The following is a 41833-nucleotide window of genomic DNA, read 5'->3' on the forward strand; positions in this document are numbered from 1 at the left end:
GTCCGGGGACGCTGGCGCCGGGCGAGTCCCAGCGCTTCTCGACCGACGACTACCCCGGCGGCCGCCCCCGCGGCGCGCAGAGCGGCACGGCCCGGGTCACCCCGCGCCCGCCGGTGCGCGCGGCCGGCTCGGCGCGGCCGGTGTCACCGGTCGACTGGGCGGAGAACCGGGGCGGCGGCGAGGAACTGCTGGTGCCGCGGCGCACCCCGGACTGGCAGGAGCCCCCGACGACGACGTGGCCGCCGCGCGGCGCGGGCGGCGGCGGTTCGACGGGCGCGTACGAGCGGCGGCCGGTCGGCACGCTCACCCGGCCGGCGCCCCGGCCCGTCGACGAGCCGGACGAGGACCTCGACGACGAACCGGGTGGCGTCAAGGCGGCCCTGGGTTACACGGTCGTCTGGTACAGCGTGCCGGTGGTGCTGTTCGTGCTGTACATGCTGGTGCTGGACCCGACGCAGCGCGGCCACGCGTTCGACACGCTGATCGACGCGGCGCCGCGGTTCGGGCTGTCGCTGCTGCTGAGCCTGCCGGTGGCGATCGGGCTGCGGTGGGTGAGCGGCACGTGGAAGGCGGCGAGCGTGGGGCTGGCGGCGGCGGTCATGGGCGGCGGACTCGCCACCGTGCTGCTGTCGGCGATCACGGGCCAGTCCCTCAGCTGACAGGGGCGCGGCTCGCAGGACGCAGGCGGAAAGCCGGCAGCACGCAGACCCGCGGGCCATCACCCTCCGAACACGACAATGGGCGCGTCCAGAAAGGACGCGCCCATTGCGGGAAAACTGCCGGAACTACTTGGCGGCGTTCACGTTCAGCGCGAACGAGGCCGTGACCTCCGGGTGGAGCTTGACCGACACCTGGTAGCCACCGGTCGACTTGATGTGACCGGGCATCTCCAGGCGGCGGCGGTCCAGCTTGGGGCCGCCGGCGGCCGCGACCGCGTCGACGACCTCGGCCGGGGTGACGGAGCCGAAGAGGCGGCCGCCGTCGCCCGCGCGCACGCTGAGGCTGACCTTGAGGCCCTCGAGTTGGGCCTTGACCTCGTTGGCCTGGCCCAGGTCACGGATCTCGCGGGCGTCGCGCGCCCGCTTGATGACCGAGACCTGCTTCTCGGCGCCCTTGGACCAGCGGATCGCGAAGCCCTGCGGGAGGAGGTAGTTACGGCCGTAGCCGTCCTTGACCTCGAGGACGTCGCCCGGCGTGCCGAGGTTCGTCACTTCCTGGGTGAGGATGATCTTCATGTCAGCGCCTCCCGTCAGCGGGCCGTGGCCGTGTACGGCAGCAGCGCCATCTCGCGGGCGTTCTTGACCGCGCGAGCGATCTGCCGCTGCTGCTGGGAGGTGACACCGGTGACCCGACGCGCGCGGATCTTGCCGCGGTCGGAGATGAACTTGCGCAGCAGCGCGGTGTCCTTGTAGTCGATGTAGGTGATCCCGTCCTTGTCGAGCGGGTTCACCTTCTTCTTCGGCTTGCGCAGAGCCGCAGCCTTCGCCATGGGGTTACTCCTGAACGTTTCTTAGAAAGGTGGCTCGTCGTCGAAGTTGGTGCTGGCGCCGCCGCCGCCCGAGCGGTTGCCACCGCCGGACGAGGTCGGAGCGGCCGTGGCCCAGGGGTCGTCGAAGTTGCCTCCGCCGCCGCCCTGGTTACCGCCACCACCGCCGCCGAAGCCGCCCCCGCCGCCGGAACCGGAGCCGCCGCCGAAGCCGCCACCCCCGCCGCCGGAACGGGACATCTTCTGGACCTTCGCGGTGGCGTACTTCAGCGACGGGCCGATCTCGTCGACCTCGAGCTCGATGACGGTGCGCTTCTCTCCCTCACGCGTCTCGTACGACCGCTGGCGCAGCCGGCCGGACACGATGACCCGCGCGCCGCGCTGGAGGGACTCGGCGACGTGTTCCGCCGCCTGCCGCCAGACGGTGCAGGCGAGGAACAGTGGCTCGCCGTCTTTCCACTCGTTGGTGGTCCGGTCCATGGTCCGCGGCGTCGAAGCGATGCGGAACTTGGCGACCGCCGCACCCGACGGGGTGAAGCGCAGCTCCGGGTCATCGGTCAGGTTCCCGATGACGGTGATGATGGTCTCTCCTGCCATGACCTTCTCCTCGCGCACTCAGTCGTTCTGCACGGAAGGCTCTCAGAGCCCACCGACAACAAAACGAGCGAGCGCGATCAGCGCGTCTCGGGCCGGATGACCTTGGTGCGCAGGATGGACTCGTTGAGCCGGAGCTGGCGGTCCAGCTCGGCAACGGCCTCAGGCGTGGCCTGGAGGTCGACGACGGCGTAGATGCCCTCGGCCTTCTTGTTGATCTCGAACGACAGGCGCCGGCGGCCCCAGACGTCGAGCTTCTCGACCGAACCACCCGAGCTGCGGATCACGTTGTTCAGGTACGTGTCCAGCGAAGGGGCGACGGTGCGCTCCTCGAGACTGGGGTCGAGGATCACCATGAGTTCGTAATGACGCAAGACATTCACCTCCTGTGGGCTAAGCGGCCACGGTCTCTCCGTGGCAGGAGGTCTGGCGTCGTTCGCAGAAACGCCGCGGGAACCGAGCCCCACGGCGCGCAGTCGGCGAACCGAGCAAGTGTAGCGGACATGAAAAACGCCCCACCGAGGTGGGGCGTAGAGCCGCGGGGCGCCCACATCCGCATTCAGCTGGGTGGGACCTGGGGAGGAACGACCACACCGATGAGGTTGGACGCCGGCGCCCCGCGGAGCCTGTGCGGACAGTCTAGACCATTGTCGCCCGATTTGCACGTTGCGAGACGATCGCCCTAATTGCACCAGCTGTCACTCCAGCCGCACACACCGTCGCGATGATCGCGAGCAGGCCGACCGGGCCGGTCTCGGTGAGCGGGTCCAGGGCGGCCACCGGTTCCGCGGCCATCGAGCCGTCGGCCGCCGTGGGCAGGCCGCCGTCCGGCGCCCCGGCCGGCGACAGGTCCAGCGTGGGCGGACCGGGCACCAGCAGCGGGTTCTCGCCCGGCGGCATGCCCGGCACGACCACCGGGCGGCCGGCCTGCGCCGTCGCCCCCGGCCGCGCCGCCGTCCCGCCGGACCCGCCCGAGAGGCCGCTGTCCGGCAGGCCGGCCCCGCTCGACCGCTGGGGACCCGGCACCGCGTTCGGCATCCCGCCCCGAACCCCCGTACCACCGGACGTGCCCCCACCGTCGGGGAGCGTGCCGGGCGCGGGCGCCGAGACCGACGGCGCCGGCTCCGGATCGCCGGCGGCGGCCGGCGCCTCGGGCGACGGCGTCGGCTCCGCCCGGGCCGGCTCGACCGACACGCGGACCGTGCGCGACTCCTCGCTGAGCACGCACGACGGCTTCAGCTTCAGCGTCACCGGCCCGCGCCGGAACAGCACCTCCGCGGACGACTCGTTCTGGATCTCGCCCTGCGTGGCGCCGTCGAGCAGCAGCCGCGCGCGGTACCCCGTCCGGTTGACGACCCGCACGGTGGAATCCGCCGGAACCGTGATCGACCGGACGTCCGGCCGGGCCACGCAGCTCAGCCCGAGCAGACCACCCCCGTTGAAGACGATCTGCTCACCGGACTCGGTCGCCGCGTCGGCGGCACCCCCCGCGAACACGGACAGGGCGACCACCGGCGCCGCGGCGAGCACCGCCAGCACGGCGGCACGGTGTCGGAACTGCGGCGCCATGCGACAAACTCCCTAGCTCGGCGGAAATGCCGGAAAGCGATGGGCGTGCGTGGATCTGCCTGGCCCAACGACCCGCCGAGCGGCACGGTGACGCGCCGGGGGATTGTCGTACGGGGGGCATAGGGTTTGTGGCATGCGTCTGGGAGCCCACGTCGATCCGTCCGACCCCCTGGCCGCGGCCGCCGAGCGCGGCGCCGAGGCCGTCCAGTTCTTCCTGGCCGACCCCCAGGGCTGGAAGGACCCGCTCCCCCGCCCCGACGCCGACGCGCTCAAGGCGTCCGACGTGGAGATCTTCATCCACGCCCCCTACGTCATCAACGTGGCGACGCTCAACAACCGCATCCGCATCCCCAGCCGCAAGATCCTGAGCGCGCACGCCACCGCCGCCGCGATGGTCGGCGCCAGCGCCCTGATCGTCCACGGCGGCCACGTCAACAAGGGCGACGACCTCGCCGCCGGCGTCGATAACTGGCGCAAGACCTTCGAGCGCGCCGCCGAGACCGGCGGCTTCCCCGTCCAGGTCCTGGTCGAGAACACCGCCGGCGGCGACAACGCCGTCGCCCGCCACTTCGACGCCATCGCCCGCCTGTGGGACGCCATCGGCGAGTACGGCGTCGGCTTCTGCCTCGACACCTGCCACGCCCACGCCGGCGGCGAAGACCTGCTCACCGCCGTCGACCGCATCAAGGCCATCACCGGCCGCATCGACCTGGTCCACGCCAACGGCTCCAAGGACCCCTTCGACTCCGGCCGCGACCGCCACGAGAACTTCGCGGCGGGCGAGATCGACCCCGATCTCATCGTCGCCGTCGTCTCCGCCGCCGGTGCGCCGGTCATCGTGGAGACGCCCGGGGGTGCCGAAGGCCAGTCCGCGGATATAGCCTTCCTGCGCGACCGCGTCGGTCGCTGACGCGACCGCACGCGCCAGGGGGCCAAGAGCAATGACCGACCCATCGGGTACGCCTTCGCCCGCCCCTGCCGATTCCGGGGCGCCGCCGCTCGAGGCGGGCGCTGGGTCCGGGGGCCGAGAACCGGCCGGGCCGCCGCCGGCTCATGCCGCCGGTCCCGGTCCGGGCGCTTCGTCCGGGGGTGGTTGGCGTCGGCTGTTCCGGCGCGGGTTCGCGGGTGGTGGGTCACCGGCAGCGGGTCCGGGTGGCGGGGTGGGGGGTTCTCCGGGCGCCGCGGGGTCGGGCGCGGGCGCTACCGCCGCCCGGCCTGGGGCAGCGCCCGCGGCTCCGGCAGCCGCCGAGGGGCGTGACGCGGCGTCGGCCGTCGCCGCCGACCGTGGCGCGGCCATCGCCGCCGAGTCCGGTGCTGCCTCGGGGACCGCTGGGTCGCCGGGCAACAAGGTTGGCGCCGGGTCCGCAGCCAGCCCTTCCCCTGCTTCCGCGGGCTCGGTCAAGGGCACCGACGGCGGCTCCTGGAGCGGGTCCGACGTCGGCGAGACCAAGGTGGACAGCGACCCCACCGCATACATCAAGGCCGCCGCGGCCGTCGGCGCCGGCTCGGCCGGGGCCACGGCCACCACGGCCACCACGGCCACCACGGCCACCACGGCCGCCGCGCCGGCCGCCGCCTCCGCGGCTGCTGGTGGCACCGACATCCAGGTAAAGCCCGCCGACCAGAAGCCGCGCACCCCCGAGGAGCGCTGGTCGGAGTTCGCCACCGCGCAGGAGGCGCCGCCGAGCCGGCCCGTGCGGATCCTGCGGGCGGTCGGGCGCGGGCTGGTGCACGAGTACACCCTTGTCATCGTGGCGGCGCTGCTGGTGGCCGTCGCCATGACGTGGCCGACGCTGCGCTACCCGGCGTACACGATCCCGCAGGACATCTGGGACCCGACGCTGCAAGCGTGGCAGATGGCCTGGTCGGGGCACATCCTGCTGACCGACCCGGCGAACCTGTGGAACGCCAACACCTTCTTCCCGGAGAAGTACAGCTTCGCGTTCTCCGACAGCCTCCTCGGCTACGCCCCGGCCGGCATGATCGGCACCGGCCCCGAGGCGGCGCTGATCCGCTACAACATCATGTTCGTGCTGGCGCACGCGCTGACGCTGATCGGCGCGTACGCGCTGGTCCGGCAGCTCGGCGCGGGGCGCATCGGCGGGGCGGTCGCGGGGCTGGCGTTCACGTTCGCGCCGTGGCGGCTGGCGCAGGAGGGCCACCTGCACATCATCTCGGCCGGCGGCATCCCGCTGGCCCTGGCGATGCTGGCGCGCGGCCACGGCTTCTCGCTGCGCCACGGGTACCGGCCCGAGCGGCGGCACGTCGGCTGGGCCGTCGGCGGGTGGCTGGTCGCGGCGTGGCAGGTGAGCCTCGGCTTCGGCATCGGGCTGCCGTTCGCGTACGTGCTGGCCCTGGTCGTGCTGGTCTCGGCGATCGTCTACGGCATCCGGACCGTGCTGCGCCGCCGCAAGCCGTTCGGCAAGAAGCTGCTCATCGCCGACCTGATCGGCGGGGCGATCTTCGCGGCGGTCGGTGCGCTCATCGCGTTGCCGTACTTCCGGGTCACCGAGCTGCACCCGTACGCGCAGCGCAACATCGCCGAGATCGACTTCTTCTCGCCGCCGTGGCGCAGCCTGCTGCTGGCGCCCAAGGAGTCCCTGCCGTGGGGCGACCTGCACGAACCGGCCCGCGAGGGCCTGCCCTGGCCGCCGGAGATGACGCTGCTGCCCGGGTTCGCGCTGTACGCCCTAGCGTTGATCGGCCTGCTGTTCTCCGTGTGGAAGCTGCACGTCCGGCTGCTGCTGCTCGCGGGCGCCGTCGTGGCGGCGGTGCTGGCGCTGGGCATGGAGGTCTTCGACGGCCGGTACACGTACGTGCCGCTGTTCGACTTCCTGCCCGGCTGGAACGGCATCCGCACCCCCGGCCGCCTGATCATGTGGACCACCCTGTTCCTCGGCATCCTGGCGGCCGGCGCGGTCAGCGAGTTCGGCCGCCGCGCACACCGGGTGGCGCGCACGCGCATCCCGTCGTGGCCCGGCCCGTGGCTGCGCGCGGCCATGGTGATCCCGGTGCTCCTGGTCCTCGCCGAGGGCCTCAACCGCACCGCCCACCCCGTCGTCCCGGTCCAGCCCGCCGCCATGCGCACCGTCGACGGCCCGATGCTCGTCCTGCCGACCGCCGAGCTGTCCGACATGCACGTGATGCTGTGGTCGACGACGACGTTCCAGCAGGTCGCGAACGGCGGCAGCGGCTTCACCCCGCGCCGCACGGCCGAGTTGCGCAAGGCGGCGGAGACGTTCCCGGACCCGGTGAGCATCGGCTACCTGCGGTCCCTGGGCATCCGCACGGTGGTCCTGCTCCGCGACAGCGCACCGGGCACCCCGTGGGAACGCGCGGGCGACGTCCCGGTGGAGTCCCTGGGCATCACCCGCGAAGACTTGGAGGATTCGGTTGTCTTCCGCCTCTGATCCTCTGCGGGGTGGGCGGCGGGCGGTCCGGGGAGTGGCCGGGAAGGCCGGGCCCGAACCGCACCGCCAAGGACAGGGGAGGGCCGACCACTATTCGGCCTACCCGAACAGGGCCGGCGCGATCGGACGGGGCTAGGACGGTCTTAGCTGGCTGGCGGCAGTCGGGCGAAAACAAGCGTGGCTATGGCCGACGCACCGCTGCAGGCCGCGGGCGGGCCGCGCGCCGCAGGCGGGTCCGCGCCGCAGGCGGGTCCGCGCCGCAGGCGGGTCCGCGCCGCAGGCGGGTCCGCGCGGCAGGCGGGCGCGCACCGCAGGTAAGCCACCCACCGCAGGTGGCCACCCACCGCAAGAGGGTCGCGCGCCGCAAGGGGAGCCACCCACCCCAGGTCGGTCGCGCTCCCCAGGTCGGTCCTGCCGCATGTCGGTCGCGCGCCGCAGGTCGGTCGCGCGCCGAGGATCGGCGCGCCACAGATCGGCCGCACGCCACACGCGGGCCGCGCACCGCAGGTGGACGCGGGCTTTGGCCGAAGGCGGGCGGCGGCGGGCCGCAGGCCCCGGAGAAGCCGGCACGGCGGCGGTATCCCCCACGCCGCAGACCCGCAGCCGCGGCACTACCCCTGTTGTGTCAGCCCGCCGCAGCCGGCACCGGTGGTGGCGGTTCCGCCGGCGCCGGTGGGTCAACCCGGCGCCGGCCGAACGGGAAGCCCCGCACGTCCGGTGCCCCGTCGAGGACGCCGCCGTCCGGGTCGTCGTCGTAGGTCTGGCGGACCGGGTCGTTCTCGGGCTTCAGAATGTCGCGGATGACCAGGCCGACCAGGACGGCGACGGTGACCAGCCGCAGGGTCGAGGCGAGGACGAAGGTGCCTTCGGGGATCACCTGGCGGCCGCCGGCGCCCAGCAGCTCCGCGTAGAAGGCGGTGAAGTAGGCGAACTCGGCGACCTGCCAGGCGAGGAAGGCGCCCCACTTCGGCCGGGCCAGCACGATGAGGGCGAGCAGCCACAGGTTGAACTGCTGCGACCACACCTTGTTGGAGATGAGGAACAGGGCGACGACGAGGAACGCCACCTGCGCGAACCGGGGCCGGCGCGGCGCCAGGACGATGAGCAGGGCGACGCCGAGGCAGCACAGGATGAACAGGCCCAGGGTGACGTTGTTGAGGTGTGGTTCGACGTGGTCGCTGAGCCACTGGAAGGGGCCCTGGTCGCCGGGCTGGCCGGAGTTCCACTTGCCGTCGAACCAGCGCCCGATGTACCAGAGCGTGCCCCAGTCGATGGGGCGGGTGGTGTTGAGTTCGGCGAAGCGGCCCCAGTTGTCGGGGTACAGGATGTAGATCGGGGCGTTGACGGCGATCCAGGCGACGGCGGCGGTGGCGGCCGTGGTGATGCCGGCGCGCAGGCGGCCGGCGCGTACGCACAACAGCAGTAGTGGGCCGAGCAGGAAGACGGGCCACAGTTTCGCGGCGGCGCCGAGGCCGATGAGCACGCCGGCGAGGACGGGGCGGCGGCGGGCCCAGGCGAGCATGCCGAAGGTGGCCAGGCCGATGGCGAGGAAGTCCCAGTTGATCGTGGTGGTGATGAACAGCATGGGCGCGACGGCGAACATGGCGGCGTCCCACGGCCGGCGGCGGCGCAGCGACAGCAGGCAGGCGCAGGTGGCGACGGCGAGGGCGCACAGCACGAGGGCGTTGACGTCGTAGAACGCCTGGCCCTGGTTCATCTCGGGGTAGCGCTGGCCGAGGGCGTGGATGGGCAGGCCGAGCAGGCCCATGAAGATGCCGGTGAGCACCGGGTACTCGACGGGGAACTCCTGGTAGGGCACCTTGCCCTCGCTGAGACCGTCGGCGTAGTACAGCGCCAGCACGTCGGAGTAGCAGAACCGGGTGTACTGGATGTTGGAGCCCCAGTCGCCGTCGCGGCAGGGCGACTTCTGGATGTAGTGCAGCACCAGCACCAGGCAGCAGAGGGCGAGGACGATGCGCGCCGCCGTCCAGAAGCCGCGCCGCACGCCGGACGGGCGGTCGTTCGCGGCGGCGTGGGTGCCGAGCGGGCCGCCGATGGCCTCGGAGAGGCCGCGGATGAAGCCGTCGGACCGGGCGGGGGAGTCCTGCCGGTCCGGGCGGTCGGTGTCGGGCGACGACGGCACGCTCATGAGAACGCATCATGCCGCATCGGGCCGGACCGCACGATCACTGTGTGGTCACTACGCTTCCGGGCCATGGACCTCGACGCCCTGACCGGTCAGGTGGCAGCCGTGTCGGACCGGTACGCGGCCCGGCACGGCTTCGTGCGCGACGACGCCTGGTACCTGCTGAAGTTGCAGGAGGAGGTGGGTGAGCTGACCCAGGCGCACCTGCGCCGCACGGGCCAGGCGCGCACCAAGGGCCTGTCGGCGGAGCAGGTGGAGGCAGGGTTCCGGGCGGAGCTGGCGGATGTGCTGTGCCACGTGCTGCTGCTGGCCCGGCACCACGGGGTGGACCTGGCGGCGGAGGTGGACCGCAAGTGGCTGGTGCGGCTGTCGACGGCCGACGGCCGGCTCCCCACGGATGGGGAACCGGCCGCCGAGGGCTCCTGACGCCGGGCTAACCCGGCCCGGGCAAGGTTGTCGTGGGTTCGCCCTCGCCGTCCTCGCCGTCGTTGCCGCCGCCGTTGTTGCCGTCGTTGCCGCCGCCGTTGTTGCCGTCGTTCCCGCCGCCGTTGTTGCCGTCGTTGCCGTTGCCGGGGAAGCCGGGCAGGCCGGGGACGGTGGGGTTGCCCCCGTTGTTGCCGTTGTTGCCGTTGTTCCCGCCGTTCTGCTGGCAGTTGAAGTCGAAGATGCCGCAGGTGGGCTGCTCGACGACGGGCGCCGGCTGGCCGTTGCCGATCTCGTTGTCGGCGCTGCCGGTGAAGACCCGGGGGAGGAAGTTCTCCTCGGGGGCGTCGATGGCGTCGCTGGCGGCGTCGAGGAACTTCTTCCAGACGAGGGCGGGGTAGGAGCCACCGGTCATGCCCCGGTCGCCGCCGGGGATCTTGATGGGCAGCTGCTCGGTGCGGATGATGCCGTCCTTGCCCTTGACCAGCTTCTCGTTGCCGATCCAGACGGCGGCGGCGATCTGCTTGGTGGCCCCGACCATCCAGGCGTCACCGTTGGCCTTCGGGTACTTCTCCTGGTCGGAGGCCTCCCAGGTGCCCGTCTTGCCGATGGCGGGGCGGCCGCCGGAGAGCGCCTTGCCGTTGTGGCCCGGGATCTGCTTCAGCACGCCCTGCAGGTCGGCGATGATGTCCTTCTCGAACGCCTGCTTGCGGTCGCGCTTCTCGACCTTGTACGGCTTGAACTCGCCGCTCTTGGGGTCGCGCTTCTCGACCTTCTGGATGAAGTGCGCCTTGTTGTAGACGCCGTCGTTGGCGATGGTCGCGATGCCGTTGGCGTGCTCGATGACCGGGACCTCGTACTGGCCGAAGCCGATCTCGTTGTCGAAGTTGCCCTTCTCGCCCTTGTCGACGTTGAGGATCTTGCCGCCGCCGGCCGCGCGGATGTGCTGGATGCCGGCGTCGTGGGCGGCGTCGAGGACCTTGTCCGGGCCGAGGCCGTCGGCGATCCAGTAGAACGGGAAGTTGTACGACTCGATGGTCGACATCTCCAGCGGGCAGCGCACCTTGTCGCACTTGAGGTTCTGCCGCTCGGAGTTGCTGATCGTCTTGCCGAGCTTGTTCTTCACCGTGGAGTCGAACGTCGTCTTGAACGACACACCGGCCTTGAGGGCCGCGAGCAGCGTGTAGATCTTGAACGTCGAGCCGGGGGGCCGGCCGCCCTCGGTCCAGTTGTTGTTCAGGCCCGCGTAGTCCCAGCCGGTGCCGTCGGGGCCGCCGTAGTAGGCGAGCACCCGGCCGTTGTTCGGGTCGACGGCCACGATCGCGGTCTTGTAGGTCTTCGCGAGCTCGCTCATCGGCGAGTCCTTGTTGTCGCGGTCCGCGACCTCCTCGGCGGCCTTCTGCACCTTGGGGTCGATCGTGGTGTGGACGCGCAGGCCGCCCTCGTTGAGTTCCTTCTCGGTGATGTTCATGGCCTTGAGCTCGGCGGCGATGTACTTCTTGATCTTGCCGAGCGGCTGGCTGTCGATGTCCGAGCTGCCGTTGGTCTTCTTCTGCACCTTGGGCAGCTCGGTCGGGCGGTCGGCGGGGTTGAGCCAGCCCTTCTCGACCATGTTGCCCAGGGTGTAGTTCCAGCGCTGGAGGGCCTGCTGGGTGGCCTCCTCGCCGTTCGCCGGGTCGTAGCCGGGGTGGCCGCCCTCGACGGGCTCGGGCTGCTTGATCATGGAGGCGAGCAGCGCGGCCTCGCCGGCGGTGATCGCGCCCTTCTGGCCGACCGGGGTCAGCACCGACTTGCGGAAGAAGGTCTGGGCCGCGGCCTCGACGCCGTAGGCGCCGCGGCCGAAGTACACCGCGTTGAGGTAGAGGCCGAGGATCTGCGGCTTCTTGTAGTCCGACTCGAGCTTGCGGGCCAGCACCGCCTCGCGCAGCTTGCGGTTGTAGCTGATCTCCTTCATCTCGGCGGCGTGCCGGGCGTACTGCTGGGTGATCGTCGAGGCGCCCTGCGTGGTGCCGCCGGAGAAGTTGTTCCAGGCGGCGCGGGCGATGCCCTTCATGTCGATGCCGCCGTGGTCGTAGAAGTTCTTGTCCTCGGCGGCGACGACGGCGTCCTTGACGAACTTGTTGATCTTGCCCTCGGGCACCACGGAGCGGTTCTGGGTGCCGAAGGTCATCAGCTTCTTGCCGGTGGCGTCGAACACGACCGTGGTCTGCGCCTCCACCTTCGGGGCGACCAGGTCGACGTCGTCGTAGAACCAGGTGAAGCCGACGACGCCGGTGCCGAGCAGGATGACCAGGACGGCGGCCGCGGCGGTGAGGATGTTCGCGCGGCGGCGGCGCTTGGCCCGCTTGAGCGCGGCCTCGCTCTTCGGCGGGCCGCCGGCGCCGGGGGCGCCCAGCTCGTCCATCGCGCCGGCGGGGCGGACGGCGGCGCGCGCCACCGTGGCCCGGCCGGGCGTGGCGGCGCCGACGGACGCCGCACCCACGGCCGCGCGGCCCGACGTGGTGCTGCCGACGGGCGCCGAGCCCACCGAGGCGCGGCCCGCGCCCACCGACGCGCGGCCCGCGCCGACGGAGGCACGGGCGGCGGCCACGGACGCCGAACCGGCCGGGCGGCCGGTCGCGGGGTGCAGGTAGCTGGCTCGGCCGGAAGGCACGTCCTCGTCGTCGGAAGCACCGGACGGCCCGGGCACCTGGGCCCGGGCTCGTGCGGAGGAGTTGTCGCCGTACGAATTCATCAAGGACACCTGCCGGTCGCGGTGGCGCGCGATGACGACCCTGCCGGGCCGTCGTGAGCTTCGCCACGAACGGACATTCTCGGCTGCGCCGGCGCAACCGTCGTGTGGACTGTCGTCCCGCCGCGGGCGGGACCTGAGCCCCGCCACTCTAGTAAACGGGTCAACATGCGGGGATCGTTCACCGTCGGCCGTCCCGTCCTCGCGCGGCTTCCGCGGCGGGGGGCTGGCCGGGCGTGTCGAGCAGGTCCCGTCCGAGCAGGAACTGCTCGACGAGATGGTTCCAGGAGCAGGTCGGGCAGTACTCCACCACGAAGACCTGGAACTCACCCAGCGTCATTGCCAGGACGCTCAACTCGGCCAGCTTACGAGCCTGGCCGGCGGAGTTCTTCAGTTCGTCGCCGTAGATGTAATGGACGAGCGTCACATTGTCCTTGCGGCAGACCGGGCAGCGCTCGTCCGTCGGCTCGCCGTGGAACCGCGCCGCGGACTTGAGGTAGGGCGAGGCGTCGCACACCTCGTGCTGCATGATCTTGCCCGTGTGCAGCTCACGCAGCAGCGCCCGCTTCTGAAGCGAGTAGTCCACCACCTGCCGCTGGGTACGCACGCCCGAAAGAGTACGCGGTCGGCGGATGGGTCGCGACCATCGTCACGGAGCGTGCCCGCACCACTGCGTAACTCAGGATTTACCCCGCCTCTCGTTGCGGTCCACCGCCGCGCGGCATACGGTGACGATGTATCGGGCCGATACATCGCACCGCGCGATGGGACGGTCTCTGACCGTGAGGAGGGGCAGTGCTCGACCTCGCGATCCTCGGGCTCCTCCAGGAGGCCCCGATGCACGGCTACGAGATCCGCAAGGAGCTCGCCACCAAGCTCGGCGCCATCCGGGCCGCCATCAGCTACGGCACCCTCTATCCCACGCTCAAGCGCCTGCACGGCGCCGGGCTGATCAGCGAGGCCGGCGAGACGGCCCCCGACGCCGAGCAGGTGCCGCCGCTGACCAGCCGCCGCGGCCGGGTCGTCTACGAGATCACCGCCGAGGGCAAGGAGCGGTTCGCCGACCTCATCGCCCAGACGGGCCCCGACGCGTACGACGACGCCAGCTTCGGCGTGCACTTCGCCTTCTTCGCCCGCACCGACCGCGCCACCCGGCTGCGCATCCTCGAGGGGCGCCGACGGCGCATGGAGGAGCGGCGCGAGGGACTGCGCGACGTGCTGGCCCGCGCCACCGAGCGGCTCGACGCGTACACCCTCGAGCTGCAGCGCCACGGACTCGACGCCTGCGAGCGCGAGGTCCGCTGGCTGGAGGAGCTCATCGCCAGTGAGCGCTCCGGCCGTCCGCCGGCCACCTCGGCCGGCCCCGGGAGCACCACCACCCCCAGCAGTGAACCGCGTCCGCAAGAGCAGGACCGGCCGTGATGAACAAGGAGGAAAACGCGATGGGCTCCGTCCGCGTCGCCATCGTCGGTGTGGGTAACTGCGCCTCGTCCCTCGTGCAGGGCGTGGAGTACTACCGCAACGCCGACCCCGCCGACCGCGTCCCGGGTCTCATGCACGTGACCTTCGGCGACTACCACGTCTCGGACGTGGAGTTCGTCGCGGCGTTCGATGTGGACGCCAAGAAGGTCGGCATGGACCTCAGCGAGGCGATCAACGCCAGCGAGAACAACACGATCAAGCTCACGGACGTCCCCCCGTCCGGCGTGCAGGTCCAGCGTGGACCGACCTTCGACGGCCTCGGCCAGTACTACCGCGAGATCGTCGAGGAGTCCGACGCCCAGCCGGTCGACGTGGCCGCCGCCCTGCGCGAGGCGAACGTCGACGTCGTCGTCTCCTACCTGCCCGTGGGCTCGGAGGAGGCCGACCGCTTCTACGCCCAGGCCGCGATCGACGCCGGCTGCGCGTTCGTCAACGCGCTGCCCGTCTTCATCGCCTCCGACCCGGTGTGGGCGCAGAAGTTCACCGACGCCGGCCTGCCGATCGTCGGCGACGACATCAAGAGCCAGGTCGGCGCCACGATCGTGCACCGCGCCCTGGCGAAGCTGTTCGAGGACCGCGGCGTCGAGCTGCTGCGCACGTACCAGCTGAACTTCGGCGGCAACATGGACTTCATGAACATGCTGGAGCGCACCCGCCTGCAGTCGAAGAAGATCAGCAAGACGCAGTCGGTGACCAGCCAGATCCCGCACGAGATGGCCAAGGCCGACGTGCACATCGGCCCGTCGGACCACGTGCCGTGGCTCGACGACCGCAAGTGGGCCTACATCCGCCTCGAGGGCCGCAGCTTCGGCGACACCCCGCTGAACGCGGAGCTCAAGCTCGAGGTGTGGGACTCGCCGAACTCGGCCGGCGTCATCATCGACGCGGTCCGCGCGGCGAAGATCGCCCTCGACCGCAAGATCGGCGGCCCGATCCTGTCGGCGTCGTCGTACTTCATGAAGAGCCCGCCGGTGCAGTACAACGACCACGACGCGCACGCCGCGGTCGAGGCCTTCATCAAGGGCGAGATCGAGCGCTGACGCGCAGCACGACGTGAGGAGGCCGGGCCGGAAGGCCCGGCCTTCTAGCGTTCGCGGGCCAGCAGGGATGCCTGCTGCTCGTAGAAGACGCCGTCGCGCTCGTGCCGGAAGCCGGCCTTCTCCAGCACGCGCCGGGACGCGGCGTTCTCCGGGCGGACCACCGCGACCACCCGCTGCAGGCCGCACTGCTCGAAGCCGTACCGCAGGATCGCGTGCGCGGCCTCGGTGGCGTAGCCCTGGCCCCAGGACGAGCGCCCGAGGTAGTAGCCCAGCTCGACGTCGTCGGAGCCGTCCAGGCGCTGCAGCCCCGCGTGCCCGATGATCTTGCCGGTGGCGCGCAGCTCGGCGATCCACATGCCGAAGCCGTCGCGCTCCCAGCCGTCCAGCCGGTCGGCCCAGCGGCGCAGGCTGTCGGCCAGCGGCAGCCGCCGGTGCGCCCAGGTCACCGCCGCGTCGTCGTCGACCTCGGCGCGGTGCGCCGCCAGGTCCTCCGCGCGGAACCCGCGCAGCACCAGCCGCTCCGTGCCGACCTCCGGGATCACCACACCGCTCACCCCCACGCCCGTTCCAGCGCGACCCGCGCCTCCAGTTCCAGCAGCCGGCGCTTGCGGTCCAGGCCGCCGCCGAACCCCACCAGCTTGCCACCGGCGCCGACCACGCGGTGGCACGGCACGAGCACGGGTACGGGGTTGCGGTTGCAGGCCGTGCCCACCGCCCGGGCCGCGCCCGGCTCGCCCAGCGCGTGCGCGATGTGCCCGTAGGTCACGGTCTCGCCGTACGGGATGCGGGCGATCTCGCCCCAGACGGCCCGCTCGAACGCGGAACCGCCGCGCAGCTCCACCGGCACCGTGAAGGTGGTCAGCGCGCCCGCGAAGTAGGCGGCCAGGTCGTCGGCGGCCGGGCCGCGCGCCGGGTCCGCGCCGGTGATCGTGCCGCCGAACCGCACCCCGACCACCGTGTCACCGTCGACGGTCACGGTCAGCGGGCCGATCGGCGACGGCACCACCATGCTCATCGCCCCATTGTGCCGCGGGCGGGCGGCCGTCACCGGCCGCCCGCCCGCCCCGCCGGAGGACCGTCAGGCGAGGTTGACCGTCTTGGCGAAGATCGTGCCGTACGGGCAGGTCTTGTAGCTGCGCTGCGTCGGCAGCACCCACGGGCCGTAGGCGGTGTAGTTGCTGCCCTGGTGACGGCAGGTCAGCTGCACCCGGTAGGAGTCGCTACCGATGCCGGTCCCGTTGCTGCACAGGGCGTAGGCGGTGGTCGTCGACGTCGAGTAGGCGCTGCAGCCGAACGCGCGGGCCGACGCCGGGGTGGCGCCGACCGCGGCGACGGTGCCGACGGTCAGGGCGAGCACGGCGGCGCCGCGGGCCAGAACGCGGGCCGTTCGATTCCTGAGCATGAAACCTCCGGGAGAATGTGTGCCGACGGTCATCGGCACCTCTCGGACGGTAATCGTCGGACCATTGTGGAGGATCATCCTTATCGATGATCAGATCCACCGGGTCAGCCCGTGGGATTGTCTTCCCGGGCCGACGGCGGCAGGTGGCCGTGCTCGCGGGCCCAGCGCAGCAGCTCCGCCTCGGCCTCGTCGCGGTCGAGCGGGCCGCGGTCGAGGCGCAGCTCCTTGAGGAAGCGCCACGCCTGGCCGACCACCGGGCCGGGCGGCACCCCGAGCAGCTCCATGATCGCGTTGCCGTCCAGGTCGGGCCGGACGCGCGCCAGGTCCTCGGCCGCCTCGATCGCGGCGATCCGCTGCTCCAGGGCGTCGTAGTCGGCGGCCAGGGCGGCCGCCTTGCGCCGGTTGCGGGTGGTGCAGTCGGACCGGGTCAGCTTGTGCTGGCGCGACAGCAGCGGGCCGGCGTCGGTGACGTAGCGGCGCACCGCCGAGTCCGTCCACTCGCCCCGGCCGTAGCCGTAGAAGCGCAGGTGCAGGGCGACCAGCTCGACCACGTCGGACGTGACGTCCTTCGGGTACTTCAGGGCCTTCATCCGCTGCTTGGTCAGGCGGGCGCCGACGACCTCGTGGTGGTGGAAGCTGACCCGGCCGTCGCGGCCGACCGCCTTGGTGGCGGGCTTGCCCACGTCGTGCATGAGCGCGGCCATCCGCAGCACGAAGTCCGGCCCGGCGTCGCCCTCCAGCCGCACGGCGTTCGACACGACGATGAGCGTGTGCTCGTACACGTCCTTGTGCTGGGCGTGCTCGTCGATCTCCAGCTTCAGGCCGGACAGCTCGGGCAGGAACCGGTCGGCGAGGCCGGTGTCGACCAGCAGCCGCAGCCCGGTGACCGGGTCGGCGCCGCACAGCAGCTTGGTGAACTCGTCGCGCACCCGCTCGGCGGTGATCCGGTCGAGGTCGGCGGCCATGGCCCGCATCGCGGCCAGCACGGCCGGGTCGACGGCGAACCGCAGCTTCGACGCGAACCGGGCGGCCCGCAGCATCCGCAGCGGGTCGTCGCCGAACGACTGCTCGGGGGTGCCCGGCGTACGGATGACGCCCGCGGCCAGGTCGGTCAGGCCGCCGTACGGGTCGGTGAACTCGTGCCCGGGCAGGCTCACCGCCATCGCGTTGATGGTGAAGTCGCGCCGCCGCAGGTCATCCAGCAGCGACGTCCCGTACGCCACGGTCGGGTTGCGGGTGACCCCGTCGTACGCCTCCGCCCGGAACGTCGTGATCTCGATGCGCAGGCCGTCGCGCTGCACGCCGATCGTGCCGAACTCGCGGCCGGTCTCCCAGATCGCGTCGGCCCAGTTCTTGACCAGGGCGAGCGTCTGGTCGGGGTGCGCGTCGGTGCAGAAGTCGAGGTCGTCGCCGAGCCGGCCGAGCAGCGCGTCGCGGACGGACCCGCCGACCAGGTGCAGCTCGTGCCCGGCGGCGGCGAACCGGCGGCCCAGCTCGTCGGCGACGGGGGAGACCCGCAGCAGCTCGGCGACGGCGTTGCGCTGGGCGGCGCTCAAGGAAACGGTGGACATGGGAGCACCAGGGTATACGCGGCAGAATGGCGCGCATGCCCGTCCCCCCGGCCCTGCGCGCGCGCACCGAGGACCCGTCGTTCTGGTCGGCCCTGCTGCTGCGCGACGGCGACCTCGGCGGCGACCTCCGCATCAGCCTGCCCGTCGCCGCCGGCTACGGCCTGGTGCTCGACCTGGCCGGCAGCGACCAGGCGCTCGGCCTGCGCGAGCCGCACGCCCACGAGCCGGTGCAGCTGGGCTGGGCGGCCCCCGGCCGGGCGCACCCGGCGGTGCTGAGCTTCGCCGACCTCGAGCTGTGCGGCCGGGTGATCGCCCTGGACGACCCGACCCTGCCGCACCCGGGCCTGCCGGTGGCGCTGCTGGCCCGATTCGCGCCGGACGCCTCGCCGGGCGCGCGGGCCACGCTGGAGGCCGCGTACCGGTCGCTGCGCCGGCCGGTGCCGGAGGTGCCGGGACCCGAGCAGGCGCCGCTGCCGCTGTTCGCCGACGAGCGGTGGTGGCCTCGGCCGCCGTCGGACCGGGTGCTGACCGAGGGCGACATCGCCGCCCTGGTCACCCTCAGTGGCGCGGCCGCCGCGGCCCCGTCCCGCTCCTTCCTGGTACGCGCAGCCCGTGAGCGCCTGGCCCGCACCGCCCGCGAGCCGTGGTGCGACCCGGCGACCGTGGCGGCGGCGGACCGGCTGACCGGCACCGGCGACCTGGGCACGGCCGGCGCGGTGCTGGCGGCGCTGGAGCGGGCGGGCTGCGACCACCCGACGGTGCTGGACGCGTTCACCGAGCCGGTCGTCCCGGCCGAGGCGTGCTGGATGGCGGAGACCCTGACCGGCGCGGCGCCCGGTGCGGCGCTGGACCGCTGGCTGCACGCGCCGGGCCCTACCGGCAGCCCGTTAGGGTGATCGGTGTTCCGCCCGCACCCCCGACTGGAGGCCCGATGACCGGCGGCCTGTACCGGAGCGCGCACGCCGCGCGCGACGGCGACCCGCCGCAGGCCGAGCCCGTGGAGCAGCAGGCCGAGCCCGTGGAGCAGCCGGCGGACCACCAGGAGGCGCCGCTCGGCACCCCGCCCGGCCAGGAGGTCGCCGACGAGGGCGGCAGCACGGCCAGCAACAGCATCGTCATGGCGGCCGGCAGCCTGGTCAGCCGGCTCACCGGGTTCCTGCGCACCGTGCTCATCGGCGCGGCGCTCGGCGGCGCGGTCGGCGGCGTCGGCGACGCGTACACCACGGCGCAGATGCTGCCCGGGCAGATCTACGAGCTGCTGCTCGGCGGGGTGCTGTCGAGCGTGCTGGTGCCGATGCTGGTGCGCCGCCGCAAGGCGGAACCCGACGGCGGCGAGGCGTACACCCAGAAGCTGTTGACCGTCGCCCTGCTCGGCCTGGGGTTGGCGGCGGCGCTGGCCGTGCTCGCGGCCCCGCTGTTCACGGCGGTGTACGCCAGCGACCGCCCGGCGCAGTACCGCGACCTGGTGACGGTGCTTTCCTACCTGGTCCTGCCGATGATCTTCTTCACCGGCATGTCGGCGCTGATCGGCGCGGTCCTGAACGTGCGCGGCCACTTCGCGGCGCCGATGTGGTCGCCGATCCTCAACAACCTCGTCGTGATCGCGGCGTGCGGCGTCTACATCGGAGTGTTCACCGGCGAGGTGTCGCCGGCCGGCATGACGCCCGAGCGCATCGCGGTGATCGGCGGCGGCACGCTGCTCGGCATCGTCGTGCAGGCGTGCGGCCTGCTGCCGGCGCTGCGCAAGGTGGGCTTCCGCTGGCGGTTCCGGTGGGACCCGCGCTCGCTGGGGCTGGGCGAGCTGGCCCGGCTCGGCGCCTGGATGCTCTGCTACGTCGCGGCCAACCAGGTCGCCGTGTTCGTGGTGGTCAAGCTGCTGAACTCGGCCGACTCCGGGGCCGGCCTGCTCATCTACAACAACGTGTTCCTGCTGGTCATGATGGCGCACGGCATCATCGGGGTGTCCGTGATGACGGCGCTGCTGCCGCGGATGAGCGCGGCCGCCGCCGAGGGCCGGCTGCCCGACCTCGTGGCCGACCTGTCGCGCGGGCTGCGCACCGTCACGGCGGCGCTGGCGCCGATCGTCGTGGGCTACGCGGTGCTCGCGGCGCCGATCGCGGTGGTGCTGTTCCAGCACGGCGCGTTCGGCGCGGAGGAGGCGCGGGCCACCACGGGCGTGCTGGTGATGGGCGCGTTCGCGGTGCTGCCGCTGTCGGTCAGCTATCTGTGCACCTACACGTTCTACGCATTGCAGGGCAACAAGACCGTCGCGCTCATCAACCTGCCGGTGGTGGGGGTGCGGGTGGCCGCGCAGCTGTCGCTGTTCGCGTTGCTGCCGCCCGCGCTGACCGCCGTGGGGCTGACGCTGGGCAACGCGCTGTCGTACGCCGTCTCCGGCGCCATCTCGCTGGTGGTGCTGCGCCGCCGGATCGGCCGGATCGGGTTGCGCACCATCGCGACCAGCCTGTCGAAGGTGTTCCTCGCCGCCGCCGTCGCCGCCGGGTTGGGCCTGCTGGTGGTGCGGCTGCTGCCCGGCGGCGGCCTGCCGTCGTTCTGGGAGGCGCTGCTGCAACTCGCCGTCGGCGGCGTGGTGATCGTCGGCACCTACCTCGGGCTGGCCCTGGCGCTGCGGGTGCGCGAGGTCACGTCGGTGCTGACCACCGTCCGCCGCAAGCTGGGCCGCTGACGCCGGGGTTGTGGACAACCTGTGGACAACGCCCGGACCTGCGCGGCGACGACCATGCCCGCGGTCACACCGGTCCGCGACCGGCCCGACCGGACGACCGACCGGCCGAGCCCGGACGGGTACGGCAGGCGGGATGACATATCGGTACCTTGGAGTCGGCGGGTAAGGTCGCTCTGACTGCCCAACCACCGAGGGAGGACGGGTGACCCAGGTCGGCGAAGGCCAGGAGACCGCGGCCGATGAGGCCGGACCGGTCATGACCTTCGGTGCACCCACCGTCGGCGAGGTCCTGGCAGAGCGTTATCAGCTGGAAGAGCACGTCAACGACGACAGCGCGGGCCGCCAGGTCTGGCGCGGCATCGACGTGATCCTGCGCCGCCCCGTCGCCGTGGTCCTGCGGTACCCGGGCGGCGACTCGGCCACCGAGATGCTCCAGGCCGCCGTCGCGGCCAGCCGCGTCATCCACCCCAACCTCGTCGGCGTCTACGACGCCATCGACGAGGAGGCCCGGGCGTACGTCGTGCGCGAGTGGGTCGACGGCCAGTCGCTGCGCGAGATCGTCGCGGGGGAGGGCCCGCTCGACCCGGCCCGCGCCACCGCGATCGCGCACTCCATCACCGACGCGCTCGCCGCCGTGCACGCCACCGGCATGGTGCACGGCAACGTGCACCCCGGCACCACGCTCGTCGGCGACGACGGCCGGGTCGTGCTCGCCGACGCCCGCGCCGACTCGTCCGACTCCACCGAGTCCGACGCCCGCGCCGTCGGCGGCATCCTCTACTTCGCGCTGACCGGCCACTGGCCGCACGCCGAGGCCGGCGAGTCCGGGCTGCCCGACGCCGTGCGCGACGGCAGCGGCACCATCGCCGCGCCCCGGCAGGCGCGCGCCGGCATCCCCGCATACCTCGACGACCTGACGATGGACCTGCTCGACAAGCGCATCGCCGCGCCGGAGACCGCGGTGCTCGCCGCGGAGCTGGCCCGCCTCGACTCCCAGGACGAGTACGAGGCCGACGCCGGCCCGCTGCGCTTCGTCACCGGTGGCGGCGGCGACGGCGAGAGCCCGCGCGCCGCCCGCAAGATCGTGCTCGGCATTGGCGCGCTGCTCGTCATCGCCGTCATCGGGCTCATCTTCGGCATCCGGGCCATCACCACCAGCTCCGAGCAGGCCCAGTCCGGCGGCAACCCCACCCAGCAGGGCGCCGGCCAGCAGCAGGGCGGCGACCCGGCCGCCGGTGGTGAGGGCACCGACCGCGCCCAGCCGAAGAAGCTGGCGCTCACCGGCGACATGGTGCGCATCGTCGACCCGCCGACCGGTGACCGCAGCGACGTGCCCGAGGGCCCGCTCGTCGTCGACGGCGAGAAGGACACCGGCTGGGACACGCAGGGCTTCAACCAGGCGAAGTTCCACAACAAGCTCGGCATGGGCGTCCTGATCAACCTGGGCGAGCCGCGCACCCTGAGCGAGGTCCGCATCGACATGTCGGCCCCCGGCGCGGTCATGGAGCTGCGCACCGGCACCGGCGACCCGGGCAACTCCAGCGCCGGCGACGACCAGGTCGCCAAGACGTTCACCCCGCTGGCCGACGACGGCCCGAAGCGCGCCGAAGGCAGCCGCGCGGTGCTCGGCGGCTTCGACCCGGACACCCAGTACCAGTACCTGCTGGTCTGGATCACCGAGCTGCCGCAGGCCGAGGACGGCAAGTACCGGATCACGGTCGAGGAGATCGAGGTCCACGGCGTCTGACGCTGCCCGAGGGGGCGGTCCGGGGGTGCCCGGCTGGGCTAGTGTGCTCGCGTGACCGGTTCCGTCCCGCAGCGCGACGGCGCGGTCCGCGCTGCGGCGACCCCCGCCGAGCCGGCCGACGCCGACCTGCTGCGCGCCCACGTCGACGGCGACCCGGAGGCGTTCGGTGAGCTGATCCGCCGCCACCGCGACCGGCTGTGGGCGGTGGCCCTGCGCACCCTCGGCGACCGCGAGGAGGCCGCTGACGCATTGCAGGACGCGCTACTGTCCGCGCACCGCGCCGCCGCCCGGTTCCGGGGCGACTCGCTGGTCACCACCTGGCTGCACCGCATCGTCGTGAACGCCTGCATCGACCGGGCCCGCCGCCGCCAGGCGCACCCCACCGTGCCGCTGCCCGACGGCAACCGCGAGGACGGCGCCTTCCGCGGCCCCGAGCCCGCCGCGCCCCCGGTCGACCACGACACCGCCCTGGACGTCCGGCACGCCCTGGCCACGCTGCCCGCCGACCAGCGGGCCGCCCTGGTCCTCGTCGACGTGCAGGGCTTCTCCGTCGCCGACGCGGCCGCCGTGCTGGGGGTGGCCGAGGGCACCATCAAGAGCCGGTGCGCCCGCGGCCGCGCCAAGCTCGCCCAGCAGCTCGGCCACCTGCGCCCCCGCCCCGCCGCGCCCGCCGCCGCGCACGATGCGACGAACGACACCCCGCGGACCGGGAACCAATTGCCCGCCCCCGGCGTCCCATCCGGGAGCAGGACGCCCGAGCGCGAGGGAGGCGAGTCGTGACCGAGCAGCACACCGAGGTCGACCTCGACCTCCTCGCGGACTACATCGGTGGTGCCCTCGACGGCACCCCCGACGCCGACCGCGTCGGCCGCCTCGTGGCCGGCGACCCCGCCTGGCAGGCCGCCTTCGACTCCCTCGCCACCGGCATGACCGCCGTCGGCGCCCAGCTGCAGGCCCTGCCGCCCGCCGGCCCGCTGCCCGACGACGTCGCCGACCGCATCACCGCCGCCCTCGCCGGCCTGCCCGAGCTGTCCGCCGACGAGCTGGCCCGCCTGGACGCGCTGGCCCCCGAGCCGATCCTCACGCACGCCCCCGCGCCCGACCTCGACGAGGCGCCCGCGCGGCACCTGCACGCCGTGCCCGGTGGCTCGACCGCCCGCCGGCGGAGCCGGATGCGCCGCTTCGCCGCCCCGATCGCGGTCGCCGCCGGGGTGCTCGCGTTCGCCGGCATCGGCGCCAACCTGGTCGGGGGCGTGGGCAACTCCGAGGACACCGCGTCGACGGCGGGCGGCGGCCAGCCCGCGGTCCTCAGCGCCCCCGAGGCGGACGCCCAGCGCAAGTCCGCCGCCGAGCTGCCCGACGGCACGTCCGCGGGCCCCGAGGACCAGGCGCTGGGCGGCGCCGAGGCGGCGAGCACCGGCACCACCGTCGTGCGCGCCACCGGCACCGACTACACCGACGCGCTGCTCGGCGCCGCCGCCCCGGCGGCCGCCCCCGCCGACCGAGCGAGCGCGGCCGCCACCCCGTACTCCGCCTCCCGCAACCTGCTGCCGAGCGCCTCCGTCGCCGACGAGCTGGCCCGGCTGGTCGACGCCGACGCCATGCGCGCCTGCCTGGACGCCATCGCCGAGGCGCACGGCGGCGGCCCGATCACCGCCGGGTCCGTCGACTTCGCCCGCTACCTGGGCGTGCCCGCGCTCGTCGTCCGGTTCACCGCCGCCGACGGCACCGCCTGGGCGTGGGTGAGCGGCCCGGGCTGCGGCACACCCGGCATCGGCGCCGACACCCGCCAGCAGGTGCGAGTAGGCTGACAGCCCCCGGCGTGACCTGACCCACCGGGGCGGCAGAAGCGGGAATCGGAATCCGTACGATGACGTTCTGCCAGACGCAGCCCGTCGTGCGGTTGCGGCACAGGATGAGGAGTCGGCAGTGGACGAGGTCCGTAACCTGATCATCATCGGCTCGGGGCCGTCCGGCTACACGGCGGCGCTCTACGCCGCGCGGGCGAACCTGAAGCCGCTGGTCATCGAGGGCGTCCAGTCCGGCGGTGCGCTGATGACCACCACCGAGGTGGAGAACTTCCCGGGCCACCCCGACGGCATCATGGGCCCGGAGTTGATGGACGCCATGCGCAAGCAGGCCGAGCGCTTCGGCGCCGAGTTCATCACCGACGACGTGACCCGCGTCGACCTGGTCGGCGCCACCGAGCCCGGCGCCGAGGCGCTGAAGACGGTGTACGTGGGCCAGACCGAGTACTTCGCCCGCGCCGTCATCCTGTCCACCGGTTCCGCCTGGCGGCCGCTGGGCGTGCCCGGCGAGCAGGAGCTGCTCGGCCACGGCGTGTCCTCGTGTGCCACCTGTGACGGCTTCTTCTTCCGCAACCAGCACATCATCGTGGTGGGCGGCGGCGACTCCGCCATGGAGGAGGCCACCTTCCTCACCCGCTTCGCCGAGACGGTGACCATCGTGCACCGCCGCGACTCGTTCCGCGCCAGCAAGGTGATGGCCGCCCGCGCGCTGAACAACGAGAAGATCAAGGTGGAGTGGAACAGCGTCGTCGAGGAGATCCTCGGCGAGGACGGCAAGGTCGTGGGTGCCCGGCTGAAGAACATCCAGACCGGCGAGACCAAGACGCTCGACGTCACCGGCGTGTTCGTGGCGATCGGTCACGACCCCCGTAGTGAGCTGTTCAAGGGCCAGGTCGAGATGGACGACGAGGGCTACGTGAAGGTCGCGCACCCGAGCACGCGCACCAACGTCCCCGGCGTGTTCGCCGCCGGCGACCTCGTCGACCACACGTACCGTCAGGCCATCACCGCCTCGGGCACCGGTTGTGCCGCCGCGCTCGACGCGGAGCGCTTCATCGCCTCGTTCGTCGAACTCTGACCTGTTCTTCTCTTTCCCCCGATCCGGAGGTCCCCCGTGGGAGCAACCAAGGCGGTCACCGACGCCACCTTCGTCAGTGACGTGCTGCAGTCCGACAAGCCGGTCCTCGTGGACTTCTGGGCCGAGTGGTGCGCGCCGTGCAAGAAGGTGGAGCCGCTGCTGCAGGAGATCGCGGCCGAGATGGGCGACAAGGTCACCATCGTCAAGCTGAACATCGACGAGAACCCGGAGACCGCGCGCGCGTACCGGGTCATGTCGGTGCCGACGCTCACCGTCTTCAAGGGCGGCCAGCCGGTGAACTCGGTGGCCGGCGCGAAGCCCAAGGGCGCGCTGGTCAACCTCATCGAATCCGCCTTCTGATCCACCCGTACGACCCGAGGGCCCCGCGGACGTCCGCGGGGCCCTCGTCGTGCGTCAGGCGAAGCGGGACGCGGCGGCGCCGGTGAGCCGCCCCGCCGGGAGCCGGCGCCCGCACACCGCGAGCAGCAGGTCCTGGGCCAGGCCGTGCACCGGCGTGCCCTCGCCGAAGCTCCAGTCGACGTCGGTGGCGTGCAGCCGCACCCCGGTCAGGTCGGTGCCGAAGTAGGCGAGGTTGCGGGGCCGCATCCCGGCCAGCACCAGCGCCACCCGGTCCGGCGGCGGCCGCCGGTCGAGCCCGAGGCCGACGGTGACGTCGAGCCCGTGGATGACGTCGTGCGACAGGGCGCCGTGCGCGCCCCCGCCGGGCGGCGACCACGGGTGGCCGGCGTTGTCACGCAGCGCCGCGGTGAGCTGCCCGGGCGTCATGGCGGTGCCGTCGCGGCGCGCGACCCGGTCCGCCATCCGGTTGAACCGCCCGCCGGACCGCGCCATCTCCCACACGAAGCCGGCCGGCGACATCCGGAACGGCATGGTGATGTGCGCGACCACCTCCCGCACCCGCCACCCGGCGCACAGGGTGGGCGCCTCCCACTGCTCGGGGGTGAGGCCGGCGAGCACGTCCGCCAGGTCCCGCCGTTCCGCCGTCACCGCCGCCCGCGCCGTGCCGTCGTCCTGCCGCATCGTGGTACTCCCGTCGTCGTGTCCGAGGCTGTCGCGGTGCATACGGGGCGGGGCGCGGTAACTCATCGGTCGTAGGGTGTGCGGGTGCTGCTGGAGTCGTACCGGACCGAGCTGACCGGTTACTGCTACCGCATGCTCGGCTCCGGGTTCGAGGCGGAGGACGCCGTCCAGGAGACGTTCGTGCGGGCGTGGCGCTCGGCGTACGACGGGCGTCGTGGCTCGGAGCGCACGTGGCTGTACGCGATCGCCACGAACGTCTGCATCGACATGCTGCGCAGCGCGCAGCGCCGGGCGCTGGCCGTCGACCTGGGGCCGGCGGCGGAGGCCGGCGCGGCCGACTTCGGCCCGCCGCTGGGTGAGCACCGGTGGGTGATGCCGGTGCCGGACGCGCGCGTGCTGCCGGAGGACCGCGTCGTGCGGCGGGAGACACTACGGCTGGCGTTCGTCGCCGCGCTACAACACCTGCCGCCGCGGCAGCGCGCCGTCCTGATCCTGCGCGACGTGCTGTGCTGGCACGCCGACGAGGTGGCCGTGCTGCTGGACTGCACGGTGGCGTCGGTGACCAGCGCGCTGCAGCGGGCCCGGGCCACGCTGCGCACGGTGGCGCCGGCGCCGGGGGAGCCGCTGCGCCCGGCTGACGACGCGCAGCGCCGGCTGCTGGCCCGCTACTGCGACGCGTTCGAGCGGCACGACGTCGACACGCTGGTGGCGCTGCTGCACGAGGACGCCACGATGACCATGCCGCCGTTCGTGTGGTGGCTGCGCGGCCGCGACCACATCCGGGCGGCGCTGCTCGACCCGGCGGCCTCCTGCGCGGGCGCGCGCCTGGTGCCGGTGGCGGCGAACGCGTCGCCCGCGTACTGGCAGACCCGGCCCGGGCCCGACGGCGCGCACGTGCCGTTCGGACTGGTCCTCATCGATGTGGCCGGCCCGCGGGTCGTGAGCGTCACCACCTACCTGGACGTGGACCGGCTGGTGGGGCTGTTCGGCCCACCCGGGTGATCCCGCGCACCCATCAATGCGCGTCAGTCGGGTGCTCTTGGCCGCGCGGGGTACGCTCCGGAAGTTCGCCTAGGGTTCCCCAGGAGGCTTTGTGCGCCCGATCCGCCGCGGTGACCGTGGTCCCGCCGTCGCCGAGATCCGAATGATCCTCGCCGACCTGGGTGTCCTGGAGCCGTCCTCTGACGGTTTCTCCGCGGAGCACTTCGACGACGCGACGGACCAGGCCGTACGGGCCTTCCAGCAGAGCCGCGGCCTGGGCGTCGACGGCATGGTCGGCGACGACACGTGGCGCGCGCTCGACGCCGCCCGCTGGCGGTTCGGCGCCCGCACCCTGTTCCACGCCATCCCGGAGCCGCTCGTCGGCGAGGACGTCCGCGTCCTGCAGGAACGCCTCCTGGAGATGGGCTACGACGTGGGCCGCGCCGACGGCGTCTACGGCGCCCGCACCGCCCGGTCGCTCGCGCAATTCCAGAAGGAGGTCGGCCTGTCCGCCGACGGCTCCTGCGGTCCGCAGACGATGAAGGCGCTGCGCCGGCTCGGCCGCAAGGTCGTCGGCGGCCGCCCGCAGTGGCTGCGCGAGGCCGAGCTGTTCCGCCAGGCCGGCCCGAACCTGATCGGCAAGACCATCGTCGTCGACCCCGGCCACGGCGGCCCCGACGACACCGGGGTGCTGGTCGCCGACGGCGGCCTGCGCTGGACGGAGGCGGAGCTCGCGTACGACGTGGCGGCCCGCCTGGAGGGGCGGCTCGGCGCGGTCGGCATGCGCGTGCACCTGACCCGCGGCCCGCACCCCACCCGCACGCTCACCGACGCCGAACGCGCCGAGCTGGCCAACGGCCTCAGCGCCGACCTGCTCATCTCGCTGCACCTCGACGGCCAGGACAACCCGCACGCCGAGGGCGTGGCCGCGTACCACTACGGCACCGGCGGCGGCGAGGTCACCTCGACCGTGGGGGAGCGGCTGGCGAACCTGGTGCAGCGCGAGATCGCGGTGCGCACCGGCCTGCTCGACTGCCGGGTGCACGCCAAGACGTGGCCGCTGCTGCGGCTCACCCGGATGCCCGCGGTGCGCGTCGACCTCGGCTACCTGACGTCGCCGGTCGACCGTGCGCGCCTCACCGACGCGCTGTTCCGCGAGCAGATCGTCGAGGCGATCCTGGCCGCGGTGCAGCGCATGTACTACCCGGTCGAGCACGACGTGCCGACCGGCAGCATCGACGTGCGCCAGCTGCGCCTGGAGCTCGCCGCCCGCCAGGGCTGACGTCAGTTCGTCGTGTACGCCGGCTCGCTCGGTGACGCCGAGCGGGTCGCGGGCAGGCCCGGGCGCAGCAGCGCGTCCGGGCTCATCGAGCCGAGCAGCTTCTCCAGCGCGTACTCGACGTCGGACTTCCACGACATCGCCGTGCGCAGCTCCAGCCGCAGCCGCGGATAGCGCGGATGCGGACGTACCGTCTTGAAGCCGACGGACAGGAAGAAGTCGACGGGCGCGACGCACCCGGCCTCGCCCTCGGCGACCTCGCCGAACTTCGCGTCGCCGAACGCCTCGATCGCCTTCACACCCCGCTTCGTCAGGTCCCGCGCGACGCCCTGCACCAGCATCCGCCCCAGCCCGCCGCCGGTGAACGACGCCACCACGTGCGCCGTCATCAGCAGCACCGCGTCGGGGGACACCGGCGACGTCGGGAACGCCATCGACCGGGGGACGTGCATGGGCGGCGCGTACATGACGTAACCGGCGGGCATGCCGTCCGCGTACACCAGCTTGCCGCACGACCCCCACTCCAGCAGGGTCTGCGACACCCACGCCTCCTTCTCGAGGCCGGGGTCGCCGGACGCGCACGCGCGCTGCGACGCCACGGGGTCGAGCTCCCAGTAGACGCACTGCCGGCACGGGCGCGGCAGGTCCTCGAGGGTGTCCAGGGTGAGATTGACCAGGCGTCGCGACATCGGCGAACCCCTCACGAGACAGACGGAGTTGTTGATCCGCAGCACGTGCCCACTCCGTGCCCCGGGCGAATCTTACGCCGTGACCGCCCGTCAGGGGAGGAGTCGGGCCATAATGGCCCGCCCGTCGTCACGCTGTTCCCCTTAGTATTCAGGGGACACCTGCTGTGCTCGTCAGTGACGCCGACATGGCTCTGCACGACGTCGCACTGTGGGGTGATCGCCGCATGACCGGCACGACTCTCGACGACTACACCGACCGGTACGCCAGCCGCACCCGGGGCATGACCGCCTCGGAGATCCGCGCCCTGTTCGCCGTCGCCAGCCGTCCCGAGGTGGTGTCGCTCGCCGGCGGCTCCCCGTACATCGCCGCCCTGCCCCTCGACGCCGTCGGCGACATGATGTCCCGGCTCACCGTCGAACACGGCACCAGCGCCCTCCAGTACGGCATCGGCCAGGGCACCCCCGAGCTGCGCGAGCGGATCTGCGAGGTGATGGCGCTGTCCGGCATCGACGCGTCCGCCGGCGCGTCCCCCGACGACGTCGTCGTCACCGTCGGCGGCCAGCAGGCCCTCGACCTGATCGCCCGGCTGTTCCTCGACCCCGGCGACGTGGTGCTCGCCGAGGGCCCCACGTACGTCGGCGCGCTCGGCGTGTTCCAGGCCGCCCAGGCGCAGGTCGTCCACGTACCCATGGACGACCGCGGCCTCGACCCCGTCGCGCTGCAGGCCGCCCTCGACGACTGCGCCCGCCGCGGCCGGCGCGTGAAGTTCCTGTACACGATCCCCACGTTCCAGAACCCGGCCGGCGTCACCCTCACCGACGAGCGCCGCGACCAGATCCTCGCCGTCTGCGAACGCGCCGGCCTGCTCATCGTCGAGGACGACCCGTACAGCCAGCTGTCGTTCGAGGGCGAGGCGCCCCGACCGCTGCGCGCCCGCCGCCGCGACGGCATCCTGTACGTCGGCACCTTCTCCAAGACGTTCGCGCCCGGCCTGCGCGTCGGCTGGATCCTCGCCCCGCACGCCGTGCGCGACAAGCTCGTCATCGCCTCCGAGGCGAACATCCTGTGCCCGAGCGGCTTCGCCCAGCACGCCGTCAACCAGTACCTGACCACCATGCCGTGGCGCGAGCAGATCAAGACGTACCGCGAGCTGTACCGCGAACGCCGCGACGCGCTCCTCGACGCGCTGCGCGACCTCATGCCCGCCGGCACCACCTGGACCCGCCCGTCCGGCGGCCTGTTCGTGTGGATGAACCTGCCGCCCGGCCTCGACTCGAAGGCCATGATGCCGCGCGCCATCGCCGCCCGCGTCGCGTACGTTCCCGGCACCGGCTTCTACGCCGACGGCACCGGTGCCGGCAACATCCGCCTCAACTTCTCGTTCCCGCCGCCGGAACGCATTCGCGAAGGCGTCCGCCGCCTCGCCGGCGTCATGGAGCAGGAACTGGCCACCCGCGCCGTGTTCGGCTCCCCGGCCCAACCCTTCGCCGGTCCCACCGGGCAGGCCGGGGTCCGTCCCGGTGGGGACGTGCCCGGCCCCGACTTGGCATGATCCAGAGCATGGGTACGGATCACCACGTTCTCGTCCTCGCCGGCGGCCTCAGCTACGAACGCGACGTCTCCCTGCGCTCGGGCCGCCGCGTCGTCGACGCCCTCCGCGGCGCCGGCGTCGACACCGACCTCCGCGACGCCGACGCCACCCTCCTGCCCCACCTCGCCGCCGACCCGCCCGACGCCGTCGTCATCGCCCTGCACGGCGCCACCGGCGAGGACGGCTCCCTGCGCGGCGTCCTCGACCTGTGCGGCGTCCCGTACGTCGGCTGCGACGCCCAGACCTCCCGCCTCGCCTGGGACAAGCCGTCCGCGAAGTCGGTGCTGCGCTCCCTCGACATCCCCACCCCCGACTGGGTGGCCCTGCCCCACGACCGCTTCTCCGAACTCGGCGCCGTCGCCGTCCTCGACCGCATCGTCTCCCGGCTCGGCCTGCCGCTGATGGTGAAGCCCGCCCAGGGCGGCTCCGGCCTGGGCGCCTCCGTCGTCCGCGACGCCGCCGCCCTGCCCGCCGCCATGGTCTCCTGCTTCGCGTACGACTCCACCGCGCTCGTCGAGCGCTACGTCGCCGGCACCGACATCGCCGTCTCCATCGTCGACCTCGGCTCCGGACCACAGGCCCTGCCGCCCGTCGAGATCGTCCCCGTGAACGGGGTGTACGACTACGCCGCCCGCTACACCGCCGGCCTCACCACCTGGCACGCACCCGCCCGGCTGCCAGCCGACGTGTCCGAAGCCGTGTCGTCGGTGGCGTTGGCGGCGCACCGGGCGCTCGGGCTCCGGGACCTGTCCCGGGTCGACCTGATCGTCGACCCATCCGGGGCGCCGCACGTTCTCGAGGTGAACGTGTCGCCGGGAATGACCGAGACGTCGTTGCTGCCGTTGGCTGTGCAGGCCGGGGGGTTGGACTTCGGGAAGCTTCTGGCCGGGCTGGTGGGTCAGGCCGCTGGGCGTGGGGCGGCCTGACCCGGTCCTCGTCTTTGCGGTGTCTCAGGGGGTGGAGCGGCGAAGGTCCACCGTTGGGCGGTCTGCGAGGGTGGGGCTCTTTTCGGTCTTGTCTTGAGGCCGTCCGGGTTCGGCGGTGTGGTTCTTCTGGTCGTCAGTGGGGGCCGGGGGTGAGGCGGCTTGGCGAGGACGGTTGGTGCTTTCGGTCGTGGTACCGGGCTCGATCCGGTTCTGTAGGAAGCGTTCTCCTGGGATTTCGTCCGGGCCGGATTTCGCAAGATCCGGGTTTCTGACGGCGAATTGGGGCCCGTTCGGCGACCCTGCCTCTGTATCGGCGGCTGTTCCGGGTTGCTTGCTTGGCTGCGCGGTCGCCGTCGCCGGGTCGTTGGCGGTCGGCTTGGGGGCTTCGGCGTCGTCTTCGGTCGACCGCTGTGGGTATGCGGTCGTTGCTTTGGCGGTCGGCTGATCCGGGTGGTTCTGGGATGCGGTGGGGGCGGCTTCCATTCGGTCGGCTTGAGCTGGCGAGCCGGATGTAATCGGTTCGCTCGACCACGACGCCGGCTTCCTGTCCGCCGCCGTTGGGTCCTCTGCCCTCGCCGACGTCACAGCTTCCGTGTGCGCCTCGGCCTTGGTCCGCGTCTCAGGCTCGGTCCGCGTCCTGCGTTCCGTTTGCGTTCCGGGTTCCGCTCGCACCTCGGGTTCCGTCCGCGCGCCAGACTCCAGCCGTGTCCCGCTTTCCGTCCGCGGTCCGCTTTCCGTCCGCGGTCCGCTTTCCGTCCGCGGTCCGCTTTCCGTCCGCGGTCCGCTTTCCGCCCGCGGTCCGCTTTCCGCCCGCGGTCCGCTTTCCGCCCGCGGTCCGCCTTCGGTCCGCGGGCCGTGTTCCGTCTGCGTCCCGGCTCTCGTCTGCGGTTCGACTTCCGCCTGGGTCCCCGCGCCCGTACGGGTCCCGGCGTCCGTCCCGGTCTCCGCCCACGTCCCGGCTTCCGCTTGGGTCCCGGCGTCCGTCCGCGCTTCGGCTTCCGTTTGCGCTCCAAGGTCCGCCGACGCTTCGGCGTCCGTCGGCGCTTCGGTCTCTGCCCGGGTCTCGATTTCCGCCCGCGTCTCGACTTTCGCCCACCCTCCGGCGTCTGCCCCCGAGCTGGTGTCTGCTGTCTCGTGGTTGGCGGGGGAGCTGGGTGCCAGTGGGTCACCCATGGGGGTGCCGACCTGCCAACCACCACTTCCTGAGTCCGCATCCGTGTCCGCGTCCGTGTCCGCGTCCGTGTCCGCGTCCGGCTTGTCCGTGCCGGCGGCGCCTGCCGGTGGCCAGCCGTTCACACCGGCTCCGGGTCCCGCGTCTGTCGACATGCTGAAGTCGGCAGGATCGTCCGCGCCCGCGGCCGGCTCCCCGTCCGCCAGGTTCGGCGGATGGGCGACCGCCTCGATCTGCTCGCCGGACGTGTCGATCGTCGACGGTGACTGCCACGCGATGTGCGGCGGCTCCGCCAGCGGCCGGCCGCCGAACTCGGCGAGCCAGGCGGCCACGAGCGCCAGGTTCTCGCGCCACTGCTGCTCGGGGATGTCAGGCAGGATGTCGTCCCACAGCGACAGGAACGTGCCCCGCAGCTGCAGCCGCCCGTGCGGCCGGGCCAGGAACCACAGGTGCAAGTGCGCGGACCCGTCGCCCCAGCGATTCACGTGAACCCGAGCCACCCCGTCCAACGACCGCACCGCCCGCTCGAGCCGCACCGTCATGACGCCGAGCTCGGCGGCGAGCAGATTCGGTAGATCCCCGAGATCGAGGTGGGACCGGGACTCCAGGATCAGCACCATCGGCAGACCGGTGGGGCGCTCCATGGCGCGGACCCGCCACCGTTCGCTGACCCAGATGTACGACTCGTCGGGCGTCGCGCACGCCACGCACTCGGAGGCGTCCTCGCCGTGCCGAGGCGGCTCGACGGCGACGGGTTCGTCGAGGGCCTTGACGCGCATGTCGCCCTCGAACGGGAAGGAGGGCCAGCGGGTGAAGTCGGGCAGCGGGGAGGTGTTGTCGGGCACGAGGACGACCCTATTGCAGGAGGCGTCCGCCTGTCTTTCCTCGGTTCGGCCCGCCGGCATGAGGGCGGGGACGGTGGTCCGGGGCTCGCACAGCGGGTGCGCCGAAATTGGCCGTTCGGGGCCGTAACCCGATCTGCCGGTTGTCCACAGGAGTTATCCACAGGGCACGCCGTTTCACGTGAAACGCCACGTCGCAGGGTGTGCGCGCCTGTGGATGACCGTGCGTGAGCTCTGGATTGGATCGCGTTATCCACAAGTCGCGGCGCTCCGTCGGCGTGGACGCGAGCGCGCCGTTTCACGTGAAACGGTGACCCTATGACCGCCTGGCGAACGCCGACGCTCGGCGCTTGGAGGCAGATCGCACCAGGCCGCTCAAGCGGGACGCTCGCCCTCCCAACATCAACTGTCGGCGTTCACTTGGGTGCGACGGGCGGTGTGACAGCCTACGAGTCGGTGGCGTACCGATCCGGTGCCTTCGGACGCCGAGTCACCGACGCTAGCTCCGCATGAGGCGCCAGCTAGGTCTTCGACAGCTACTGCCGAGCACATGCACGACCGTCCAAGTGCCGAACTCGTCCGTCAGCGCCGCGGTAAGGCTGCGATGGCGGGCTGGGTCCGCTGCACCAATGCACGTCGCGGATGGCAGGCCCGAGTCTGCCCAACGAGCTGGGCACTGCGTCCCCGTATCGCCGTCTCCAGCCAACGACTCGTCAGCGCCTGAGGGCCTCGGTGGGCGGACACGAAGATCGTATGCGCGCGCAGGGCTGACACTGCTTCGGAACCAGAAAGCATCTCGCTCACCCGACCTGGAAGGCGATCCCCACAGCTCGCCGCCCAGCCGAGGGCGTCGTCGTGCCCAACTGAGCCGACTCAGGTTGGGAGACCTGCCGGCGTCACGTTCTTTCGGGACGGTCTCAGCTGGGTGTGGAAGCCGGGCACTCCGCCTAGGGCGTTGGTGTGTCCACGTGTCCTACCGCGAACGGCGAACGCATACCGCCTGCGTCGTTGCGAGGTTATCCGCATAGGAGCGCTCGCTAGACACACCTGCGGCCAAGCTGGCGATGGGTGGGGAATGGCCAAGCGACGGCGTGCCGAGGCTGGCGAGGCTGGCGAGGCCGGCGAGCTGGGCCTGCGGTCAGCCTCGTGCTAGCTGCGCCAGACACGAGGGTCATCCCGATTCCGCGGCTCGCCCGAGCTAACGGGTAGCGAGATCGCCCGACGGCCGCATGATCCGGTGCGGCGTAGAGTCGCGTTCCACGTGAAACCATGCCATCTAACGAGTCGCTATCGTGCGGTCCTGCGTGCGGGCTTCCTGTTCGACAACCGCACAATTTGCCAAGCATCGAACGATCGCTACCGGTAGTGGCGTGTGGCCGGAGGCTTGAGGCTCTGTTCTGACCTACGGCCGACGTGAGGCTGGCTTCCGTGTTTCACGTGAAACCGGCCGGCTTAGGTCATCGCATGCGTTGACCCGCTTGTGGCGGCGACACCGATCGTCAGGTGGATTTGGCTGGGCGCTAGAAGCGCCACGCGCCGAGCGCAGGCTGGCTTCCTTTGCCAGACCGCCCGTAGCGACTCCAGCGCACCGTCTCCAGCCGAGGATCATCTGCGAGCCGCTGGGCTCGTTGAAGCATCGGTCAGCACGCAGTCGGGGGTGACCGCCACGTGTCGTTGCCTGCCGGACTTAATGGTTCAGCCGAACCATGCGGCAAGTACGCACCGGCCGCTCGTTCGTCCAGTGATCGGGTGAGGCCCCTGGCCATTGCACAAGGGCCTCGCACCTGTGCCGCCGGAGGTCTACTGCTTGCGCGCCTGATTGAAGCGGAGCATGTTCCCGGCCGGGTCGCGGAAGGCACAATCCCGCACCCCGTACGGCTGGTCGATCGGCTCCTGCAGCACCTCGCCGCCGGCTGCGCGGATCCGCTCGAACGTGGCGTCGCAGTCGTCGGTGGTGAAGATGACGGCGCGCAGGAGGCCCTTGGCGAGGAGCTCTGCCATGGCCTCCTTGTCAGCGGGGGAGGCGTTCGGGTCAGCGAGGGGCGGCTCGAGGACGATGGTGACGTCCGGCTGGGACGGGGACCCGACCGAGACCCAGCGCATGTTCTCGAAGCTGACGTCATTGCGGACCTCAAGGCCGAGGACGTCGCGGTAGAAGGCGAGCGCCTTGTCGTGGTCGTCGACGGCGATGAAGCACTGCGAAACCTTGATCTCCATGGCAATCACGCTACGGGTCCGGGAGTCTGGCGTGCTTCTCCATTCCTGACCGGTCGCGTGTAGATCTTCGCGTAGCAGGCCGGGATGGCGGCGCCGCTGTCATGATTCCGGGCCCGGTAGGAGCTGGGGCTCTCGCCGACCAGCTCCGTGAACCGGGAGCTGAACGATCCGAGGGACGTACAGCCGACCGCGAAGCAGACCTCGGTGACCGACAGATCGCCCCGTCGCAGGAGGGCCTTCGCCCGCTCGATGCGGCGAGTCATCAGGTAGCTGTAGGGGGTCTCGCCGAAGGCAGCGCGGAAACTCCGGGAGAAGTGACCGGGGGACATGAAGGCGACGCGCGCCAGTGCCGGCACATCCAGCGGCTCCGCGTAATCGCGGTCCATCACGTCGCGGGCGCGGCGCAGCCGAACCAGGTCCTCCACCGTCACGCGACCACCATCCCACAGCGCCCGGCGCCGACAACATCACCGCAACGGTGTCCGCTCAGCGGCCAGGAGGAGGTGCAGGTAAGCGAGGTATGGCCGGACCCGCGCTGGATTTGGGCCGACGACCATCTGGACGCCGGCCGCGGCCCGCCACTACTGGCCTACCATGCCCGGCACTTTGGGCCACCAGCGCGGCCGACCTCCAGTGACCTATGGATAGGGCGTCTAGCTACCTCGCTCTCAGCACCACCGTTCTGTCAGATGCTCACGTGCCTCCGGCAGGCCCTCTTGTACACGAGCGACACCGGACACGCGCAGAGCGCCGGCCTAGCCTCACTCGGCAATCACTGTCGGGTCGAGGTGCCGGTCCCACCCAAGCCACCGCACGCGAGGCTTTGAAAGCCTTCGAGAGCTGCGGACGGTGCTAAGCACTAGCGGTCGTCCACGCAAGCCGTTCGCAACCCGGTGGAAGCGCGTTCCGGCAACGGATACCCAGGACCAGCCGACCCGTACCACGGGTACGAAGAAGGGCGCGTGATCCGGCGTACCGAATCACGCGCCCTTCCGACGCACCCGGATGTAGCTAGTCCTCCTCGGCCTGCTGCTCCATGCCGATGATCCCGACGATGCGCTCGAGGTCGTCTACCGTCGCGAACTCTATGGTTATCTTGCCCTTGTTCCGGCCGATGTCGACCTTCACGCGGGTGTCGAAGCGGTCCGAGAGCCGGTCGGCCAGGTCGTTCAGGGCGGGGGCGTGGACCTTGCCACGCCGCGACGGAGCGGCCTTCTTCGCCGGGCCGTCCGCGATGGCGAGCGAGACGAGCTCCTCCGTGGCGCGTACCGACAGGCCTTCGGCCACGATGCGCAGCGCCAGCTGCTCCTGGGCCTCGGAGTCATCCAGGCCGAGGAGGGCGCGGGCGTGGCCGGCAGAGAGGATGCCGGCGGCGACGCGGCGCTGGACCGGGGCTGGGAGGTTCAGCAGGCGGATCGTGTTCGAGATCTGGGGGCGGCTCCGGCCGATCCGCTTCGCCAGCTCGTCGTGGGTGGCGCCGAATTCTTCCAGGAGCTGCTGGTACGCCGCCGCCTCTTCCAGAGGGTTGAGGTTGGCGCGGTGGATGTTCTCCAGCAGGGCGTCCCGGAGCATGGCGTCGTCCGGGGTGTCGCGGACGATCGCCGGGATGTTCTCCTTGCCGATCGCCTGGGCCGCGCGCCAGCGGCGCTCACCCATAACCAGTTCGTAGCGGCCCTCACCGAGTTCGCGGACGACGATGGGCTGGAGGAAACCGACCTCGGTGATGGAGGTCTTGAGTTCGTCTAGCGCCTCCTCGTCGAACACCGACCGTGGCTGCTTCGGGTTCGGTTCGATCGCCGAGACCGGGATCTCGGCGAACCGAGCGCCCGGTACGGGGTTCAGCGCGGGTTCGTCCACGACCGGCGCCGGCGCCGGGGCGGGCGGTTCCGCGGGCGCGGACGCGATGGGGGCGTCCGGCTGCGGGGCGGGATCCGACAGGGGCGGGGCCGAGTCCGGCTCGGCGACCGCCGTACCGGCTGCTGCCGGGCCCGTCGGGATGAGGGCGCCCAGGCCGCGCCCCAGGCCCCCCCGCGGACGATTCTTCATGCCGTGCCTCCCATGACGCCGCGATTCGCGATCTCCAACGCTGCCTCGAAGTAGCTCGTGGCGCCGCGCGATCCCGGATCGTAGGTCATGACCGACTGGCCGTAGCTCGGTGCCTCGGACACGCGGACGTTGCGCGGGATGACCGCCTCGAGGACCTTGTCCCCGAAGTGGTTGCGGACGTCCTGCTCGACGGCGTCGGCCAGCCGGGTGCGGCGGTCGTACATGGTCAGCAGGATCGTGGAGACGTCGAGGGTGGGGTTCAGGTGCTGCTTCACCAGGTTGATGTTGTTGATCAGCTGGTTAAGGCCCTCGAGCGCGTAGTACTCGCACTGGATGGGGATCAGCACCTCTTGGGCCGCGACGAGGGCGTTGACCGTCAGCAGGCCGAGGGACGGCGGGCAGTCGATGAACACGTAGTCGAAGGTCTCGGGGTGGTTCGTGATCGCGCGGGAGAGGCGCGACTCACGGGCGACGACGGAGACGAGCTCGATTTCCGCGCCCGCGAGGTCGATCGTGGCTGGCACGCACCACAGGTTCGGGATGCCCTCGACGGCCTGGGCGATCTCGGCCAGCGGCACGTTGTCGATGAGGCAGTCGTACACGTCGGGGATGCCGGCGTGGTGGGGGACGTTGAGGCCCGTGGAGGCGTTGCCCTGGGGGTCGAGGTCGACGACCAGGACGCGGTTGCCGTGCAGGGCGAGCGCGACGGCCAGGTTGACGGTGGTGGTGGTCTTGCCCACGCCGCCCTTCTGGTTCGCGACGCAGAGGACGCGCGGGTGGGTCGGTCGCGGCATAGTGATTTCGCCGCTCGGGTTCAGAATTTGCACGGCGCGGAGAGCCTCCATGGCCAGCGGCGGATCGTCGTCGACGTGCGCCGTTTCACGTGAAACATCTTCGGCGGGGGCGTCGGGCTGGACGGAGACGGGTGCTGCGGAGACCGGGGCGACCGTGCCGCCGTGGCCGTCCGCCTCGGAGGGGTGTGGTCGCGGGGACGGAGCGGTGCGCCGAGGCGCCTCCTGCTCCACCTCGCCCTGGGCCACCGGCGAACCACCGGCGCCGTAGACCCGGCCGGCAGACGACCGCGGCTCGGCGCCGTACCCACTTCCGACGCGCGGCTGAGGCGGCACGTTCAGCTCCCCACTCTCGAATCCGTACCCGTACCCGGCGCTCGTCGCGGCGAACGCACCGGCTGAGCCGGTTTCACGTGAAACGCGGCCGCCCCAACTGGTCGAGCCACTCCCGTACTCATGCACCGTGTCATCCCTGCCTGCTGCGGATGGATTGGTGGCCCGGACCCTCACCGGGACACCGCGGGGCGATGCGTGCGGATCGGTTGGACCGGGCGGGGGTTCGGGAGCGCCCGCGGTCCGTTCCACACTATCGACGCGCGGCCAGCCTACGGCGACAGGGCTGGCAGGGCCACGGGTGTCCGCCTGATGGGTCGGCGATGCGGCTGCCGATGGGACGGCGAAGACGAGGAATCCCGGTACTAGGGAGAGGGTCCCGCCGAAGGTTCGGAGCGGGAGGTCAGGCCATCCGACCAGAGCGTGCGTCTGGATGGAGGCTGAGTCGCCCGCGACGGCCTCGGATTGGGCGGCGGCCGACCAACCGTCGGAGGCGGACCTACTACCGGACGTCTCGGTCGCCAGGTGTGTAAACCCGCCAGCCGAGGGCTCGGCAGGTAAGGGTGCAGACCCGCCAGGCAGGGGCGCGGCAGATAGAGGTGCCAACCCGTCAGCTGGGGGCTCGGCAGATAGAGGTGCCAGCCCGGCAGCCGGAGGTTCGGCGGCTCGCGGCGCGGATCTGCCATCGGACGCTTGCGCGTTCGGGAACACAGACGCGGCAACGGAGGCCCGGAGACCAGCAGCGGAACTGCGATCAGCGGGTTGGCGACCCGCCGGTGACGGGACGGGCTCTTCGACCGTCGGCACGACGTGCCGCTGCGTACCAGCGGGTGGGGTGCCGCGTTCCCGGAGGTCGCCCGGCTCTCCGGATGCATGGCCGGTGGGTGTTGCGTCGTGGGACTCGCGCGGCGGTGCGCTCCCCTCCGCCGGCGGCCTACGGGACCACGTAGCCGCGGGGGAGGGGCGCGCCCAGACGGGTGGGCGGTCCGCACTCGTCGACTTGAGGATCCGCGCCACGTCAGCCGGGGACGCGCCGCCGGCTCTCCCGTTAGGTCGCTGGGCGGTCTTCGGAACGCTCGAAAAGGAAGGCCGATCGATACCGGAAGCTTGTGATTCACCCGTTCGCGCGCTGTCGCCGTCGGCAGAGTCGTGATTGTGGCCGCTTCCGGAGTGCGAGGCAGCGGGCGCGGCAGGCGCCGGGCTTACACCGCCCGACGAGCCTGATGAGTCGCTGGGGTGCGTCGAGGCGCCGGCCGCGCCGGCCGACGAGGCAGGCTCGGCGGCAGGTGCAACCATGCGGCTGCGTGAGTCTTCGGCCCCGCTGCCTGCCGCGTCTGCCGCCCGGGCACCGGAGCCTCGTGTCGTCCGGTCGACCGCAGTTCGGCTCGGCTGTACATCGGATGCGGCAGCAGGAACCTCGTCGTCGAGCTCCTCGTCAGCGTCCCTGAGCAACGGCGGGGTGGAGCCGACGCCCAACCCCTGCTCCGCCATCAACGCCATGGACAGCCGCGGGACGAACTGCTCCGCCGACGGCACGGGACGGCGGGAAGGGGTGCCCGAGGATGGCGCTTCCCGCCCGTCCATGTCAGCGCCTCCGTGTTCTCCCTCGCGCCGGTCGTTCCGCGGTGCGGCGGCCGGTCTTCGCCGGCCGGACCGGCGCGACGTCGTGCTCGTGCGTCACCTCGACCACGGTGGTCGGGGGGTCGACGAGGCCCGTACCGCAGACGTGCACGGCGGGCTCGCCGCCGCCGAGAGCGAGCACCGCGGAGCGGTGTTCCGCGATCTCGGCGGTCGCCGACGAACCCTTCAGTGCCAGCAGGCGGCCGCCGATCGCGGTGAGCGGCAGGCACCAGCCGGCCAGCCGGTCGAGCGGGGCGACCGCGCGAGCGGTGACCACGTCGGCCGTCAGGCCTTGGGCGGCGGCCTCCTCCGCGCGGGCCCGGACGACCGTCACGGTCGCGCCGAGGCCCAGGGTGTCGACCGCCTCGGTGAGGAAGGTGGTTCGTCGGGCGAGTGGTTCGACCAGGGTGACGTGCAGGTCCGGCCGGGCCACTGCGAGCACGATACCGGGCAAACCTGCACCAGAGCCGACATCTAGGACCGAAGCGCCGGGCGGGATCAATTCGGACAGCACCGCGCAGTTGAGCAGATGGCGTTCCCACAGCCGCGGGGCCTCGCGCGGGCCGATCAGTCCGCGGATGACGCCCTCGGTGGCGAGCAGGTCTGCGTACGCGATCGCCTCGGGCAGACGGTCGCCGAAGGCCCGCTCCGCCGGCTCGGCGAACTCGGGCGGAAGCCCGACGGGCGCTACGGGTGGCAGGGCCGCCCGCTCGGTTTCATCGCTCACTGATCACCCCTTCGACGACCCACCATTCTGCCCACTGGGTTGGTGGCGCCGGGAACCCCCATGGGCGAGCGGCCCGCGAGCCCCTCACATGAGGCGTGAAGGCCGCGGAGCGTTGGGTGGGGAGGCATTCCGACCCGACACTGCCGAGGGCGCATTCTCGGCACATCGGCACCTCGCGCAGCGGCGGCGGAAGTACCCGGAAGGACGGCTAGTGGCCCGCGTACTCGTGGTGGAGGACGAGGAGTCGCGAAGGCGGCGTGGCGGCGTGACGGCGTGACCGCGTGACCGCGTGGCTGGAGTGGGAGGCCGGAGCGGGAGTAGCCCAAGCGGGAGTAGCCCAAGCGGGAGTAGCCCAAGCGGGAGTAGCCCAAGCGGGAGTAGCCCAAGCGGGAGTAGCCCAAGCGG

Annotated in this window: 35 protein-coding genes and 2 pseudogenes; 17 read left to right on the forward strand and 20 right to left on the reverse strand. The window is 72.1% G+C overall.

Annotated elements, in window-relative coordinates; all coding sequences use genetic code 11:
• Positions 1-659: pseudogene (locus Sya03_RS09625) on the forward strand (hypothetical protein); the annotation flags it as partial.
• A gap of 126 nt (positions 660-785) precedes the next feature.
• Here the strand turns inward: Sya03_RS09625 and rplI are convergent.
• The 5 genes from rplI to Sya03_RS09650 all read right to left on the reverse strand — a co-directional run bounded on the left by rplI (position 786) and on the right by Sya03_RS09650 (position 3649).
• Positions 786-1235, reverse strand: a complete 450-nt coding sequence (gene rplI / locus Sya03_RS09630; protein ID WP_203937876.1) for a 50S ribosomal protein L9 — start codon at positions 1233-1235, stop codon at positions 786-788.
• 14 nt (positions 1236-1249) lie between these two features.
• Positions 1250-1489, reverse strand: coding sequence for a 30S ribosomal protein S18 (rpsR, locus tag Sya03_RS09635; protein WP_007073789.1), 240 nt, complete (start codon positions 1487-1489; stop codon positions 1250-1252).
• Positions 1490-1510: 21 nt separating this feature from the next.
• The gene (locus tag Sya03_RS09640; RefSeq protein WP_203937904.1) at positions 1511-2083 is read right to left on the reverse strand and encodes a single-stranded DNA-binding protein; all 573 of its coding nucleotides are present in this window, start codon (positions 2081-2083) and stop codon (positions 1511-1513) included.
• A gap of 77 nt (positions 2084-2160) precedes the next feature.
• Entirely contained in the window at positions 2161-2454 is a 294-nt protein-coding gene (gene rpsF / locus Sya03_RS09645; RefSeq protein WP_203937877.1) for a 30S ribosomal protein S6, read from the reverse strand.
• 265 nt (positions 2455-2719) lie between these two features.
• A complete protein-coding gene (locus tag Sya03_RS09650) occupies positions 2720-3649 on the reverse strand; it encodes a hypothetical protein (protein ID WP_203937878.1) in 930 nt (309 codons plus the stop codon).
• A gap of 133 nt (positions 3650-3782) precedes the next feature.
• Here Sya03_RS09650 and Sya03_RS09655 point away from each other — a divergent pair, with 133 nt between their 5' ends.
• Entirely contained in the window at positions 3783-4559 is a 777-nt protein-coding gene (locus Sya03_RS09655; protein ID WP_203937879.1) for a deoxyribonuclease IV, read from the forward strand.
• A 385-nt stretch (positions 4560-4944) separates the two neighbouring features.
• Complete coding sequence (locus Sya03_RS09660; RefSeq protein WP_370872134.1) at positions 4945-7059, forward strand: putative glycosyltransferase family protein; 2115 nt, start codon at positions 4945-4947, stop codon at positions 7057-7059.
• 625 nt (positions 7060-7684) lie between these two features.
• Here the strand turns inward: Sya03_RS09660 and Sya03_RS09665 are convergent.
• Positions 7685-9208, reverse strand: a complete 1524-nt coding sequence (locus Sya03_RS09665) for a glycosyltransferase family 87 protein (RefSeq protein WP_203937881.1) — start codon at positions 9206-9208, stop codon at positions 7685-7687.
• A gap of 66 nt (positions 9209-9274) precedes the next feature.
• Here Sya03_RS09665 and Sya03_RS09670 point away from each other — a divergent pair, with 66 nt between their 5' ends.
• Entirely contained in the window at positions 9275-9631 is a 357-nt protein-coding gene (locus Sya03_RS09670) for a nucleoside triphosphate pyrophosphohydrolase family protein (RefSeq protein ID WP_203937882.1), read from the forward strand.
• 7 nt (positions 9632-9638) lie between these two features.
• Here Sya03_RS09670 and Sya03_RS09675 read toward each other — a convergent pair whose 3' ends face one another.
• Together Sya03_RS09675 and Sya03_RS09680 are read right to left on the reverse strand one after the other, a co-directional pair.
• Positions 9639-12281, reverse strand: a complete 2643-nt coding sequence (locus tag Sya03_RS09675; protein WP_239107266.1) for a transglycosylase domain-containing protein — start codon at positions 12279-12281, stop codon at positions 9639-9641.
• 259 nt (positions 12282-12540) lie between these two features.
• The gene (locus tag Sya03_RS09680; RefSeq protein ID WP_203937884.1) at positions 12541-12966 is read right to left on the reverse strand and encodes a DUF5318 domain-containing protein; all 426 of its coding nucleotides are present in this window, start codon (positions 12964-12966) and stop codon (positions 12541-12543) included.
• A gap of 188 nt (positions 12967-13154) precedes the next feature.
• Between Sya03_RS09680 and Sya03_RS09685 the strand changes: the two genes are divergently transcribed.
• Both Sya03_RS09685 and Sya03_RS09690 read left to right on the forward strand, forming a co-directional pair.
• The gene (locus tag Sya03_RS09685; protein ID WP_203937885.1) at positions 13155-13781 is read left to right on the forward strand and encodes a PadR family transcriptional regulator; all 627 of its coding nucleotides are present in this window, start codon (positions 13155-13157) and stop codon (positions 13779-13781) included.
• A 20-nt stretch (positions 13782-13801) separates the two neighbouring features.
• Entirely contained in the window at positions 13802-14881 is a 1080-nt protein-coding gene (locus Sya03_RS09690; RefSeq protein WP_203937905.1) for an inositol-3-phosphate synthase, read from the forward strand.
• A 44-nt stretch (positions 14882-14925) separates the two neighbouring features.
• On the opposite strand, the gene Sya03_RS09695 is transcribed toward Sya03_RS09690, so the two are convergent.
• From Sya03_RS09695 to Sya03_RS09710, 4 genes are all read right to left on the reverse strand, one after another.
• Entirely contained in the window at positions 14926-15426 is a 501-nt protein-coding gene (locus Sya03_RS09695; RefSeq protein ID WP_203937886.1) for a GNAT family N-acetyltransferase, read from the reverse strand.
• Positions 15427-15431: 5 nt separating this feature from the next.
• Positions 15432-15896, reverse strand: coding sequence for a methylated-DNA--[protein]-cysteine S-methyltransferase (locus Sya03_RS09700; protein WP_275411439.1), 465 nt, complete (start codon positions 15894-15896; stop codon positions 15432-15434).
• Between the two features lie 63 nt (positions 15897-15959).
• Positions 15960-16283 (reverse strand): hypothetical protein, encoded by a 324-nt coding sequence (locus tag Sya03_RS09705; protein WP_203937887.1) that lies wholly within the window; start codon positions 16281-16283, stop codon positions 15960-15962.
• A 104-nt stretch (positions 16284-16387) separates the two neighbouring features.
• A complete protein-coding gene (locus Sya03_RS09710) occupies positions 16388-17854 on the reverse strand; it encodes a CCA tRNA nucleotidyltransferase (RefSeq protein WP_203937888.1) in 1467 nt (488 codons plus the stop codon).
• Between the two features lie 35 nt (positions 17855-17889).
• Here Sya03_RS09710 and Sya03_RS09715 point away from each other — a divergent pair, with 35 nt between their 5' ends.
• The 7 genes from Sya03_RS09715 (at position 17890) to trxA (ending at position 25533) form a co-directional block, all read left to right on the forward strand.
• Positions 17890-18750, forward strand: a complete 861-nt coding sequence (locus Sya03_RS09715) for a hypothetical protein (RefSeq protein ID WP_203937889.1) — start codon at positions 17890-17892, stop codon at positions 18748-18750.
• Positions 18751-18785: 35 nt separating this feature from the next.
• Complete coding sequence (gene murJ / locus Sya03_RS09720) at positions 18786-20540, forward strand: murein biosynthesis integral membrane protein MurJ (RefSeq protein ID WP_203937890.1); 1755 nt, start codon at positions 18786-18788, stop codon at positions 20538-20540.
• A gap of 202 nt (positions 20541-20742) precedes the next feature.
• Positions 20743-22287, forward strand: coding sequence for a protein kinase family protein (locus tag Sya03_RS09725; protein WP_239107268.1), 1545 nt, complete (start codon positions 20743-20745; stop codon positions 22285-22287).
• A gap of 51 nt (positions 22288-22338) precedes the next feature.
• Positions 22339-23067, forward strand: a complete 729-nt coding sequence (gene sigM, locus Sya03_RS09730; protein ID WP_203937891.1) for an RNA polymerase sigma factor SigM — start codon at positions 22339-22341, stop codon at positions 23065-23067.
• On the forward strand, positions 23064-24098 hold the full coding sequence (locus tag Sya03_RS31510) for an RsmA family anti-sigma factor (protein WP_203937892.1): 1035 nt from the start codon (positions 23064-23066) through the stop codon (positions 24096-24098). The genes sigM and Sya03_RS31510 overlap by 4 nt, the downstream gene beginning before the upstream one ends.
• 118 nt (positions 24099-24216) lie before the next feature.
• A complete protein-coding gene (gene trxB, locus Sya03_RS09740; RefSeq protein WP_203937893.1) occupies positions 24217-25173 on the forward strand; it encodes a thioredoxin-disulfide reductase in 957 nt (318 codons plus the stop codon).
• A gap of 36 nt (positions 25174-25209) precedes the next feature.
• Entirely contained in the window at positions 25210-25533 is a 324-nt protein-coding gene (trxA, locus tag Sya03_RS09745) for a thioredoxin (protein ID WP_203937894.1), read from the forward strand.
• Positions 25534-25587: 54 nt separating this feature from the next.
• Here trxA and Sya03_RS09750 read toward each other — a convergent pair whose 3' ends face one another.
• Positions 25588-26214 carry a maleylpyruvate isomerase family mycothiol-dependent enzyme gene (locus Sya03_RS09750; RefSeq protein ID WP_203937895.1) on the reverse strand — a complete coding sequence of 209 codons (627 nt, stop codon included), beginning with the start codon at positions 26212-26214 and terminating at the stop codon, positions 25588-25590.
• An 84-nt stretch (positions 26215-26298) separates the two neighbouring features.
• Here Sya03_RS09750 and Sya03_RS09755 point away from each other — a divergent pair, with 84 nt between their 5' ends.
• Positions 26299-27216 (forward strand): RNA polymerase subunit sigma-70, encoded by a 918-nt coding sequence (locus Sya03_RS09755; protein WP_306890071.1) that lies wholly within the window; start codon positions 26299-26301, stop codon positions 27214-27216.
• 91 nt (positions 27217-27307) lie between these two features.
• Positions 27308-28477 carry an N-acetylmuramoyl-L-alanine amidase gene (locus Sya03_RS09760; RefSeq protein ID WP_203937897.1) on the forward strand — a complete coding sequence of 390 codons (1170 nt, stop codon included), beginning with the start codon at positions 27308-27310 and terminating at the stop codon, positions 28475-28477.
• Between the two features lie 2 nt (positions 28478-28479).
• Here Sya03_RS09760 and Sya03_RS09765 read toward each other — a convergent pair whose 3' ends face one another.
• Positions 28480-29163, reverse strand: coding sequence for a GNAT family N-acetyltransferase (locus Sya03_RS09765; RefSeq protein WP_203937898.1), 684 nt, complete (start codon positions 29161-29163; stop codon positions 28480-28482).
• Between the two features lie 224 nt (positions 29164-29387).
• Here Sya03_RS09765 and Sya03_RS09770 point away from each other — a divergent pair, with 224 nt between their 5' ends.
• The gene (locus Sya03_RS09770; RefSeq protein WP_203937899.1) at positions 29388-30716 is read left to right on the forward strand and encodes an aminotransferase-like domain-containing protein; all 1329 of its coding nucleotides are present in this window, start codon (positions 29388-29390) and stop codon (positions 30714-30716) included.
• Positions 30717-30724: 8 nt separating this feature from the next.
• On the forward strand, positions 30725-31681 hold the full coding sequence (locus Sya03_RS09775) for a D-alanine--D-alanine ligase family protein (RefSeq protein WP_370871923.1): 957 nt from the start codon (positions 30725-30727) through the stop codon (positions 31679-31681).
• Positions 31682-33111: 1430 nt separating this feature from the next.
• Here the strand turns inward: Sya03_RS09775 and Sya03_RS09780 are convergent.
• From Sya03_RS09780 to rsmG, 6 genes and pseudogenes are all read right to left on the reverse strand, one after another.
• A pseudogene (locus Sya03_RS09780) lies at positions 33112-33676 on the reverse strand (hypothetical protein); the annotation flags it as partial.
• Positions 33677-35494: 1818 nt separating this feature from the next.
• Positions 35495-35911: a VOC family protein gene (locus Sya03_RS09785; RefSeq protein WP_203937901.1), complete on the reverse strand. Its 417-nt coding sequence runs from the start codon at positions 35909-35911 to the stop codon at positions 35495-35497.
• A 5-nt stretch (positions 35912-35916) separates the two neighbouring features.
• The gene (locus Sya03_RS09790; RefSeq protein ID WP_239107273.1) at positions 35917-36297 is read right to left on the reverse strand and encodes a helix-turn-helix transcriptional regulator; all 381 of its coding nucleotides are present in this window, start codon (positions 36295-36297) and stop codon (positions 35917-35919) included.
• Between the two features lie 625 nt (positions 36298-36922).
• Positions 36923-37957, reverse strand: coding sequence for a ParB/RepB/Spo0J family partition protein (locus Sya03_RS09795; RefSeq protein WP_203937903.1), 1035 nt, complete (start codon positions 37955-37957; stop codon positions 36923-36925).
• Positions 37954-39090, reverse strand: a complete 1137-nt coding sequence (locus Sya03_RS09800) for a ParA family protein (protein ID WP_275411440.1) — start codon at positions 39088-39090, stop codon at positions 37954-37956. The genes Sya03_RS09795 and Sya03_RS09800 overlap by 4 nt, the downstream gene beginning before the upstream one ends.
• 1576 nt (positions 39091-40666) lie before the next feature.
• On the reverse strand, positions 40667-41401 hold the full coding sequence (rsmG, locus tag Sya03_RS09805) for a 16S rRNA (guanine(527)-N(7))-methyltransferase RsmG (RefSeq protein WP_203937909.1): 735 nt from the start codon (positions 41399-41401) through the stop codon (positions 40667-40669).
• Between the last annotated feature and the right edge of the window lie 432 nt (positions 41402-41833).

The sequence above is a fragment of the Spirilliplanes yamanashiensis genome (genome assembly GCF_016863475.1).
GTDB classification, from domain to species: Bacteria; Actinomycetota; Actinomycetes; order Mycobacteriales; family Micromonosporaceae; genus Spirilliplanes; species Spirilliplanes yamanashiensis.

What these genes read in the sequence shown, in the direction of transcription:
- rplI (WP_203937876.1), bottom strand. Translation starts at nt 1,235, where the DNA reads ATGAAGATCATCCTCACCCAGGAAGTGACGAACCTCGGCACGCCGGGC.
- rpsR (WP_007073789.1), bottom strand. Translation starts at nt 1,489, where the DNA reads ATGGCGAAGGCTGCGGCTCTGCGCAAGCCGAAGAAGAAGGTGAACCCG.
- Sya03_RS09640 (WP_203937904.1), bottom strand. Translation starts at nt 2,083, where the DNA reads ATGGCAGGAGAGACCATCATCACCGTCATCGGGAACCTGACCGATGAC.
- Sya03_RS09650 (WP_203937878.1), bottom strand. Translation starts at nt 3,649, where the DNA reads ATGGCGCCGCAGTTCCGACACCGTGCCGCCGTGCTGGCGGTGCTCGCC.
- Sya03_RS09655 (WP_203937879.1), top strand. Translation starts at nt 3,783, where the DNA reads ATGCGTCTGGGAGCCCACGTCGATCCGTCCGACCCCCTGGCCGCGGCC.
- Sya03_RS09665 (WP_203937881.1), bottom strand. Translation starts at nt 9,208, where the DNA reads ATGAGCGTGCCGTCGTCGCCCGACACCGACCGCCCGGACCGGCAGGAC.
- Sya03_RS09670 (WP_203937882.1), top strand. Translation starts at nt 9,275, where the DNA reads ATGGACCTCGACGCCCTGACCGGTCAGGTGGCAGCCGTGTCGGACCGG.
- Sya03_RS09690 (WP_203937905.1), top strand. Translation starts at nt 13,802, where the DNA reads ATGGGCTCCGTCCGCGTCGCCATCGTCGGTGTGGGTAACTGCGCCTCG.
- Sya03_RS09700 (WP_275411439.1), bottom strand. Translation starts at nt 15,896, where the DNA reads ATGAGCATGGTGGTGCCGTCGCCGATCGGCCCGCTGACCGTGACCGTC.
- Sya03_RS09705 (WP_203937887.1), bottom strand. Translation starts at nt 16,283, where the DNA reads ATGCTCAGGAATCGAACGGCCCGCGTTCTGGCCCGCGGCGCCGCCGTG.
- Sya03_RS09710 (WP_203937888.1), bottom strand. Translation starts at nt 17,854, where the DNA reads ATGTCCACCGTTTCCTTGAGCGCCGCCCAGCGCAACGCCGTCGCCGAG.
- Sya03_RS09715 (WP_203937889.1), top strand. Translation starts at nt 17,890, where the DNA reads ATGCCCGTCCCCCCGGCCCTGCGCGCGCGCACCGAGGACCCGTCGTTC.
- murJ (WP_203937890.1), top strand. Translation starts at nt 18,786, where the DNA reads ATGACCGGCGGCCTGTACCGGAGCGCGCACGCCGCGCGCGACGGCGAC.
- Sya03_RS09750 (WP_203937895.1), bottom strand. Translation starts at nt 26,214, where the DNA reads ATGCGGCAGGACGACGGCACGGCGCGGGCGGCGGTGACGGCGGAACGG.
- Sya03_RS09765 (WP_203937898.1), bottom strand. Translation starts at nt 29,163, where the DNA reads ATGTCGCGACGCCTGGTCAATCTCACCCTGGACACCCTCGAGGACCTG.
- Sya03_RS09770 (WP_203937899.1), top strand. Translation starts at nt 29,388, where the DNA reads ATGACCGGCACGACTCTCGACGACTACACCGACCGGTACGCCAGCCGC.
- Sya03_RS09775 (WP_370871923.1), top strand. Translation starts at nt 30,725, where the DNA reads ATGGGTACGGATCACCACGTTCTCGTCCTCGCCGGCGGCCTCAGCTAC.
- Sya03_RS09785 (WP_203937901.1), bottom strand. Translation starts at nt 35,911, where the DNA reads ATGGAGATCAAGGTTTCGCAGTGCTTCATCGCCGTCGACGACCACGAC.
- Sya03_RS09790 (WP_239107273.1), bottom strand. Translation starts at nt 36,297, where the DNA reads ATGGACCGCGATTACGCGGAGCCGCTGGATGTGCCGGCACTGGCGCGC.
- Sya03_RS09795 (WP_203937903.1), bottom strand. Translation starts at nt 37,957, where the DNA reads ATGAAGAATCGTCCGCGGGGGGGCCTGGGGCGCGGCCTGGGCGCCCTC.